Source organism: Chitinophaga rupis (assembly GCF_900109685.1).
GTDB classification, from domain to species: Bacteria; Bacteroidota; Bacteroidia; order Chitinophagales; family Chitinophagaceae; genus Chitinophaga; species Chitinophaga rupis.
The window spans coordinates 173,015-230,685 of sequence record NZ_FOBB01000012.1; the positions used below are offsets into that span (position 1 = coordinate 173,015).

The 57,671-nt window shown below is 47.9% G+C and carries 43 protein-coding genes and 1 tRNA gene (2 of these 44 running past the window's edge); 17 read left to right on the forward strand and 27 right to left on the reverse strand.

Annotated features, from left to right (window positions below):
- A protein-coding gene (locus BMZ54_RS30465) for a non-ribosomal peptide synthetase/type I polyketide synthase (RefSeq protein ID WP_162277718.1) crosses the window boundary here: on the reverse strand, positions 1-538 show its 5' end (the start). Its footprint begins 11,870 nt before the window's first position; 538 of the gene's 12,408 nt are visible here — the first part of the coding sequence; it begins with the start codon at positions 536-538; its stop codon lies beyond the left edge, outside the window.
- A 47-nt stretch (positions 539-585) separates the two neighbouring features.
- Positions 586-1,761, reverse strand: a complete 1,176-nt coding sequence (locus BMZ54_RS30470; protein ID WP_089920721.1) for a lanthionine synthetase LanC family protein — start codon at positions 1,759-1,761, stop codon at positions 586-588.
- Between the two features lie 368 nt (positions 1,762-2,129).
- Between BMZ54_RS30470 and BMZ54_RS30475 the strand changes: the two genes are divergently transcribed.
- The 4 genes from BMZ54_RS30475 to BMZ54_RS30490 are packed head-to-tail and all read left to right on the forward strand — an operon-like array spanning position 2,130 to position 8,387.
- Positions 2,130-3,224 (forward strand): sensor histidine kinase, encoded by a 1,095-nt coding sequence (locus tag BMZ54_RS30475; protein ID WP_162277719.1) that lies wholly within the window; start codon positions 2,130-2,132, stop codon positions 3,222-3,224.
- An 8-nt stretch (positions 3,225-3,232) separates the two neighbouring features.
- Complete coding sequence (locus tag BMZ54_RS30480; protein ID WP_089920725.1) at positions 3,233-3,958, forward strand: LytR/AlgR family response regulator transcription factor; 726 nt, start codon at positions 3,233-3,235, stop codon at positions 3,956-3,958.
- Between the two features lie 15 nt (positions 3,959-3,973).
- Positions 3,974-7,021 carry a lantibiotic dehydratase gene (locus BMZ54_RS30485; protein WP_089920727.1) on the forward strand — a complete coding sequence of 1,016 codons (3,048 nt, stop codon included), beginning with the start codon at positions 3,974-3,976 and terminating at the stop codon, positions 7,019-7,021.
- A 40-nt stretch (positions 7,022-7,061) separates the two neighbouring features.
- Positions 7,062-8,387 carry a GntP family permease gene (locus tag BMZ54_RS30490; protein ID WP_089920728.1) on the forward strand — a complete coding sequence of 442 codons (1,326 nt, stop codon included), beginning with the start codon at positions 7,062-7,064 and terminating at the stop codon, positions 8,385-8,387.
- On the opposite strand, the gene BMZ54_RS30495 is transcribed toward BMZ54_RS30490, so the two are convergent.
- A complete protein-coding gene (locus BMZ54_RS30495) occupies positions 8,382-9,650 on the reverse strand; it encodes a metal-dependent hydrolase family protein (RefSeq protein ID WP_089920903.1) in 1,269 nt (422 codons plus the stop codon). The two genes, BMZ54_RS30490 and BMZ54_RS30495, sit on opposite strands and share 6 nt — an antisense overlap.
- Before the next feature lie 123 nt (positions 9,651-9,773).
- Here BMZ54_RS30495 and BMZ54_RS30500 point away from each other — a divergent pair, with 123 nt between their 5' ends.
- From BMZ54_RS30500 to BMZ54_RS30515, 4 genes are all read left to right on the forward strand, one after another.
- Positions 9,774-11,531, forward strand: a complete 1,758-nt coding sequence (locus BMZ54_RS30500; RefSeq protein WP_089920729.1) for an ABC transporter ATP-binding protein — start codon at positions 9,774-9,776, stop codon at positions 11,529-11,531.
- On the forward strand, positions 11,512-13,272 hold the full coding sequence (locus BMZ54_RS30505; protein ID WP_089920730.1) for an ABC transporter ATP-binding protein: 1,761 nt from the start codon (positions 11,512-11,514) through the stop codon (positions 13,270-13,272). The genes BMZ54_RS30500 and BMZ54_RS30505 overlap by 20 nt, the downstream gene beginning before the upstream one ends.
- 97 nt (positions 13,273-13,369) lie before the next feature.
- The gene (locus BMZ54_RS30510; protein ID WP_089920731.1) at positions 13,370-13,966 is read left to right on the forward strand and encodes a class I SAM-dependent methyltransferase; all 597 of its coding nucleotides are present in this window, start codon (positions 13,370-13,372) and stop codon (positions 13,964-13,966) included.
- Positions 13,967-14,040: 74 nt separating this feature from the next.
- On the forward strand, positions 14,041-14,808 hold the full coding sequence (locus BMZ54_RS30515; protein ID WP_202909400.1) for an MBL fold metallo-hydrolase: 768 nt from the start codon (positions 14,041-14,043) through the stop codon (positions 14,806-14,808).
- Positions 14,809-14,872: 64 nt separating this feature from the next.
- On the opposite strand, the gene BMZ54_RS30520 is transcribed toward BMZ54_RS30515, so the two are convergent.
- Positions 14,873-17,047, reverse strand: a complete 2,175-nt coding sequence (locus BMZ54_RS30520) for an alpha-N-acetylglucosaminidase (protein WP_089920915.1) — start codon at positions 17,045-17,047, stop codon at positions 14,873-14,875.
- A 132-nt stretch (positions 17,048-17,179) separates the two neighbouring features.
- Between BMZ54_RS30520 and BMZ54_RS30525 the strand changes: the two genes are divergently transcribed.
- Positions 17,180-17,380, forward strand: coding sequence for a hypothetical protein (locus BMZ54_RS30525; protein ID WP_089920733.1), 201 nt, complete (start codon positions 17,180-17,182; stop codon positions 17,378-17,380).
- 205 nt (positions 17,381-17,585) lie between these two features.
- Here BMZ54_RS30525 and BMZ54_RS30530 read toward each other — a convergent pair whose 3' ends face one another.
- The 3 genes from BMZ54_RS30530 to BMZ54_RS30540 all read right to left on the reverse strand — a co-directional run bounded on the left by BMZ54_RS30530 (position 17,586) and on the right by BMZ54_RS30540 (position 20,238).
- A complete protein-coding gene (locus BMZ54_RS30530) occupies positions 17,586-18,587 on the reverse strand; it encodes an alpha/beta hydrolase (RefSeq protein WP_089920735.1) in 1,002 nt (333 codons plus the stop codon).
- 146 nt (positions 18,588-18,733) lie between these two features.
- Positions 18,734-19,282 (reverse strand): carboxymuconolactone decarboxylase family protein, encoded by a 549-nt coding sequence (locus BMZ54_RS30535; RefSeq protein WP_089920737.1) that lies wholly within the window; start codon positions 19,280-19,282, stop codon positions 18,734-18,736.
- A gap of 104 nt (positions 19,283-19,386) precedes the next feature.
- The gene (locus tag BMZ54_RS30540) at positions 19,387-20,238 is read right to left on the reverse strand and encodes an AraC family transcriptional regulator (RefSeq protein ID WP_089920739.1); all 852 of its coding nucleotides are present in this window, start codon (positions 20,236-20,238) and stop codon (positions 19,387-19,389) included.
- Between the two features lie 100 nt (positions 20,239-20,338).
- Between BMZ54_RS30540 and BMZ54_RS30545 the strand changes: the two genes are divergently transcribed.
- Positions 20,339-22,555 (forward strand): outer membrane protein assembly factor BamB family protein, encoded by a 2,217-nt coding sequence (locus BMZ54_RS30545; RefSeq protein ID WP_089920741.1) that lies wholly within the window; start codon positions 20,339-20,341, stop codon positions 22,553-22,555.
- A 106-nt stretch (positions 22,556-22,661) separates the two neighbouring features.
- On the opposite strand, the gene BMZ54_RS30550 is transcribed toward BMZ54_RS30545, so the two are convergent.
- On the reverse strand, positions 22,662-22,970 hold the full coding sequence (locus BMZ54_RS30550; protein WP_089920743.1) for a DUF3175 domain-containing protein: 309 nt from the start codon (positions 22,968-22,970) through the stop codon (positions 22,662-22,664).
- 39 nt (positions 22,971-23,009) lie between these two features.
- The gene (locus BMZ54_RS30555; protein WP_089920745.1) at positions 23,010-23,204 is read right to left on the reverse strand and encodes a hypervirulence associated TUDOR domain-containing protein; all 195 of its coding nucleotides are present in this window, start codon (positions 23,202-23,204) and stop codon (positions 23,010-23,012) included.
- 348 nt (positions 23,205-23,552) lie between these two features.
- Between BMZ54_RS30555 and BMZ54_RS30560 the strand changes: the two genes are divergently transcribed.
- The 3 genes from BMZ54_RS30560 (at position 23,553) to BMZ54_RS30570 (ending at position 25,354) form a co-directional block, all read left to right on the forward strand.
- On the forward strand, positions 23,553-24,407 hold the full coding sequence (locus BMZ54_RS30560) for an oxidoreductase (RefSeq protein WP_089920747.1): 855 nt from the start codon (positions 23,553-23,555) through the stop codon (positions 24,405-24,407).
- Positions 24,408-24,431: 24 nt separating this feature from the next.
- Positions 24,432-24,677, forward strand: a complete 246-nt coding sequence (locus BMZ54_RS30565; protein WP_089920749.1) for an Atu4866 domain-containing protein — start codon at positions 24,432-24,434, stop codon at positions 24,675-24,677.
- A gap of 242 nt (positions 24,678-24,919) precedes the next feature.
- Complete coding sequence (locus BMZ54_RS30570) at positions 24,920-25,354, forward strand: TonB family protein (protein ID WP_089920751.1); 435 nt, start codon at positions 24,920-24,922, stop codon at positions 25,352-25,354.
- Positions 25,355-25,454: 100 nt separating this feature from the next.
- Here the strand turns inward: BMZ54_RS30570 and BMZ54_RS30575 are convergent, their stop codons facing one another.
- Entirely contained in the window at positions 25,455-26,753 is a 1,299-nt protein-coding gene (locus tag BMZ54_RS30575; RefSeq protein WP_089920753.1) for an OmpA family protein, read from the reverse strand.
- Between the two features lie 357 nt (positions 26,754-27,110).
- A complete protein-coding gene (locus BMZ54_RS30580) occupies positions 27,111-28,643 on the reverse strand; it encodes a S8 family peptidase (protein ID WP_089920755.1) in 1,533 nt (510 codons plus the stop codon).
- A gap of 205 nt (positions 28,644-28,848) precedes the next feature.
- Here BMZ54_RS30580 and BMZ54_RS30585 point away from each other — a divergent pair, with 205 nt between their 5' ends.
- Together BMZ54_RS30585 and BMZ54_RS30590 are read left to right on the forward strand one after the other, a co-directional pair.
- On the forward strand, positions 28,849-29,355 hold the full coding sequence (locus tag BMZ54_RS30585; RefSeq protein WP_089920757.1) for a cupin domain-containing protein: 507 nt from the start codon (positions 28,849-28,851) through the stop codon (positions 29,353-29,355).
- 49 nt (positions 29,356-29,404) lie between these two features.
- Entirely contained in the window at positions 29,405-32,365 is a 2,961-nt protein-coding gene (locus BMZ54_RS30590; RefSeq protein ID WP_089920916.1) for a glycosyl hydrolase family 28-related protein, read from the forward strand.
- A gap of 87 nt (positions 32,366-32,452) precedes the next feature.
- On the opposite strand, the gene BMZ54_RS30595 is transcribed toward BMZ54_RS30590, so the two are convergent.
- The 3 genes from BMZ54_RS30595 to BMZ54_RS30605 all read right to left on the reverse strand — a co-directional run bounded on the left by BMZ54_RS30595 (position 32,453) and on the right by BMZ54_RS30605 (position 34,257).
- Positions 32,453-32,523 (reverse strand) — tRNA-Gln (locus tag BMZ54_RS30595).
- Between the two features lie 91 nt (positions 32,524-32,614).
- On the reverse strand, positions 32,615-33,646 hold the full coding sequence (locus tag BMZ54_RS30600; RefSeq protein ID WP_089920760.1) for a glycosyltransferase family 9 protein: 1,032 nt from the start codon (positions 33,644-33,646) through the stop codon (positions 32,615-32,617).
- A gap of 5 nt (positions 33,647-33,651) precedes the next feature.
- Positions 33,652-34,257: a DUF4254 domain-containing protein gene (locus BMZ54_RS30605; RefSeq protein WP_089920762.1), complete on the reverse strand. Its 606-nt coding sequence runs from the start codon at positions 34,255-34,257 to the stop codon at positions 33,652-33,654.
- A gap of 308 nt (positions 34,258-34,565) precedes the next feature.
- On the opposite strand from BMZ54_RS30605, the gene BMZ54_RS30610 reads away from it, so the two are divergent.
- Together BMZ54_RS30610 and BMZ54_RS30615 are read left to right on the forward strand one after the other, a co-directional pair.
- Positions 34,566-35,099: an RNA polymerase sigma-70 factor gene (locus tag BMZ54_RS30610; RefSeq protein ID WP_089920764.1), complete on the forward strand. Its 534-nt coding sequence runs from the start codon at positions 34,566-34,568 to the stop codon at positions 35,097-35,099.
- A gap of 10 nt (positions 35,100-35,109) precedes the next feature.
- A complete protein-coding gene (locus BMZ54_RS30615; protein WP_089920766.1) occupies positions 35,110-36,513 on the forward strand; it encodes a S41 family peptidase in 1,404 nt (467 codons plus the stop codon).
- A 229-nt stretch (positions 36,514-36,742) separates the two neighbouring features.
- On the opposite strand, the gene BMZ54_RS30620 is transcribed toward BMZ54_RS30615, so the two are convergent.
- The 13 genes from BMZ54_RS30620 to rplA all read right to left on the reverse strand — a co-directional run.
- Positions 36,743-37,417: a hypothetical protein gene (locus BMZ54_RS30620; protein WP_089920768.1), complete on the reverse strand. Its 675-nt coding sequence runs from the start codon at positions 37,415-37,417 to the stop codon at positions 36,743-36,745.
- Between the two features lie 13 nt (positions 37,418-37,430).
- A complete protein-coding gene (locus tag BMZ54_RS30625; RefSeq protein ID WP_089920770.1) occupies positions 37,431-38,168 on the reverse strand; it encodes a hypothetical protein in 738 nt (245 codons plus the stop codon).
- Positions 38,169-38,247: 79 nt separating this feature from the next.
- Positions 38,248-39,687 (reverse strand): hypothetical protein, encoded by a 1,440-nt coding sequence (locus tag BMZ54_RS30630; protein ID WP_089920772.1) that lies wholly within the window; start codon positions 39,685-39,687, stop codon positions 38,248-38,250.
- Positions 39,688-39,749: 62 nt separating this feature from the next.
- Complete coding sequence (locus BMZ54_RS30635) at positions 39,750-42,989, reverse strand: TonB-dependent receptor (protein WP_238386735.1); 3,240 nt, start codon at positions 42,987-42,989, stop codon at positions 39,750-39,752.
- 106 nt (positions 42,990-43,095) lie between these two features.
- Complete coding sequence (locus BMZ54_RS30640) at positions 43,096-44,052, reverse strand: FecR family protein (RefSeq protein WP_089920774.1); 957 nt, start codon at positions 44,050-44,052, stop codon at positions 43,096-43,098.
- A 729-nt stretch (positions 44,053-44,781) separates the two neighbouring features.
- Positions 44,782-46,203 carry an APC family permease gene (locus tag BMZ54_RS30645; protein ID WP_089920776.1) on the reverse strand — a complete coding sequence of 474 codons (1,422 nt, stop codon included), beginning with the start codon at positions 46,201-46,203 and terminating at the stop codon, positions 44,782-44,784.
- A gap of 106 nt (positions 46,204-46,309) precedes the next feature.
- Positions 46,310-46,912, reverse strand: a complete 603-nt coding sequence (locus tag BMZ54_RS30650) for an OmpH/Skp family outer membrane protein (RefSeq protein ID WP_162277721.1) — start codon at positions 46,910-46,912, stop codon at positions 46,310-46,312.
- Between the two features lie 186 nt (positions 46,913-47,098).
- On the reverse strand, positions 47,099-47,821 hold the full coding sequence (locus tag BMZ54_RS30655; protein ID WP_089920780.1) for a DUF4397 domain-containing protein: 723 nt from the start codon (positions 47,819-47,821) through the stop codon (positions 47,099-47,101).
- Positions 47,822-47,930: 109 nt separating this feature from the next.
- Complete coding sequence (gene rpoC / locus BMZ54_RS30660; protein ID WP_089920782.1) at positions 47,931-52,232, reverse strand: DNA-directed RNA polymerase subunit beta'; 4,302 nt, start codon at positions 52,230-52,232, stop codon at positions 47,931-47,933.
- A 117-nt stretch (positions 52,233-52,349) separates the two neighbouring features.
- Positions 52,350-56,159 (reverse strand): DNA-directed RNA polymerase subunit beta, encoded by a 3,810-nt coding sequence (gene rpoB, locus BMZ54_RS30665; protein WP_089920784.1) that lies wholly within the window; start codon positions 56,157-56,159, stop codon positions 52,350-52,352.
- A 189-nt stretch (positions 56,160-56,348) separates the two neighbouring features.
- Positions 56,349-56,723, reverse strand: coding sequence for a 50S ribosomal protein L7/L12 (rplL, locus tag BMZ54_RS30670; protein WP_089920786.1), 375 nt, complete (start codon positions 56,721-56,723; stop codon positions 56,349-56,351).
- Between the two features lie 145 nt (positions 56,724-56,868).
- Positions 56,869-57,393: a 50S ribosomal protein L10 gene (gene rplJ / locus BMZ54_RS30675; protein WP_089920788.1), complete on the reverse strand. Its 525-nt coding sequence runs from the start codon at positions 57,391-57,393 to the stop codon at positions 56,869-56,871.
- A gap of 32 nt (positions 57,394-57,425) precedes the next feature.
- Positions 57,426-57,671, reverse strand: partial view of a 50S ribosomal protein L1 gene (rplA, locus tag BMZ54_RS30680; RefSeq protein ID WP_089920790.1) — the 3' portion only. The gene runs 444 nt beyond the window's last position; 246 of the gene's 690 nt are visible here — the last part of the coding sequence; its start codon lies off the right edge, out of view; the stop codon is at positions 57,426-57,428.

Genomic DNA, 57,671 nt, shown 5'->3' on the forward strand with positions numbered 1-57,671 from the left:
TGCCGGTAGAACCGGATGAAAACTGGATGAACGCAATATCATCTGCAGCAGGCATCTGTATATTCCCTTCCCGTTCATGCTGCATCATATCCTCAAACAACAGCAAACGCCCGCCGGATAAGATCTCCTGCATGTTCATTGCAGGATCATCGGCAGACTTTTCCAGGTTCGTATGTACGCGGCGGTTAGTAAGCAAATAAGGGTGGTTTAAGATCTTCCAGATCCTGCACAGTTTCTGGTTGCTCTCCGTATAATGCGCTACGGCCAGCGGTACCGGCCGTATTCCGCCCATAAGGGCTGCCCAGAATGTTACCAGGAAGCTGTGATTATCATCCACCTGTAATACCAGCTCATTACCCGGCTGCATGCCCTGCTGCTGTAAATAACCCAGGCAGCTAAGCGCCTGCGCATACAGCAGGTTGTAGGGAACAAAGGTTTCCTGCTGGCTGCCGCTTATGAATGTAATACCGGTATGTGCCTCATTTTTAAGCATGAGGAGGGCTTCCGTCAGTGACGGTGGGATTAATTCCTGTTCCATAAATGACATAGAAAGTGCAGGTTAAATACTACATGGTTATATCCATTCTAGGCTAATAGGATCTTACTCCAGTCTGCTGCGTAATCGTATTTGCGGGATAAAAGGGTCAGTCCTATGCCGGTTAGTCCTTCCAGGATACCGGTGTTATTCCCTGGTGGTTCCTCCTTTTCCAGCGCGGCCTGCGCCAGCGTAAGGGTTTGATCCATCCAGTAATGATATCCTTTTAGCAAGTCCTTTCTGCCTGTGAAGGCAAATAATCTTTTATATAAAATAGCAACCCCGGCAGCGCCATATTGTACAGAGGCATTGTGTATGCCGGTATGCGTTTCATTTTTTCTTAACAGGGTATTGAGCGCGATTAATTCTGCCATACGCAGGTAATTTGAATTTTTGCACAACAGCGCCGCCCTGCAAAGCAGCAATGCATGTCCCAGATCACTGCTGTCCCAGCCCAGGCTGTTATTGTACAATGCTACCTTTTGTTCATTATCGATCCGGTAAGGAAAAAAAGAGCATTTATCAGCGGACTGGTCTACCTCCTGCCGCAACCTTATCAGCTGGTGCACACAGCTTCCGATAATGCTGCCGGTTTTCGGATAGCTTACCAGGTGCGCCACATCTGCTACTACCATTAGTAATCCGCAGATCCCTTTTGCCAGTCCCATGTCCGTTTCCTTTGTTTCATACGGCAAAAGGAATAATTCCTGCTCGCACATCCATTGCACATGATTAGCAATGGGTTCAAAATGCCGGTCCAGTAAAAGCTGCCTCGATTCAAACGCCGACGGTAAATTCTTAAAGTAGTAGAGTACACCGGCCCAACCTGTCAGGTAACCCATTGAAGGTAATGTTGTGATGTCAAAATCAGTGTCGGTTACCAGCTGCTTGTTCCAGTCATTTACACGTTGCACCAAAGGTTGCAATACCAAATTTTCCGTTTGTATTTGTTGCAACAGATGCGCCAGACAGTTAAAAAAAAACGGGTATCTTCCTAAGGTTGCGGTGGCACTGTCTTGCTGTTCCAGATCATTTATAACTACTTCCAGGCACTGGTTCCGTCGTGTTAAATGATCGTTATCTGTTGTTGCTTTATACAGGTAGTGATAAAAGAGCGCGAATGAAATATCCTGTATCCCAAACCCCGGTCTTTCATCAAATTGCCTGCCGATAATGGTTGTAAGTCGTTCAAGCACGTGGCTCTCCGGGGTTTCGGGTTTTATCATCGTTTGACAATATTAGTTAGAACAAATAAGAACCATTCGCTAACTGCCGGCATGAAACCCTGTAATGGTAGTAGGGAGCGTAGTAGGCACGGTATGATATGCTTGCCTTTTCTTGTCGGTTACCTCATTATTTATTATTTTTATTACTACTCTTTTTTCGAAGAGCAATTTGCCTGTGGTTCTAAATAAGTTTTCCATAAAGAAACGTTTGTAATGTGTTTAACCATATTTTTTACCGTGCCATGTAATTACAATTCAAATATCTACAGAACATGGCAGCAACAAAAATTAATTACATAAGATTGCCTGATGATTACACGAAATCCCCTTTTTCTATATAAAACACCTTTCCTCCTCACATGACCGATGTGGCAACAATAATTCCTGATGAACCGCGGCACAAAAGCCTTATAAACAGGCTGGGACTGCATATCCTGGTATGGGTGTTGTATTTTTTCTATGAGAACGGCATTGTAATGATCATAGAACCTTCGCAGGTTACGCTGTTCTCTACCCTTATCTTTTTCATCCTCAATGCTTTTATTTTTTATGTAAATACCTACCTCATACTCCCCTATACCTTTGGCCGCAAAAGGGCACCCCTGCTGGTATTGCTCACCTTTTTACTCTGTGTGCTGTACCTGGCGCTGAACTACATGATCACCCATAACCTGGAAAGCCACGAAATTCCTACGCTGTATACCATACAAACTATAAAGTCGTTTATATTACTACGGGTATTCCGTTTTATTTATTTTATATCGTTAAGCTATGGTTACTATCTTGCGCTGAACACTATTGCCAAAGAACGCCAGCTCCGTAAGCTGGATAAGTTGAGAATAGAGGAAAGCCGCCGCCAGGCCTCACTGGAAAAGGAGATCCTCAGTACAGAGCTCAGCTACCTGCGCTACCAGATACACCCGCACTTCCTGTTCAACACACTCAGTTTTATTTACACACAGGTAAGAACGGTTTCTGCCACGGCATCCAAAAGCGTAATGCTGCTGTCAGACATTATGCGCTATGCGCTGGATAACCATGATGAAGAGGGAAAAGTAGAGCTGGAAAGAGAGATCCAGCATATTATTAACCTGGTAGAAATACACCAGCTTCGTTTTAATAACGAACTGTATACGGAAATAAAGATCGGCGAGCCGGTGGAGTTTAAGTTCCGCAGAATAGCACCACTGCTGCTGATCACCTTTGTTGAAAATGCTTTTAAATACGGAGACCTGCAGGATGCCGCACATCCGCTACAGGTAAACATTTACATGAACGACGGCCAGCTGCATTTTTTTATCCGGAACAAGAAAAAAGTACCGTTCCCATCAGGAATTTCCGGTGGCATTGGCCTGGCCAACGTTAAGAAACGATTAAACCTGATGTATAATAACGATCAATATAAACTGGATATTGAAGAGGATAGTAATTTGTACACTGTTACCCTTAACCTAAACCTGTAATTTCTGTTATGCTATCTTGTATTATAATAGATGATGAACAGCACGCCATAGACCTATTGAAAAGTTACATTGAAAAAGTATCTTTCCTGGAGCTAAGGGGCACCTACAACAATCCGCTGAACGCTATAACAGCAACGGATGTAGACATTATTTTCATTGACATGCACATGCCGCAGCTTTCCGGCATGGACTTCATTAAGCTCATGAAAGGCAAGGCCAGGATCATCATCACCTCTGCCTTTAAAGAGTATGCGCTGGAAAGTTTTGAGTACGAAGTGCTGGATTATTTATTGAAGCCAATTTCGTTCGACCGCTTTCTGAAAGCCGTGCAAAAAGCCATGAACCAGCTTACCTTTGCAGAAGAGGACAATCAAACCAAACAAACAAAAAACTACATTGTTGTTAAAACAGATGCCAAGAATAAGCTGCAAAAAATAGAGCTGGATGAGATCGTGTACATAGAAGGCATGAAGAACTATGTAACGATCCACAAAGAGCAGCAGCAGGTGATGACCCTGCTGAATATGAAAGACCTGGACAACGATCTGCCTAAGGACCAGTTCATCCGCGTACATAAATCCTACATCATATCTATTGATAAAATAAAAATTATTGAGGGGAACCAGATATTTCTGAAGAATGTAAAAGAGAGCATACCATTAAGCGAAACCTACCGGCAGGCATTTTTTGACCTGCTGAAACAAACGATCATAGGGAATAAGAAGCCTATTTAATCAAAACCATAGTGTATGGGGCTATCCTTTTTTCCGGCACTGTTATGCAGGTGTCCTGCTAAACCATTTGAGGATACTGCCATAACGCCGGACATAACCACTTTATTGAACGACGCTGCTTTTATGGAAGCCATTCACCTGGCCTCCCCTGTATTGTACGAGCAATGCCGCAAGTACCAGGCAGGTGGAACAGATGTTTCCAAAAAACAGAAACTGCAGAACAGCCTAACCAAGTACTACAACCGTATGCGCAGCAGGCCTACGCCATTTGGCCTGTTCTCCGGCTGCACCACCCTGCAGTGGGGCGCTGACACACGTATTACTTTAGACAGTAGTAAATGGCAGCGGCACATCCGCTTTGATGTGGATTTTTTGTGCGCGCTGGTACAGCAGCTGCAACAGCACAAGGCCATCCGCCACCAGCTGCACTACCGCTTTAATACCTCTGTATATAAAGTAGGTAATGAATACCGGTATTATGAATACCAGCTGGAAAACAACCAGCGCAAATACCAGGTGAGCGCTGTAGCTGCCACGCCGCTGCTCATGCACTTAGCTGCGCTGTGCGGGAAAAAGGAAACTGCTTTTTATATGCTGCGCGATCATATTATTGCGCGGGAACAGGTGCCCGCAGCAGAAGCAGAACAATACCTGGAAGCGCTGATACAATCACAGCTGCTGGAAAGCAACCTGCACTTCCAGGTAACGGGTGTAGATTATTTAGACCGCATCATCCGCATACTGGAACCCATCCACGCAGCCAACCCGGATGCCCTGACCGGCCATTACTTACAGCAATTATTACAGTTGCAGCAACAGCTGCGGGAAGCGCCGGCTGCCGGTTATTTGCCCGCCGCGCTGGAAGCCATAGGCAACCAATTGAACACCGCAGGCTTTAGCTTCCAGGAAAACCGGCTGTTCCAGCTGGATGGCACGGTAGGTTGCAGGGAACAAACCGTGCACCAGCAGCTGCAGGAAGATATTATTGCAGCACTGGAAGTGTTACAGGTATTATGCGCCGGGCAAACAGACAGCCCCTGGCTGCAGCAGCTAAAAACTGTTTTTGCCAGCCGCTATGATACTGAACCCGTGCCCCTTACGCATATCATCGACCCCGACACTGGCATTATTACCAACGGGGGCGGTGGCATTGAGCTGGATGGGCAACCCCTGCAGGGCTTTGCCGCCAGTGCCTCCACTAACAACGCTGCGCAGGATACGCCTGACCGGCAAAAGGTGCAAACACTGATCACAGAAAAATTATTACAGGCGTTTAAACGTGACGACTACACCGTAACTTTTACAGATGCAGAGATCAATGGGCTGCGTAAAAAAATTACACTCCAGCCCCTGCCCGCTACTTTTTCCGTGATGTTCAGCTTTGTGAATGATGGCAATACTATCTTAATGGAAAATGCGGGCGGCGCCAGCGGCAGCACGCTGATAGGGCGTTTTGGCCATACGGATGCCACCATCCGCGCACTGCTGCAATCTATACATACCTTTGAGCAGGGCCGCCACCCAGGCAGCATCTTAAGCTCTGTAGTACACTTACCGGAAGACAGGACAGGGAATATTTTACAGCACCCTGCCGTGCGCTGCCTGGAAATACCTTACCTGGCACATTCCTCCCTGCCGCCGGAAAGACAGCTGTCTGTAGCAGACCTGTACATAACCCTGCAAAACAAAGAGCTGATCCTTTACTCGCCCCAGCATGAAAAAAATGTGCTGCCGCGTATAGACAATGCGCATAACTATGTATTTAATACCCTGCCGCTGTACCGCCTGCTGGGCGAGCTGCAGGGCCAGGGCAAACAAACAGCGCTCAGCTTTTCATGGAATATAACGTTACCGGGTATACATTTTTTTCCGCGCGTGCAATACCGGGAGGTGATCCTTTGCCCGGCGCAGTGGCATTTGTCCTTAAAACATTATAAAGACCTGTTGCAGCCCGATGGAGCTGCGGCCTTTTACCTGTTTGCCAGCAAATGGAAGCTGCCGCCCTTTTTTGTACTGGCCAATGGCGACCAGGCCTTGCTGGTAGACCAGGAAGATATAGCCAGCGTACAGGCTTTCATCAGCGCTATTAAAGACCAGCAGCAAATAGTGCTGAAAGAATTCCTATACGCCTCCGGCACTGTGAAGGATGAGCACAACAAACCTTACGCCCACCAGATCATTGCAGTAGTAAAAAATGAAACGCCCGCCAATGATCCTGTGCTGCAAACACCCGTTACCCTGCCGGAGCGGCATTTTGCTGTAGGGTCGGAGTGGTTATATTTTAAGCTGTATTGCAGCACGCATTACGCCAATGAGCTGCTGCAGCATACTATTGCCGCAGCCGCAGAGCTGTTCCTGCTGCATGGCCTGGCCGACCGCTGGTTCTTTATCCGCTACCAGGATCCCGAACCACACCTGCGCGTACGGTTTCACCTCACCAATATTATACATACCGGCGCAGTGATCCACCACCTGCAAACCACGCTGCAGCATGCCATACAAAGCCATTTTGTGTGGAAAGTGCAAACAGATACCTATTGCCGGGAGCTGGAACGTTATGGCGCAGCAGATATTACTGCTATTGAGCAGCTTTTTTATGCAGACAGTACGGATGTGCTGCAGCTGCTGCAACAGCACACAGATGATGCACAAACTCCTTCCCTGCTGTTCAGCGCCCTGCAGTATGCGGATGACCTGCTGACCTTATTCCATTTTACCCTGCCGCAAAAGCTGGCTTTTGTAACGCATCACCAGGATGCTTTTGAACGGGAGTTTAACCCCGGCAGGGAAGAAAAGGAAATTTACAACCAGTACTACCGGCAGCATACCGCTGAAATACAACAGCTGCTGCAAAATACGCGCCCCCAGCCTGCCTGGGCCCACCTGCTGCCGCCGTTGCTGGAAAAACGTAACAGCACGGCCTTACAACAGCTGGCAGGCGATCTGCTGCACATGCACATTAACCGCTTGTTCCATATGGCGCAGCGCCGTTATGAAATGATCATTTACAGCGTGCTGTATAAACATTACCGTTCCATGGTAGCAAGGCAGGGTACTGTTTAAAAGTGGTTTTGTTATATTGTGTGACTAAACCCACCCACGCATGACCACGGATCTGATACAGGTATTAATTGCACTACTGGCAGGCATTGGCGTTATTATACTGCTTACAGCCAAATACCGCGTACATGCCCTGTTTGCACTGTTCCTGGCCTGTTTTGTAACCGGCCTGGTGGTACAATTATCTGTAGCAGATATTATTACCGCCATGAAAGATGGTTTTGGCAACATCATGAAATCCCTGGGTTTTATTATAGTGCTGGGCACCACGCTGGGTGTGCTGCTGGAACATACCGGCAGCACCCGGGTAATGGCAGCATTTATATTAAAGATCGTGGGAGAACGGTATGCCGCTGTGGCCATGAGCCTTACAGGTTTTATTGTGGGTCTGCCCATTTTCTGCGATTCCGGTTACATTGTATTAAGCGGGTTAAACCAATCCCTGGCAAAACGTACAGGCATTTCCGTAGTTATTATGTCCGTATCACTGGCCACAGGTTTGTATGCGGTACATTGCCTGATACCGCCCCACCCCGGCGCTACTGCCGCTGCAGGCACCATAGGCGCTGATTTTGGAAAACTAATGCTGATGGGTATTGGCGTGGCTATTCCTGCAGCCATTGCAGGCGGCTGGTGGGCGCATTATGCAGGTAAAAAAATTCCCGTGGTGCAGCAGGCGGAAACATCCGAAGCCGCTAACAGCCCTGCACCACCGGTATGGCTGGCCTTTTTGCCGGTAGCAGTCCCCATTTTGCTGATTGCCATAGGCGCTTTTACCAATATTGAGAAAACCACTAATGGTACATTACGTTTCTTTCATACCCTGGGCGACCCTGTGCTGGCTTTATCCGTAGGTGTGCTGCTGGCCTTTGCAGGCGGCAGGGGCTGGAACAAAACCACTACCGGTAAGCTGCTGGGAGAAGCTGCTGAAAAAGCAGGTGGTATTTTAGTGATCATTGGTGCAGGCGGCGCTTTTGGAGCGGTGCTGGCTGCCGCAAAGATCGGGGAGCATGTAAGCGCAGCCGTACCCCTGGGCAGCTTTGGCATCGTGTTCCCGTTCCTGTTAGCCGCTTTGCTGAAAACAGCGCAGGGCTCATCTACCGTAGCTATTATTACGGCCGCTTCTATTGTGCAGCCGTTATTGCCGGCGTTAGGATTAGACAGCGATATGGGCCGCATTTTGTGCATACTGGCCCTGGGCGGCGGCTCTATGACGCTTTCCCATGCCAATGACGCCTACTTTTGGGTGATCTCCAAATTCTCCGGCCTGGAAATGAGAATCATGTTAAAGGTATACTCCATTGCTACCTTATGGATGGGATTAGTAACACTGCTGGTGGTGTATTTGCTTTCCCTGTTCTTGTTATAGCTTATAGATCACTCCATCTTTCATTACGAACTTTACCTGTTCCAGCGCTTTAATATCAGCTACCGGGTTGCCGCTTACTGCAATTATATCTGCCAGCATACCTTTACGGATACTGCCTATTTTAGCGCCCCAGCCAATAACTTCCGCATTACCGCTGGTAGCAGCCTGCAGCACGGCTTCTGTGGGCATGCCATATTCCACCATCTTTTCAAGCTCCAGGTAATTCTTACCATGTGAGAACACACCCACATCACCACCGGCACAAATGGTAACGCCGGCCTGTAAGGCTGCTTTAAAACTTTTATGTTTCTGCACCACACGTTCCGGTTCCGCATCAATACCCGGGCGCCAGCCTTTGTACATAGCGCCTGCTTCTACTGCCATAATGGTGGGACACAGCGCCACGCCTTTTTCTTTCATCAGGCGAAAGATCTCCGGCGTACCCATATCCCCGTGCTCAATGGTATGTACGCCCGCCAGGATAGCCCTGCGCATACCTTCTGCTGTACCGGCATGGGCTACTACATAACGCCCGCTGGATGCAGCTGTTTCCACGGCTGCCTGTAATTCCTCTATACTAAAAGTGGGAGCCGGCTGCTCATCCAGGCCCCAGCGGTAATCCGCATACACCTTTACAACATCTGCACCCTGGCCTATTTGTGTGCGTACTTCTTTGATCATGCCTTCCTTACCATCTGTTTCTGCCGCGCCTTTGGGCAGCTCCAGGTCGGCCATTTCGTTCTTAACTCCGTAGCTGCCTGTTGCTACAATAGCCCGGGTGGCAATCAGCAGGCGCGGGCCGGGTATTACGCCTTTGGCAATACTTTGTTTAAGGCCTACATCATCATACCCGGCGCCTTCTGTACCCAGGTCGCGGGCCGTAGTAAAACCGGCCATGAGGGTGGCCTTTGCATGTTCTGCTGCGCGTATAGCCCTTTCTGCCCGGGATTCTGTAAGCAGCTGCTCTTTCCAGGTAAGCTCGTTATACGGATGCAGGAACATATGCGTATGCCCCTCTATTAACCCCGGCAGCAAGGTTTGCTGCGGCAGGGCAATGCTGCGCACCTGCGCCGGTACCATGAAAGAACCCACCGGGCCGGCAGCTGCAATGGTATTCCCTTTTACCAGCACCTGCCAGCCTTTTTGCAGGGTGTGGCCGTCAAATACCTGCATGGGCTGCAGGAGTATGTAACCGGTATCCACAGGCTGCTGAGCCATTAGCCAGCTACCGTAAAAGCATAATATCAAACAAATAATACGCATAAAAGGCATTGTTATTACAAGATAACAACTTTGAGGGGCGGTGAAACCCATAATATTTTTCTACTTTTAAAATATAATTGCCGGTTAATCCGTCATGCCTTAGTACCCTCATTCAGATCAACTATGAAAAAAGCCAACGGAACTGCCACACCTGCCGGAAACAAGCCTCCCAAAATAGCTGCCCTTATTAAGCCTTACCGGGGAATGGTGCTGTTGCTGGTATTGCTGGCGCTTCTCAGCAATGGGTTAAACCTGGTCATACCCCGCATTATTGCCTACGGGATTGATTCCTTTGGCAAAGGGCAGCTGGTATATAAGCCTATTCTCATTTACTTTGCCAGCGCCAGCGTGCTCATTTTCATTTTTACGTACCTGCAGAACATTGTTCAAACCTATGCTTCTGAACGGGTGGCCCGCGACCTGCGTACCCGGCTGGCGTTAAAAGTATCAGGACAGAGCTATGCACAGATCCAGGAAAGTAACCCGGCCAAATTGCTCACCAACTTCACGGCGGATATTGATACGGTAAAGCTGTTCATTTCACAGGCCGTATCCTCTATTGCATCTTCCGTGGTTATTATCATAGGCGCCGCTATATTATTAATGGAGATCAACTGGAAGCTGGCCCTGGCCGTGCTTATGATCATCCCGATGATCACGATAACTTTTGTAATGGTATTTGGCAGAATGAGGGCGCTGTTCCTGAAAGTAAGGGCTACCACCGACTGGCTGAATAAAGTGATCACGGAAAGCATATTGGGCTCGGCCCTTATACGGGTGCTGAATGCACAGCTGCTGGAATACGATAAGTTCTATACCGCCAATACAGATGCCAGGAACATTGGCCTGGACATTATGCGGCTGTATGCCCTGCTGATACCAGTGATCTCTTTTATTGCCGGTATAGCCATTGTAACCATCCTGGCGCTGGGTGGGCATTTTGTAATCAGCGGCGGCATGACCTTGGGCGACCTGGCCGCCTTTAACAGCTATCTTGCCATCCTCATTTTTCCCATTGTGCTGATCGGTATTATGAGTAACGTGATCGCACAATCCACGGCTGCCTACCAGCGCGTACAGATGGTATTATCCATGCCGGATGCCGTGGAAACCGGTACCGTAACGGAAGCTATCCGCGGCGACATTACCGTACAAAACCTGCGCCTGCAGTATGAAGGAAAACCGGTACTAAAGGATATTTCCTTTTCCGTAAAAGCCGGTACAAAAACAGCCATCATTGGCCCAACAGCCGCAGGTAAAACACAGCTGTTATACCTGCTCACCAATCTTGGCAAACCGGATAGCGGTACCATCTTTTATGACGGGCATGAGCTGAGCACCTATAACCGTGATTCCCTGCACAAGCAGATAGGCATGGTGTTCCAGGACAGCATTATCTTCAACATCAGCCTGCGGGAGAACATTGCGTTCAATGACAGCGTAACGGCAGATGCTATGGAACGCGCTATTACCACTGCTGCCCTGAAAGACTTTACCGATGCGCTGCCGCAGCAGCTGGAAACCATGGTATCTGAACGCGGCACCAGCCTTTCCGGCGGACAAAAACAACGTATTATGCTGGCACGTGCGCTGGCCATTGATCCGAAAATTTTATTGCTGGATGATTTTACCGCGCGGGTGGACAGTAGCACCGAACAACAGATCCTGCAAAACCTGTCCTTGTATTACCCGGACCTTACCCTGGTATCCGTAACGCAAAAGATTGCCTCCATTGAGCATTATGATCAGATCATATTACTGATGGAAGGCGAAATTGTGGCTTCCGGCACCCACGAAACGCTGATGCAAAGCTGTCCGGAATATGTACAGATCTATCAATCACAACGCAGCACCAATCACTATGAATTACAATCTAAATAGCACCGCTGATCCGGCACAGAAAACCAGCACCTTTTCGGCGCTGAAAAAGTTATTCCGGTTCCTGGCGGCGGAGCAGAAAACCCTGATGCTGGCATTTTTTACTATTATCGTCAGCTCAGGATTAAACCTTACAGGCCCTATCATTATCGGCTATACGATCGATCATTTTATACAAAACCATCAATACAGCAATGTGCTGCTCTTTTGCGGATTGTTGTTACTGGTTTATACCGCAGCCTTTGTAGCCAATTACCTGCAGGCCCGCCTGATGGGCGGTATAGGCCAGCGTATGCTGTTTAACCTGCGGAATGCGGTGTTTGCCAAGCTGCAGGAGCTGCCTGTGGCTTTCTTTAACCAGAACAAAACCGGTGATCTTATTTCCCGCATCAATAATGATACGGATAAGGTGAACCAGTTCTTTTCGCAGTATCTGCTGCAGTTTGTGAGCAATATATTCCTGATGACGGGTTCCGGTATTTTCCTGCTGTCTATTCATCCGCGTTTGGGTGGGGCTGCGCTGGTACCTGCCGCATCGCTACTTATCTTTACCCGTTTGATCTCGCCCTGGGTGCGCAGAAAAAATGCCGCCAACATGAAAAGCACCGGCAGCATGAGTGCGGAGATCCAGGAAAGCCTGAACAATTTTAAAGTGATCATAGCCTTTAACCGGCGGGATTATTTCCGGAAACGTTTTGATGAGGTGAATAAGCAGAACTACGGTACTGCTATTGGTGCTGGCATGGCCAACAACGTATTTATGCCGGTGTTCGGCTTATGCGCGCAGCTGGCGCAGCTGACCGTGCTTACGTACGGTATTTACCTGGTATCCACGGGGCAGTTCACTATTGGAATGCTCATCAGCTTCTTTGCATATGTAACTAGCTTTTATAATCCTATACGCCAGCTTTCTGTGCTGTGGGCCAACTTCCAGGTAGCGCTGGCCGGATGGGACCGCATCTCACAGATCCTTACCCTGCAATCTGACCTGCCTTTGCTGGCCACTGCAGCGGAAAGCAACAACACGGCCGTTATGGAATTCAGGAACGTGCAGTTCCGTTATCCCGATAGTCCGCCCGTACTGCACAACGTAAGCTTTACCATGGAACAGGGTAAAACCTATGCCCTGGTAGGACCAACCGGCGGTGGTAAGACCACTACGGCCTCCTTAATAGCACGCCTGTACGATCCTACGGAAGGACAGGTATTCCTGAATGGTAAGGATATCCGCACTTACGAAGCAGCTACCCGCAGCAGCAAGATCGGGTTTATATTACAGGAGCCTTTCCTGTTCAGTGGCACACTGCGCGATAACATTTTGTTTGGCAACGCAGAATATGTGGGCATGACAAACGAGCAGCTGAGCGAAGTAATAAAAGAAGCTCACCTGGAAAGCCTGCTGGCGCGTTTTGAACAGGGACTGGACACTAAGATACTAACCAGCGGAGATGCAGTAAGCCTTGGGCAAAAACAGCTGATCGCTTTTATCCGCGCTGTACTGCGCAAACCGGAGCTTTTAATATTAGACGAAGCTACCGCTAACATTGATACCATTACCGAACAGCTGCTGGAAAAGATCTTACAACAGCTGCCGGATACTACTACCCGCGTGATCATTGCACACCGGCTGAACACCATTGAAAATGCAGATGAGATCTTTTTTGTGAATGCAGGTGAAGTGATCCGCGCCGGCTCACTGGAACATGCAGTGAATATGCTGCTGCATGAAAAGAGGGCTAGCTGATCTTCTATGTTATTACCACACGGGGCCATGCCGTTATGTACTCGCTAATTTATTTTTTTGGGATTAACTTTGTGATGGAAAAAGTAAAAACGGTGAAATGATTGACCCAGAGCAGGCGCATTATTTTTCATCTAATGCGGATCTTGATAGTATTTACCCGGAGCGTATCCGGAAATTATCCAAACGTCACTGGACTCCGCTGGGTGTAGCAAAAAAGGCAGCGCAATTCCTGGCAGCCAAACCAGGTGATAAGATCCTGGACATTGGCAGCGGTGTGGGCAAGTTTTGCCTGGTGGGTGGTTTCTCCTGTCCGGATCAACATTTTTACGGGATAGAACAGCGCCGGGAGCTGATTGAGCATGCGGAAGCAGCACAGGCGCTGACCGGTGTGGAGAACGTAACTTTTATACATGGTGATTTTACCCGTTTGGATGTAACCCCGTATAATCATTTTTATTTTTACAATTCTTTTTATGAGCACCTGGTTGAATCTGATGACCGCATAGATGATGAAGTAGATTATTCTGAAGGGATGTATAACTTTAATGCCCGTGCATTGTACCTGGCGCTGGACAGCAAACCGGCGGGAACGCGGGTAGTAACATTTCACAGCCTGCTGGATGAAATGCCGCAGGGTTATCAGCTGGCGTATAGTTCATTAGGCATGTTGCTGAAGGGGTGGATAAAGGTGTAGGGTTGGCCACCAAATAAAAAACACCATTTTAAGGCCTTATCACCTTATATTTATCCCATCAAAAAACCGTTACCATGTCTACCATTACCATCCAGCTTCTTCGCCATGCTACCCTCCTCCTCTCCATCAATAATCAACGCATACTCGTAGATCCTATGCTCAGCAAAAGAGCTGCTATGGACCCCGTACCTATGGCCGCTAACGAAGACCGCATTCCCCTGGTAGACCTCCCCCTTTCCGATACTGAATTAGCCACTTTATTAAATGATATAGACGCCGTTATTATTACCCATACCCATCGCGATCACTGGGATGCTGCGGCGCAGGAAAAGATCGCAAAAGACAAGATCATCTTTTGTCAGCCTATTGATGTAGCATTGATACAATCGCAGGGATTTACCCGTGTACAACCCATTGAAAGTAATTTCATCTGGAACGATATTTCCATTCACCGCACCAATGGGCAGCACGGCACCGGCGAGATCGGGCAGAAAATGGGAACCGTTTCAGGCTTTGTGCTTACATACGGCGAACAGCGTTTATATCTTACCGGGGATACCATCTGGTGCAGTGATGTAGAAGATGCCATTACCACCCACCTGCCCACCCACATTATTGTAAACGGCGGCGGGGCGCAGTTTGTACAGGGCGATCCCATTACCATGACCATCAACGATGTGCTGGCGGTAGCGCAATTTACAGAAGCGCCTATACAGGTAGTACATCTGGAAACGGTGAACCATTGCTATCAGAGAAGACCTGATTTTAAAGCCGCTATTGAAGCCAACAACCTGCAGGCGCAGATCAGCGTGCCGGATGATGGCGCATCCTGGAGTTTATAATATCTGCTTTTTACGGATTCCAATTTGCCGTTCACAGATTTTTACAAAGTGTAACGGTATGCTATCATTTACTAAACTCCTTCACCAGCTCCCTTGCACGTCGCACCGGATCCGCATAAGACTGTAACGTGCTTATACCAGGCTTTTGCACCCACTGCTCTTCCCACTGCGGCAGCATAGCTCTTTTATCAGAAAAATACATACGTATACGCGGTACATAATAATCCCGTATTAAACCGCTCCACAGCCGTGCTGCATAATCCTCCTGCCGCCCGCCCCAGGTGGTAATAAGGCGTTTGGCATCAGCTTCATAATAATTCTTATCAGCTTCATTAGCGCCATGTGCACGGGCTAAAGCTACCCAGGGTTGTAAACGGTCTGTAGGGTGAGATGCCAGCAAGCTATCCGTAGCCAGCAACAGCCGGATGGAAGTATCCAAAGCGGTTTGCCGTTGTGCAGTTTGGCCCAAAGAATCTGCCAGCAAAGCGGCTTTATAGTACCGGTCTGCTTTCAGACCCAGGTACAGCGCTGCCAGCTCCACTGCATCATTACGGTACAAATCACTTTGCTGCAGCTGCGGTGCGCAGGCCAGGAAATTTTGCACGGCGGTAAAGAATGCAGGGTTATCATCTACCTTCCCCACCCGGCGCCGGTCTGGTTTTACCAGCTGCCATACAAAACGGGGATAGGGCGAAAAAGTATTGTAGCATGACTGCCGCAGCTGCTGCCAGGCAGTTACCATTTTTGGCGGACAGCCCCCATAACGGGAACGGCAGTACGCAGGCAGCCATCGGGTTAAATTAATGGGTTTATTCGTCCAGGCCATATCAGCTAACAGCTCATAGATCACTTCATTATTCTCCAACCCTTCCGGTGCAGCGCCAAACCCTTCCAGCTTACCGTGGCCGGGCGTTTGCAGGGCTGTGGCAGAGCCGCTTGCATAGAGGTCCAGCACACCGGTGTAAGGCGTTTTACCGCCAAAGTTGGGCACATAGCTGTAGATCCAGCGTTTGCCGTAAAAACCCTGGTGCGTTTTCCAAAGTGCAGGGATCTTCCAGACATAGGGCGGGTATTCATTGCCCAGATCCACGATCATCATGTGGTCATCAGGCACTTTAGAAAGCATGGCTTTTAAAGAACGCTGGTCCCAGAAAGTGTGCTGGTAGCCGAATGTCCAGCCCTGGGTAACCCACACTGCATCCGGGTTACCGGCTATTACAGAGCGGTAAATGGTTTGCCCGTAATCTGCCAGCAGCCGGTATTTTTGTTCAGGATCATTCTTAGGTACCGGCACATCCATTTCATTAAAGCTATCGGAGAGGTAAAAGGTATTTTTCCCAAACTCCTTTTCCCATTCCTGCACAAACAGGCGGCCTATCTGTTCAAAAAAGGGCGTGTTGGGCGAGAGCACATAGGCATTATACCCCTCCGGGAAACCGCCCCATTCCAGCTTTTTCACGGGCAGCTCCGGGTGCAGCTTTTGAAAACCTTCCGGTACAAACCCGGCAAAAGCCGGTGCTATGGGTGATATGCCCAGCTGGTGCATACGGTTAATAATATAGTGTTGCAGCGCCAGCTGATCCTGCGGCCAGGTGGCAGGAAAAGGGCCGTTCCATTTATTCAGGTTGCCCATGCGGTGCCAGGGAAAATAGGCAGGGCCGGTAAAAAAATTCTGAATGTCAGCCTCCTTTACGCCCATTTGCTGCCATACCCGGGCGGCGATACTTTCGCTGGCTACCGGCGCCAGCGCCAGGTTAATGCCGTGCAGCGCCATCCAGTCCAGCTCCTTTTCCCAGCGGGCCCAGTCCCAGTAAGGGGTGGTGTACCCAAAGGTTACCACGTTCAGGTAATAGCGGTACCGGTAAGGACTTACTGCCCGCTCCTTTGGGTGATCAGGCCATTTAGCCGGCAGGGGCAGGTGGCTGCCGCTCCAGGAAACCATGCTTCCGCAGGCGTTTTGCAGGTATTTGTAAAAACCGTGGCAAATAGCGGATGGGCTGCTGCCCCGTACCAGCAGCTGTCCGTTATGGGCGGATATTTCGTACACATCATGTTCCTCCGGCGCAGGGATCACCTGCAGCTGAATGTGCTGCGCCCTGCTGCCGATGAGCCGCTCCATTACCCCGCGTGAAATGCTGACAATACTATCTGCAGGCGCCGCACATACAGGCGCCGTGTAAACAGCCCCTGCAATAACAATATTTATGACCAGGAATAACTGGTAAAACAGGCTCCGCATAAGCATGAAATGGGTTAATTATCAACGATCTAATCAAGATACGCCATTTAATTATTTTTTCCTTTTTCCTACTGACATAATGCTGTCACAACCCGGTAGTTACTTTGTATCAGCAAGCAAATAATAACGGATATGACCAGCAACATGCAAATGAATATCTACCAGCAATGGCCCGAAACGCCGGCAGCACCACGGTCACTGTGTGGCGCTGCCGGATTGCCGCGGGAATGGGCGGTAGATGCTTATCCTGCTGAAGTGGATGAGGAAAGAGATCCCGCAGACCGGTTCTCGCAGGATGAGCTGGTGGAGATCATCGCGCAATACCTTTTTTAACTATAACCTGCCAGGCCAAATGAATGGCAGGTACCTTAAATAAAAACAGGTGTTTAAACCGTGGGTTTAAACACCTGCTCCTTTTGCAACCATTAACGCAATACACAGATCATCTCACACTTCAAAATAACCAGTCAACGGTCTTTATATATTTAAGCTTCCAGAGATATACGCTGTATTGGCTTTCTCCTTTATGCTTTCCGCTTTATGCTTTTAAATATTTCTTCAGCTCCGCAGCGGCATGCTCAAACAGAGAGCGTACGGTAGGCAGCTCTGCCAGGGGATTCAGCAGGCCAAAATCATGGATCATACCATTATAACGTACCGTGGTCACCTTTACACCGGCTTCGTCCAGCTTGCGGCCGTATGCTTCACCTTCATCGCGCAGAATATCGTTTTCCGCTACCTGTATCAATGCCGGGGGCAAACCTTTCAGGTTTTCTACAGGGTTGCGTAAAATGGCCAGGTGCGGCTCTTTACGCTCATCAGCATCCGTAGTGTACTGGTCAAACATCCATTTCATTAAGGAAGCGCTCAGGAAACGGTCTTCACCATATTTCTGGTAAGATTCCGTTTCAAAGTTGGTATCCGTTACAGGCCACATCAGGATCTGCAATTTAATATCCGGGCCGCCTTTTTCTTTAGCCATCAAAGCCGTTACACCAGTCATGTTACCACCTACGCTATTGCCTACTACTGCCAGTCTTTTACCATCTACATTAATTTCGCTGCCATGCTCCGCCACCCATTTGGTAGCAGCATAAATTTCGTTAATAGCTTGCGGGTATTGGGCTTCGGGAGAAGGGGTATAGTTCACAAACACCGCAGCTGCGCCGGAAAGCACCACCAGGTCGCGCACCATCCGTTTGTGGGTGGGGTAATCGCCCAGGATCCAGCCACCGCCATGGATGAAAATAAATACCGGCAGGGTTTCCGTTACACCTTCAGGGCGCACAATATTCAGCTTCACCGTGTAGCCATCTGCGTTAATAGTTTTTTCTGATTCTTCAATACCTGACAGGTCTACTTTTACAGAGTTTTGCACTGTTACCAATACATTGCGGGCATCTTCCTTGGAAAGACTCTCTACCGGGGCGCCACCGGAGTTTAATACTTTTAATACGGCTTTGGTACCGCTGTCAAGATGAGGATCTGTTGCATAGTTGGCTACGGCGCTGTTCTTTTCTACGACAATTGTGTTACTCATGATGCTGGATTTTTAAAGATGATGGATTTGGGATTCATTGAAGGGGATATCTGATACCACACGCTTACAGGTTCACGGGGCCTTTATAAAGATACCAGAATATCCCGGTCAATTATATATAGAGCCATTATTGTTATAAAATTATTTTAGGCTTTTTCAGCATGTAAAGCAGGGGCTGCCGGAAAGTCAATAGGTATCTGGGTTACGCCATACAGCAGGTTAGTGATGGTTTTATCGCCTACCACCAGGATGGTATCTACCAGGTTTTCTTCCGTATAACCGGCGGCAAAAAAGTTGTCAACCACTTCCGCATCGGCCTTACCGCGTTTTTCAGTCAGGTTCTTGGCCAGTTTCACCAGGGCATCCAGCTTACTGTCAAAAGGCGCTTCACCACTGCGGATCTCCAGGATCTGCTCATCCGTAAAACCGTTTAGCTTACCGATCATAGTATGTGCGCTTAAACAATAGTCACAGCTATTCACTTCACTTACTACCAGGTTAACGGCTTCTTTTTCTTTGGCTTTTAAAGAGCTTTTAGCACTACTCAGCGCCAGGTAGGTACCCAGGCCATTTTCAGAATAGGCCATGGTGGCGTACAGGTTAGGCACTTTACCTAAACCTTTGGCTAATTTATCAAACAGCTGCTGGTTAGCGGGGGATACATTTTCTTTGGCGGGAACTTTGAACGTTTTCATTTTTTATCGTTTTAATTTTCATTGTCGTTGTTGACGATGTAAAATTGCTACGATTTCAGTCCTTTAAAAATGGACACTCTTCCCGAAGATTTGCCGATTTTTCCCTACGCCCTGTTTTGTAAGGATCTTTTGAAGTCAGAGGGGCTCAGGTCTGTTTGATTCTTAAAGAAACGGCTAAAGTGCCCGGCATCCTCAAAACCCAGCTCCAGCGCTATTTCCTTAGCCGATCTTTCTGTATAATAGAACAGGCGTTTGGCTTCCTGGATAATCCTTTCCTGGATGATCTGCAAGGGTGACCGCTGGTTATAAAGGGCAAACAGGTTAGAAAGTGTTTTGGGCGATTTGTTGAGCGCATTGGCATAGAACTGTACCTGGTGCTGCTGTTTATAATGTTCTTCCACCATCAGGGTAAAGTGGCGGATAATATCCAGCTTGTTCTTATTGATCTTCTCCGGATCTATATATTGCTTTTTAGCCAGGCGGGTTATTTTAATGATCAGCCTTACCAGCAGGGTGCGGAGCATGGTGGCCTGGATCTCATCTTCATCCGCCAGCTCGTCTTTAAATACCTCCAGCAGGGCTTGTATCTTATGCTCCTCTGCATCATCTATATGAATGAACATAGGCTCCGATGCGCCAAAGATGAAACCTATACAGCTCACTTCTTTGTCGTGGTCAATAATACAGTAAAAGTCGCGGTTAAACTGCCAGCCGGTAATATCCTCCGGCCTTTCAAACCGGAACGACTGGTTAATGACCAGCGGCAGAATGGCATTGGCCGGGAAGGTATAGCTGATCTCATCTATCACCACCTGCTGCGCCGGGCCCCGGTTCCAGGCAATGGTAAGGTATTTTGTTTTACTGTCGCGGGTAAAAAAGTACCGGTCAAATTGCGGTTCATTGATCACTAATAGCAGCTCTCCGCCAACAGCGGGATCTTTGAATATCATCTTCATCTGTCTGTCCTGTATTACTATACAAAGGTATTTCATCTCCCCGGCAAATTATAAAATACAGGACCGGACGCTTATATTTGGAAGATAAGCTAATCCACGTATGACCTTACGCACGTTCACGCAGGCAGCCCTGTTAGCGCTGATGCTGGCGGCCTGCCGGCAACCCTCCACCCACCGTGATTACAGCGGCTGGCGCACCTATGCCGGTTCCAAAGACGGTATCCGTTATTCATCCAATGACCAGATCAATACGGGGAATGCAAACCGGCTGCAGGTAGCCTGGACCTACAGCTCCCACGATAAAGACCCGGACAATCACTCCCAGAACCAGTGCAATCCTATTATAATTGATGGCGTGCTGTATGGCACTTCTCCGCGCCTGAAGCTGCTGGCGCTGGATGCAGCCACCGGCACACCTAAATGGGTATTTGACCCCGCCAGCCTGGAAGACACTACCAATGCCGATCCTATGGCTTTCTTTAAAGTAAGCCGCGGTGTTATGTACTGGCAAAGTGAAGACGGAAAAGATAAACGCATTCTTTACAGTGTGGGCGAAAAGGTATATGCTATTAACGCCGCTACCGGTAAGCATATCAGCAGCTTTGGCGAAAAGGGTTACGTGGATCTTTCCAAAGACCTGGACCGTGACACCGCCAGCTATAATCCTTTTATTGCAGCTACCACACCAGGCATTATCTATAAAAACTTAATGATCATTGGCATGCGGGTAGCAGAATCTGCGGATGCAGCACCCGGCCATATCCGCGCCTATGATGTGCTTACCGGCAAACGGGCCTGGATCTTCCATACCGTTCCGCAACCCGGCGAAAAAGGTTATGATACCTGGGATGATAAGGATGCCTGGAAAAAGTTCGGCGGCGCCAATAGCTGGGCCGGTATGTCGTTAGATGAAAATACCGGCATCCTGTATGTGCCTACCGGGTCTATCGGGGGCGATTTTTATGGCGGCATCCGCAAAGGAGCTAACCTGTATGGCAATTCACTGATAGCGCTGGATGCGGCTACAGGCAAATATAGCTGGCATTACCAGTTTGTGCACCACGATCTCTGGGACCGCGACCTGGCAGCCAATCCCAACCTGGTAACCATTACCCATAACAGTAAAAAGATTGAAGCCGTAGCGCAGGTCACTAAACATGGGTACATCTTTTTATTTGACCGCAGCAACGGACAGCCCGTATTCCCTATCAATGAAACGCCGGTACCAGCTTCTGACCTGCCGGGAGAAGTTGTATGGCCCACACAACCCATACCCACCCTGCCGGAACCTTTTGCCCGCCAGCATTTTGATTCTGCCGACGTATTTGGTCTTACGCATGAATCATATGCATTGCTGATGGAAAAGTTCCACCAGGTGAAATACAATGCTATGTTCACACCGCCCAGCAAAGCCGGTGTATGGATCTTCCCGGGTTTTGACGGCGGCGGCGAATGGGGCGGTGCAGCCGTGGATCCGGAAACCAGTATTTTGTATGTGAACAGCAGCGAGCTGCCCTGGTCATTAACCATGATAGATATGCCGGCTAAAACGGCAGATGCATCTCCTAAAAACCTGGGTAAAGCGGTGTACGGCAAATACTGCGTGGCCTGCCACGGACCGGAGCTGAAAGGCAATGGCAGCTCCTACCCTTCCCTGGTAGATATTGATAAAAAATATTCCGCGGCACAGGTACAGGAAATTATTACCCACGGCAAGAACATGATGCCGGCCTTCAAAATGGAGGACGGTGAAAAACAGGCGCTGCTGGCCTTTTTACTGCACCTGCAGGAAAAACAGCCAGCCATACCGGCCACTAAAAAAGAGATGCCCAAAGAGCCGGGCAGCACAGACAGTATGCGCATGAAAAAAAGTATCCTGGATGAAGTGCCCTATACCATGACAGGATATAACCGTTTCCTGGATGCAGACGGTTACCCCGGCATTAAGCCGCCCTGGGGCACCCTGAATGCCGTAGACCTGAACAGCGGTAAGCTGTTATGGAAAGTACCCCTGGGTGAATATGCGGAGTTGACAAAAAAAGGTATTCCTGTAACCGGCACTGAAAATTATGGCGGGCCTTTGGTTACTAAAGGCGGGGTAATATTTATTGCAGCCACTAAAGATGAAAAGATCCGCGCGTTTGATAAAGCCAGCGGTAAAGTGTTGTGGGAAGCGCCTTTGCCCGCTGCAGGTTATGCAACGCCGGCTACTTATATGGCGAATGGTAGGCAGTATGTGGTAATTGCATGCGGTGGTGGTAAGATAGGAAGTAAGTCGGGAGATACGTATGTAGCGTTTGCGTTGCCGGCGAAATAATGATGATACTAAACTTAAAAGAATATAAAACTTCAAATGTAAAAGTGGAATGCAGCGGATAAGGACTACGTTCCACTTTTACATTTAAGATTTAAAAAATTAAAGTTTATTCTCGTCCAAAAGCCACTCTCAGCTCATCTTTTGCTTTTTCCAATACATTCTTTTGCCGCTTCGGCAAATTCTTTCCCGCGCGGTTAATATAAAAAGTTAACATCGACATAGCAGACCTGTACGGACTGGATTTACGCCGGTGACTTTTGTTGGCAGATGACTTCAGGGATTGCGCAATCTCCTTCGGGTCATGTGATTCAAAAATGTTCTTCTTCAGGTCAAGCGCATCACTGTTCTCTGTTACCTCAGCAGACCATTTCCGGGTAGTTTTATGCGCCGTTGCTTTTTTGTGTGTGGTAGGCATATAACAAATTTTTTGATGATCAAATAAAATGACTATATCCTATTTATGCAGTGCAGATGCTTTATGCGCAGCGGTTCCCCCGCTTTTATCACTTTCCACTTCATATTGCGGCTCGCTGGCAGATGCACGGTGTGTTACACCTTTAAAAGTAAAATCTTTGGTATGCACCTTTATAATTTTACCGGTGGATGATTTCCAGTGAACCGTATTGCCCTTTTTAAATTGCTTTTCCATACCAAAAAAAGGGGAGAAAAATCGCGCCAGTTTGCGCTTACACCGCAGGCAACAAATGATTGCGGCCTTTTATAAACAATATGTTGCCCTTTATAGACAATGTAATGTTATGCAAGCAGCCTGATGTTACGCCACTATTCATGGTGCTGCTAATACCTCTGCATGACAACTAGTCCCATTATAATTCTTTGATTAATAATAGCCGTACTCCCCTCTTAAAGGCGTATACCCTGCTATCCAACGCTACCCCCTTTTTACGTTGTTTGAATTTTGCAATAATACGTTTGAACCGCGTAAGTCCCCGCATGTTTCCCTGCGCTAATTTTGTTGCATCAAAAACACAAACATATGAACAGCAAAAAAACATGGTTTATTACCGGCGCCTCCAAAGGTTTAGGTCTTTCCTTTGTGAAGCAGCTATTGGAACAAGGCCAGCAGGTAGCCGCTACCTCCCGGAATATAGATGACCTGATCTCCGCAGTAGGTGAAAATGTGGAAGGATTTTTTCCGCTGGCTGTTGATATTAAATCAGAAAGCAGCGTAAAAAATGCCGTAGCCGCTGCCATTCACCATTTTGGACGTATTGATGTAGCAGTGAACAACGCCGGCTACGGCCTGGCAGGCAGCCTGGAAGAGCTTAGCGACCTGGAAAGCCGCGACAACTTTGATGTGAATGTATTTGGTACCCTGAACGTAATACGCAGCGTAATGCCGTATATGCGCGAGCAGCAATCCGGCCATATCATCAACATTTCTTCTATTGCAGGTTTTACCGGTAATTTCCCCGGCTTCGGCATTTACTGCGCTACCAAATTTGCAGTAGACGGATTTTCAGAATCGTTAGCCGCAGAAGTGAAAGAGTTTGGTATAAACGTTACCATTGTATCACCGGGTTATTTCAGAACACAGTTTCTGACTGCCGATTCCCTGCGCGTGCCTGCTAATGAAATTGCAGCCTACAAATCAGTAAGAGATGTACAGGAGCTGCACCAGCAGGAAATAAATGGTAACCAGGCCGGCGACCCTGAAAAGGCTGTTGCATTGGTGATCCGCATTGCCAATGAAAAAAATCCGCCCTTACACCTATTCCTGGGAGCAGACGCTTACGAACTGGCATATGGAAAAATTGCCGCTATTGAAAAGGACCTGGAAAGCTGGAAAACACTGGCTACTGCTACTGCTTATGAAGCAGTTAATGCATAGTACACACATTTAAAACTGTATTGTATGCAAACACCTTCCCCTTACACCGGCATGTGGATGACGAAAGATGGCCACATCCGCCAGGAATTGTTACCCAATGGCCGGTATGATGAAGCAAGAGGCACCCGCCAAAGCGCCTACACCGGCAGCTATACCATTAACGGTGATCATATAGAATACCAGGATGATTCCGGCTTTAGCGCTGATGGCGATTTCCGGGATGGGGTATTGTACCACGGCGGTTATGTGTTCTATAAGGCTGAGATGTAAAATGAAACATTCTTTGTAACACTCCTGGCAAAAGGCCATACAGCAGGCGGCTGCGGAAACGCCGGAGATAGCTAAAAGATAATGCCACACCTCTCCGGTGTGGCATTATTTTATTTCCGCAATAATTCAGCAGCATACCAATAATACATTTATACCTTTTAAAGATACTTTTTTAACCTTAACATCCACATAACCGGCTTTTTCAGAAAAGTCCCTATCTTGCCATATTAAATAATATTAATATGATTCGACTTTTACTCTGGATAACACTTTTAGGAACCGTTATCCCGGGCATGGCACAAACTAAAACGGCCGATATACCGCTTACAAAGGAAAGTGATGGGGATGACCGTATTTTTGTGCTTATTGAACAACCGCCCAGCTACCTGAAAGGTACGGACAGCCTGCAGCGGTTCATCAGCAAAAATTTACGCTATCCTGAAAAAGATAAGCAGGCACGTTTGCAAGGTATTGCCTATGTATATTTTGTGGTGGCAAAAGACAGCACCCTGTCTAATGTTACCTGTATGCGATCACCCAGCCCCGCTATGGGAGAAGAAGCCGTGCGCCTGATAAAGGAAAGCGGTAAATGGATACCGGGCAAACAAAATTCCGTTACAGCTAAAATGAGCCATACTTTACCAATAAAATTTTCATTACCGTCTGACGTAAACTAACGTCAGCGGCTACGCTACGCCAGCTTTAGTTAAAAATTAAAACCCGCTACGGTGCTAACCATAGCGGGTTTTATAATTATATGCTTTTACAACAGCGGGGTTACAGCTTTATAAACTCTACCCGCCGGTTATTGGCCCGGCCGGCAGCTGTATTGTTATCATCAATAGGCTGTGTTTTGCCTTTACCATCCGTATCCATGCGGGCAGCATCAATGCCAAAATTTTTGCTGAGCGCCTCTTTTACCGCTGCAGCGCGGCGTTTGGAAAGGTCCTGATTCAGCTGGTCATCACCGTTAGCGTCTGTATGGCCTACAATTTTCACACGCACCCCGGCATTTTCCTTCAGCACATTGGCAATATCCTGCAGGCTGCCGTAAGATGCGGCCTGTATTTTATCGCTGTTCACATCAAACAAAATACCGTGTGTTACAAACTTGCCTTCTGTTATCAGCTTGTTGCGGGTATCCGGTGCGCCTACTGCCAGGCGGATGTTGCTGATAAAGAAGGTTCCGCCTTCCTTGCCATAATCCGGCGCATAGGTGGCAAATACCAGGGAGTTCAGCACAGTGTTGGCATCCAGCGCACGGGGCAGGTCCAGCGTTTTAGTGCTGTCCAGGTACACACGTATGCGTTGTTTCTGCCGCCAGATGGATACTCTTACAGCGTTCTTTTTGGGTACATTAAACTCTGGCGTAGCGCTGATGTTATGATTACCGATAACATTGCTGGAATAATACATATCGCCATCCCCGGAAGACTTGGGGTTAAAGCTCACCTTAAAGTTGGGAATACTGCTGGTACTGGTCTCTTTACCATAATCAAACTTCTCATCTGCATTTTTTGTTTGCAGCAGGCTGATAGTAAGCTGCCCGATGCTGGCAATGCCGTTATTGGCCATTAGATCTACCTGCAGCGTAAAGTTGTCGGGGAAGTTACTGGTCAGGTATTCCGGGTAAAAAACGCCGTCCTGTTTAATGCTCAGCCATTTACCCGGGCGGTTGTTCACGGTCACCACTTCTGCGCCGGTGCGGGTATTCCATTGCGCGGGAAAATCACCAATGGCCTCCTGTGAAAAATCTTCATCCATAATTATTTTGGCGCCGGGCACAAAATCAAATTTGGAATAAGAGGTAATATCCACGTTAGGCCCTATGGCCGCACCTGCATTGCTTTCACCGTTCGTAGTGGTAGTAGTGCCAGTGCTGCCGCTATCAGTACTTTCAGGGGAGTTTTCACCAGATTTTTTCTTGTCTTTTTTCTTACCCGCGTTGTCTATAGTTTTATCTATCGCATCATTTGCTTTCTGCTCCATTTTATTTTTAATGCGGTCAAATAGTTGTGCCTTTACTATCGTACAGGTTAACATACAGGCGGTCCCAATTACAAATAATTTTTTCATTGTTGTACTCTTGAGGAGAGATTAAGGTTAATCAGAATGGGTACAAAAATATACAAATAATCGTCTTTACCGCCTGCAGACCGCCCGGGCTGTAAAAAACCGGGTTTATACGTAACGGTTAGCAGGTGAAATAAAGGGTAATTATACGGTTCTGCTAACATGTAACCTCCTCTTAATAATCCATTTAGTGTAAAACGGGACAACTTTCTCCGTCACTGCATTGGTTATGCAATACCCGGCTATAAATTTTAAATAATAGCAGTGGCCCGCCCTTTACCAGGCGCACAGCAAGTAAGTTTATTACAAATAAAAACGCCATGAAGCATAGCTATGGGCGCTTTTACCAGCAACATTATTTTACTGGATAGCCGCCAGCGCATTCACCCTGCCCCAGCCAAAGCTACCATTGCGGTTGGGATAATAATTTGCGGCATGCGCCATTTTATCGATCACCTGGTCTTTAGTATAGGCAGGAAATTTACTCCACACCAGGGCGGCTATACCCGCGCAGCTGGCCGTGGCTGCAGAAGAGCCGCCTACAGTAGAAGGTCCGTCACCGTCCATGGCTAATGATAACACGGTTCTGCCGGTGGATACCTTTTCCATTACCACTGTAAAATCAACTGCAGATCCGGTATGGCAGGTGCCGCAGCGCTCTGTTAAATTATCTTTAATACCTGTTACGGCCATTACTTCGCTCATATTGCCGGGAAATATTACGCCCGCCCAACCGGCTGTCCAGTCAAAAGAAGTACCGGCTGCACAAAACAACAGCTTACCATTGTTATTGGCATAACGGATGGCATCACTGATCTGCGAGCTGGAAAAAATAGTGCCCATGCTCATGCTCACGATCTTTACATCGCTGCGGTTACCGGCCAGCACATAAGCATCCGCCACACCTTTGATCTCGCTGCTGCCCAGCAGGAAAACATCCTGCGCGGCATGTACCAGCACCAGGTTAGCATTGTAGGCAACACCGGCAGTATTTCCGTCAGTGCCTCTGGGTGCGCCCAATACACCCGCCATTTTGGTGCCGTGCCCACAGCCGTCATCTATACTGCCACCCGGAGAGGTAACCAGCTTCTCCACCGTTCTGCCGGCAGAAAGGCCCTGGTTAATATCGCTGCCCAGGTTCTCCTGGTCCGGGCTTACGCCGGTATCAATGATCATTACTTTTACGCCTGCGCCGGTAATGCCTGCATTCCATACTGCGTTAATGTTGTGATATGGATAATTCCAGGATTGTTTGGCGGCAGGCGTTATTACAGTATAATCCTGTCCGGCTGCCAGCGCGGTATTGGCCGTATTATCCCCGCAGCCGGATGAGCTGATGTCGGATGCCGTTTTGCCATTACTGTTACCGGTGTTCATTACAGCGCCATAACCGGTTGGCTCCGCATAACGCACCAGCAGCGATTTCCTGAGTGCTTTAATGGTGGATAGCCGGCTTACCTTTACATCTATAACCGGCAATACTTTCTCTTCAAAAGCGGTAATACTTTGCGCATTCACCTTTAACCCACTCTTTTGCTCCTGCGCAATGATCAGCTGTAATACCTGCTCCCGTGCGGCTTTCCACTCGCTGCTGTTAATATTAATGGTGTGTATCTTTTTGTTAATGTCCTGGAAACCGGCAGGCTGGTAACCTACGGAAAGAATGCTGTCGCCCTGCACCAGCGCGCTCCATACCATTTCATCACTGGCCATACGCCATTCAAACCGGTCGTTCGCTTTCAGCTGCTGCTGCACAAAATTATTAATAGCTGTTTTGGATATTACCGGCTGCAAAGTATCTGCAGCAGGCTGCGGGGCTGTTATTTGTTCTGTTCTGCTACAGGCGGTTGCCAGGCCCAGGAAGGCCAGTACAATAAGGGTTTTCGTTTTCATAAGGGTTATTTTTAATGAGGGTTTAAGTTAAGATCACAATGTTACCTGGGTATTACTCAGCCATCTCAGCCGGGTACTTTGTTTAGCTATTATTAGTACGCGCACAGGAGGAACTTTGTTCAATTAAATTTTAAAAGTTTCAGATCATTAGTAACGGCACAGTAGTTGTGCCAATTTGATCCTGAACTTTTTTAAACACTGCTATATGGAACAAACCAAACAACCTGCCATTACCGTAGACCCTACAGCCGGCGATAGCTTAGCCATGGCAGGCGGCAACTATCGTATTATAATCAGCGGACAGCAAACGCAGGGTGAATTTGCCGTGATCGATATGCTGGTGCCACCGGGTAGTGGCCCTGGCCCGCATGCACATGCCAGTTTCCAGGAAAACTTTTATGTAGTGGATGGAGAAGTAGAAGTACGAACGGAAACGCAAACCTACGTAGCCCGCAAAGGCGCTTTTGTGAATATACCCAAAGGCGGTATTGTACATGCATTTAAGAACAAGAGCGGGCAAATGGCGCACCTGTTATGTATTGTGGTGCCGGCTGGGTTAGATGATTTTTTCAGGGCAGCAGGTACACCGGTGAGCGCCGGCACATTTTTACCACCGGTACCAATGGATGAAGCAGGCATCAACAAAATGAAAGAGATCAGTGAAAAATATGGGCAGCAGCTTTTTCCGCCGGATTACCTGGATACCCTTTGAATCTACCTCTTTCCGCACTATTTTGTTGCTGCAAAAAATTCCACTTTATATGGCTTACCACGTCAAGGCCTTTTTGCTGCTGGTGCTGTTAACCGGCAGCTGCAGCAACGCTTTTAGTCAATTCACACCCGGCAAATCTTTGTACACGCAGAAACCGGACGATCCCGAGGCGGTGTACTTCACTCCCGGCAAAGCAGCCGATGTATCTGACCAGCTGCAAACCGCCATCAACCAGCTGAAAAAAGACAGGAACTTCGGCATCCTCTTTATCCCGGAAGGCACTTACTTTATCTCCAAAACCATTTACATTCCCGCTGCCATTCGCTTAATAGGTTATGGAAAAAGCCGCCCGCTGATCATCTTAAAACAGCACTCACCCGCTTTTGCGGAGGTAAACCAGCAGGACAAAGGCAAAGCATCTTATATGTTCTGGTTCACCAGCAGCATAGTGGAACCCGGCGGTAATGTAAGCGATGCCGGCGCCGGTACTTTTTACAGCGCCCTCACCAACATTGATCTGAAGATCGAAGACGGAAATCCCGCTGCAGTAGCGCTGCGTACCCACTTTGCACAGCACAGCTATGTAGCGCACTGCAATATTGATATAGGAAAAGGAAAAGCCGGTTTGTTTGATGTTGGCAATTTTATGGAAGATGTAAAATTCTTTGGCGGTGACTACGGCATCTATACCACCAAAGCGTCTCCCGGCTGGCAGTTCATGATGATGGACACTTACTTTGAAGGGCAGCGTAAAACTGCTATTAAAACACAGCAGGCAGGATTTACCATTGTGCGCATGCAGGTAAAAAATGTGCCGGCCGCTATACAGGTAGACAGCAACTATTGGGAAAAGCTATTCCTGGAAAACTGCAAATTTGAAAATATCCGCGATACCGCCATCAGGATAAGTAATGAAGGCAATGCCAATATGCAGCTGAATATCCGCAACCTGTACTGCAGGCAGGTGCCCGTATTAGTGCATTACCCAAAAGCAGACAGTGTAACCAAAGTTGCTTTTACCACGTACGAAGTACAACGCCTCGTATATGGGTTGCAGATAGATGACCTGGATAAAGAGCCGGTATATAAAACCATCAGCGAAATACAGGCGCTAAAAACATTACCGGCCACACTTAGTAATGATATACCCGCACTGCCGCCCATGGCCGACTGGGTGAGCCTGAAAACATTAGGTGCAGCAGGCGATGGTGTTACCGACGACACAAAAGCCATTCAAAAAGCCATTGACGAACACCCTGTAATTTACGTACCGCAAGGCTCTTACCGCATCTCTGAAACCATCCGGCTAAAACCTAATACCGTATTAATAGGCCTGCATCCCATGGCCACCAACTTTGCGCTGGCAGAGAACGCAGCGGCATTCGGCAGCTTTGGCGCGCCCAAAGCTATGGTAGAAGCGCCGGAAGGCGGCACCAACATCATTACCGGAATTGGTTTGTACACTGCAGAAAGTAACTACCGCGCCGTGGCCTGTAAATGGATGGCCGGTGAAAAGTCAATGGTGGATGATGTGAAGTTCATTGGCGGGCATGGCACCATGCGCCCGGGCCCGCAGCTGCGCTGGAAATGGGACGAAAGAGAGCAGCCGCAAACAGGCCGCCGCACGGCGGCAGATCCGTTGTGGGATACACAATACTGGAGCCTATGGGTAACCAATAACGGCGGCGGTATTTTCAAAAACATCTGGTCTGCCAGCACCTTTGCTACCTCCGGGTGCTATGTAAACAATACGGCTACACGTGGCAGGATATATGCCATGTCGGTAGAACATCATGTGCGGAATGAGGTACGTTTCAAAAACGTATCCAACTGGAAAGTATATGCTTTACAACTGGAAGAAGAAAGCGTGGAAAGCTCCGAATGCCAGCCACTGGAAATTGAAACCTGCAAGGATATGACCTTTGCCAACCTGTACATGTTCCGCGTGATCAGGGTTAAAGTGCCTTACCCTTATTCCGTACGTACCTGGGATTGTTCTAACCTTGAGCTGCTGAATGTACACAACTACAGCCAGATCAAATACACCACCGATAACCCGCTCTATGATATTAATACCGATATAACTGTTCGCCCTACAGAGTTTGCACGCTTACTTATCAGTGATAATAAACCCGCAAAAGCTGCTGCGCCTCTGCAGCTGCTAGCTAAAGGTTTTGAATTTGCCATTGGCCTTTGTGCAGATTCAAAAGGCAACGTATACTTTGCAGAGCAGCGTATGAAACATGTGTACAAATGGTCGGCTGCTACACAATCCCTGCAGCTGCTGGCCGATTTCCCCTGGGAGCCGCTTTCACTGGCCTGTGATTCCAAAGACAACCTGCTGGTAGTGTTCCGCTACAACCCGCAACCCGGTTACATCATCAACGGGCAGCCGGAACGCTATCAGAATCCGCCGGATGCCAGCGGTACTTCGTTTAGTGGTTGGGGTAATTCCGGCTTTGGCACCCTGGTGTATGCAGTAGATCCTGGACAACCGGAAAATACCATCCGGCTGCTGGATAAAAAAACAATGGGCACGGTGAAGGATGTGTACAAAGCATTATATCCCTCCAACCGCTGGCGCGATTATCATGATTTCAATACCGTATCATTAAACAGGAATGAAGAATGCTGGGTAGCGCCGGATGGAAAAACCATCATCCCTGTGTGTTACGATCTTGCCCGTTCCTGCGCCCTGGTAAACGCTTTCCCGGGTAAGCCTTTATACGCGGTGGATGAATATGACAAACGTACCGTGAAAATGCAGGTAGATGCACAGGGGTATCTTTCTGATCTGAAATATTTTGCAGAAAAAGGTGAGTTCAATTCTATCCCTGATCAGCAGGGCAATGTGTGGATAGCAGATGGAGATATTTATTCTTTTGATGCAGCAGGCAAACAACGGGAATGGATCCGTGTGCCGGAACGCCCGTCGTCACTGGTTATTACGAATGGTAATACTTTATATTTTACCGGGCGTACGGGATTGTACAGGACGATGATTAAGTAGTTATAAAAACAGCAAGCCCGCTACAAAGAGAGCGGGCTTGCATAAAAAAATAGGACTCAGAGAAAAATTCCGCTGAGTCCTATCAAGTTGTCCCACCAGGATTCGAACCTAGACAAACAGAACCAAAATCTGTCGTACTACCATTATACTATGGGACATCATGTTTCCATGATTTGGGATGGCAAAATTAGCCTTTTTTTTATTACTTCAAAAAATATCTTGCTCATTTTTTTACCCGCACATAATCAATCACTTATACAACACCTGCCCTATTTTTTCCAGCACGCTTTCCGGTGTTATCCACTCCATACAGGCATGGTCGCCCCGGAAGCAGGGTTTATTCCCGAATACAGAACAGGGGCGGCATTCCAGGTTATCGATCTGCACGGCCCGGTCCAGTGTTTGGCCAAAGCCCATAAAACCGGCAAAAGGGTGGGTAGCGCCCCAAACAGACACTACCGGCACGCCGAACAGGGAGGCCAGGTGCATGTTGGCAGAATCCATGCTGATCATCAGCCTCAGGTGGCTGATAATGGCCAGCTCCTCCTCCAGCGTAAAACGGCCGGCTATTACTACGGTATTGGGATAGCGGGCTGCTAATGCGGTCAGCTGCTCTACCTCTGCTGCACCGCCGCCAAAAAGCAGCACTTTATGCTGCGATAGCTGCGCCAGCACCTGCTCCATTTTTTGCAGCGGGTACATTTTTTCTCTGTAGGTGGCAAAGGGCGCCAGTCCTATCCAGCTACCCGGTACTACAGGCCCGGTAATGGACGTAATGCGGTCATTTAAGGGCAGGGGCGCTACTTTTACCTGCGCCTGTGACATATTGCACCGCAGCCCCAGCTGCCGGAAAACAGCCGCATAACGCTCAATAGTAGTGGTAAGTGGTTGTAAGATCTTATTTTCCTGGCGGGTGAGCGCTTTCTTTTCTGCACGGCCTTTATCTATCACAGCTACCGGCGCACCGCTGAAACGGAAAAAAGTGCGCACTATTTTGGAGCGCAGCACCTGGTGCAGGTCGGCCACCGCATGTATGCGATGCTGTTTGCGGATCTCGCGGAACAGGCCGTATAAACCCGGTACACCTTTATGCCTGCCTTTGAGATCGGCCGGAAAAAAAGTAAGACGGGGAATATCCTTACACAAAGCCCCCCAGTTCTTGTTGGAAACAAAAACAATATTCACTGCAGGGTTTTCCGCCAGCACCTGTCGCATTACAGGAATGGTCATGGCGGCATCACCCAAAGCAGAAAAACGGAGCACGAGAATGGTTTGTTGCATGCGGCTTACTTACGGCTGCTGTATAATACCGGGTTCAGGGAAGGATCATTGTACATTTTCATTTGCCGGTACACCTTCATATATTTTTTACCGGTGCTAATATCTGTCAGCAGGTCTTCAATACCGGTGCTCAGGTCGCGGCGCTGTTCCAGTAAAATGTCCAGCTTACGCTGGCAGGCAGCGCGGTGCTCCGGCGTGGCATCTGTACGGGTAGCCTCTTCCAGCATATGGTAGATCTTCAGCGCCAGTATAGATAAACGGTCTACCGCCCAGGCCGGGCTTTCTGTATTGATCTTTGCTTCAGGAGCTGCCTGCACCGTTTTATAGCGTTCCAGGAAATAGCTGTCAATATACTCCACTACATCCGTACGCTCCTGGTTAGAGCGGTCTATCCAGCGTTTGATCTCCAGCGCTTTAACCGGGTCAATGGCCGGATCCCGGATAATATCTTCCAGGTGCCACTGCACCGTATCTATCCAGTTCTTCAGGTACAGCAGGTGTTCAATGCTGCTGCTTTCGTAGGGATTTACGATATCCTGGTGCACATCATTTTTCACATGATAATCCTTGATGCTCTGGCTAAATACCTGGTTGCATAATTCTGTAAACATCCGGTAAAGATAAAAAAATTAGTCCATGGACCACGGTCCATAGTCCATAGCATACTACACTATGTAAAATATTAAAAAAGGCAGGTTGCTTTTTCATTACAACGATACATTCATCCCGTTGCACACTGCCATGGACCATCGGCTATGGTCCATGGACTGACAACATTACCTGCCTTTACTTGATGAATTACACGTGCGCAAAAGGCAGTGGACCGTGGACTGTGGTCTGTGGGCTTCGCCCACACTCTTAACATTGTAGTAACATATTCTTTCTACATTTAAAGTCGCAAATCGCTAATGCATAAGCTATGTCTGATAACCCGTCAAAAGCGCTCTTTCAGCAGTTGTTTGAAGTCAACCACGATAAAGTGTTCCGGTTCGCATATAAGTTGACAGAAGACGCGGTACGTGCGCAGGAAATTACCCAGCAGTGTTTCATCAGGCTTTGGGAAAATATTCACAAGATAGAAGCGGGACAAGATGTTTTTCCCCTGTTATTTGTATTCACCAAACATATTGTGGTGGATGAAACCCGTAAATTATACCGTGAAAAACAAACGCTGGCCCAAATGTCGTCCCGGCAGCCGGTTCACCCTGCTGATAACCGGGAAGAAATGTTGCTGATGCGAAAAGAATTCTGGCAGCAAATCCAGAAAGTGATCGATAAAATGCCGGAACAGCGCCGCAACATTTATCTGCTTAGCCGCGACAAAGGCCATAGTCATAAAGAGATCGCAGACCAGCTCAGCCTGTCCCCCTCCACTGTACGTAACCACCTGGCATTGGCACTGCAGTTTATCCGCAGGGAAATGCTGATGCATTATAACATAGAAACCAAATAAACTTCCACGCATGCCTCAACATAACCTTTTGTCCAAACTGGCAGTATTTGCCGCAGCCGTACTGCTGGTAAATGCCTGCAAAAAAGACCCTGCTCCCCCGCCTGCTCCCACCGGACCAGTTACCCAAAAAGAAACCAATAGCTGGATCCTGGACAGCATGCGTTATTTCTATTTGTGGAGCAGCTCCTTACCGGCTAAGGCGGATACCCAGCCGGGAGCCGTGGCTTATTTTAATTCGCTGAAGAATAAGGATGACCGGTTTTCTTTTATCTATGACCCTAATGACCTGTCCTCCTATCCTAAATACATGCTATATAATTTTGGTATAGACTTCACCGTTATATCCTTCCCCAATGCACCTGCAGGTGCTGTCGGGGTCATCAAGCTTGTGCTGGAAGGCTCGCCCGCTGCAATGCTGGGATTACGGCGGGGTGATTATTTTACACGTATTAACGGTACAATAGTTAGCAGCAGTAATGCAGCTACCCTCAGTGAAAACTTACTGCAGCAGTCCTCCGGTACGTTTACGCTGGCCACTGTAAGCGGTGCTACAGTAAAAGAAGATACAGCCGTTACCCTGCCGGCGCAATCGCTGGGTGAAAATCCTATTTACGGGCAGGGCATACGCATCGTGAATGGCCGTAAAGTGGCTTACCTGTTCTATAACTATTTTAATGATGGTTATAACACGGCCGTAAAAGGCGTGTTCCAGGATTTTAAAACAGGCGGCGCAAATGAGCTGATCCTGGACCTGCGTTACAATCCCGGTGGCAGCGTAGCTGCTGCTGCCATGCTGGCTGCTTTAATAGCACCCGGTATTACCGGGCAAAGCGGTTTTGTAAAATACAGCGGTAACAGCAACCTGGGACAGCGCATTGTTTCATTTACATCTGCTTTATCCGTTCCTGAATCAGGCGGTCCTATTGCATTCAGCTCACTGGAACCTGCACGCCTTTCTTTGTCAAGGGTATTTATTTTATGCGGCAGCCAAACTGCATCTGCAGCGGAGCTGCTGATCAATAATCTCCGGCCTTACATGCAGGTATATCTCATTGGGCAGCAAACTTTTGGTAAAGATAAAGGCGCCATCATCATACAGTACCTTCGCACACCCAAGCGCATTCCCTGGACGCTGATGCCCATCAGCTACAACCTGGCTAACTCCAAAGGAGAAGGTGGTTACACCAACGGACTTACCCCGCAATACATTGTTGATGAATTAAGCAAACAACCCCTGTCGCCGGTGGGCGATAATACTGATCCCCTCATTGCAAGGGCTATTTCTATCTTAAACGGCAATGGACGGCAAACAGCGCCGGCGCCGCAGATAAGCCCCCGGGTATATTTTGATACCAGGCAGCAACAGGCAGACAGGAATGTGGTAAGACTGCCGGCAGCCTTGTTCAGAAAATAAAAGTACTGGATATAGATATGATATATGCGCGGTAGGCCTTTCTCTTGCAGGCAATAAATAATCAGTAGTATCAGATCAGGGAAAGCTTGGGATGGTAACAAACAATGGATCTTAAAACTGTACACCGTAGATACGGCGCACGCTGCATTTCGATGGAGGAATCATCAGAATTTGTTTTCTCATAAACAGGGTTTTCAAATTGCTTACGTTGTTTATTGCTGTTAAACCATTATGGTAGTGAAACCTTTTTAAGATGATAAGGTTTATTCCCTGTTGGTTGTATGGTAATATCAGTTATTACTGTTCTGCTGCCGGTACCTCTTAATAATAGCTCCATACCTTCCATGCGTACATGGCGCATTATCCCGGAGCTGTCTTCCGGCTCATGCCCGCCATAAGCCAGGCCGGTGCTGCCGGTGAGGGAGCTTATATTTTCCAGTACTTTACCTGCACCGGTCTGCGGCGCCTTGCCTAAAAGTATAATACCTTTCCAGCCTGTGTTACAGGTGGTATCATTTAACCGGAAAAGCACAGGTAAATGTTGCAATCCTTCTGCTACGATCTTTGCGCCGCGGGTTATTACCAAACCGCCACCGCTTTCTTTACCATATGCAGATAGTGGTGTAATTATTTTTATAACGGTGCCCGGCTCAATGTGTAAAGTAGCTTCATTGCTTACATACACCCAGCCTTCTATATACCAGGGATGATTGTTTGTGAGCAATATATTCTCTGTAATTATTTTCCGAAGGGTATCATGTAAAGGAATGGTTTGCACCCCTACATTTGCTGCAGCAGCCACCGGCTCCTTTTCACAGCCGGCAAGCATTATAGCTGCCAGGGTACAGCCCCCGTAAAAAAGAGACCATAACCAGCTTTTATATTTAACGGACCGGTGTTGCATAGTAACTTTTATATTAGAGATTGATCACTTCCGGGTAAAAGCTGCCGGAGGGATCATCATGTATATTCAGCAGATAAAATTTTCCCGGGTCTACCGGCAATGCAAAAATATCCGTAACGCCATCCGGTTGTGTTACCGGCGCACCGGTTTCACTGTTTACAAATCTGCCACCATAGGTGATCGGCATTCCGCTGGCATCATTTAATGGCAGCACAATAGTTTGAGGGTAAAGGGTTCCCTTCGTTAATCCTTTCAGCACAAAACCTGTTTCATCCAGGTTACCGGTTTCGTTGTTTACATAAATAATATGCAGATCCAGCTTTTCATAAGGGAAATAGGTATCGCTCAGCGTTTCAAATATCTGCATGGCCAGGGAGTCCGGCGATACCGGCGTGCTGGTTACAAATCCTTTTAACCCAATGGCTTCACTGTACGCCAGTTTCAGGGCAATGGCGGCATTCGGTAAAACAGTGATCATGCTGTCTGCTATCAGTGAATCTGTACTGGCTTTATAAAATGCCAGCTTGCCGGATCTGCCGGCCGGTAACACCACGCTTACGGAGGTGTTGGAAGGTTCAATGCTGTTTATTTTCTTTCCATCAAAGTACAGGTCCACATCAGGCGTGTTGGGTAAGTTCGCCAGTGTAACATCTACTTTACCAAAAAAATGTTCTTCCGGCAGCTCACCTTTACTACAGGATAAGGCGGAAATAATTATAAAAGTAATAATGGAATATGTAAATAATCGCATAATGTAATTTGATATCTTTTTTGAAGTAATAACGTATAAGGCCGGGCCTTATACGTTATTACAGGTGTTATGAAATTGATTATAACCATCTCAGCCAGCCGCTGCTGCCTGAAGTCCAGTCCACACGGCCAGGGAAGGCACCCACAGTGCGGGAAGCATTCAGTGATCCGGGAATCCAGTTAGCCGCGTTGGTAGCGGTAGCCGGACGAACAAACGGATTAGCCAGACCAATGTTGGCATTCGGGTTAGCAGTAGTAAAGCCAGTATTGCCATTTGTAGCTGAAGTAGCAAAAATGGTGAACTGGTTGGCTGCTGCATTGAAGCCTACATTTGTAACAGGGTTACCGGCGCTTTCAGTTACGAAAGGTTTAACATACGCATGTACAAAGCTGTGTTTCAGCACAGAAGTACCGGCGTAGAACTTATCGCGGGTAGTACCCAGCGCGCTATCCAGGGAAATACCATATCTGTAGCCCAGGTAAATAGCGCTGTCAATATCAAATTCAGCATTCCTTCTCAGCTGTGCGCCACGGCCATATAAACCGGTGCCGGAAGGCTGGCCATTGGTGATGGAAGCCCTTGCCTGGTTGGGTAAACCAACGATAGTAATGTAGCGGTAAACCGGGTGTGTAATGGGCGTAGCAGTACTACCGGTTGAGTTGTTATCGCTTTCAAAACCGTTAGACTGGCTCTTGTCTGCACGGGTGGTATCAGCCAGGCCTAAAGCATAACGGATGGTACCCCTGTAACCATTGTCTGTATCGAACATATCGTCCAATGCATCTACGGAGATCAGGTGGGAAGCATTTACCGTACCGCCAAAAAATTCAAAAGCATCGTCTTTTGATTTGTACACTTCAATAAAATCCAGTGTGGTACCACGGCCTACACCGGCCAGGGTTAAACCATTGATCTCATTGTCGGTTGACAGCTCAAAACCGGCATACTCGATACGTACATACTGCAGGATACCTGAGTTGTCGTTGTCGTTGGTGCCTACCGAACCACCATAAGTAGCGTCAGCCGGGGGATTGCTGGGAATACCCTCAACCTGTACGCGGCCGCTGTGGTTAGTGGATGCATTACCCAGCAGGATAATACCGGACCAGTCGCCGGAAGCCGGCGCCGTTTGGTTAGATGTGAAAATAATAGGGCTGGTAGCAGTACCCTGTGCCAGTACTTTTGCGCCACGGGTTACTACCAGGCCGCCACCGGGAACAGTTGAACTGGTGCTCTTGTCACCCTGAATAGTAGTGCCGGCATCAATGATCAACACATCAGATGAATCAACATACACCAGGCCACTCAGATGCCAGGCTACGGAGCTGGTCAGGTGGATAGTGTCTTTAATGGCATGACCTGTACCCAATACGCCGCTTAAAGGATTCGTGGGAATGATCTGGGTAGCAGATACTGAACGGTCAGCAATAGGCTGGCCTTCTTTTTTACAGGAGCTCACCAATACAACTCCTGCAAAAGCGGCCGTGGCCAGGGTTAAAATCAAGGGTTTCCTTTTCATGATTTAGCTTTTAAGGTTAAAAATGAATACCTGATCAGGATATATAACTGTTACGCGTATGCTTAGAATTTATAGCTCAAAGTAGTGCTATAGGTGCGGCCGGGCCGCGCTTCGTAATTAATAACATCCTTTCCCGACTGGTATAACAGCTGTTTGGTAGAAGGATCCTTTTCTCCGTTGTTAACAGCCTGGTCATCATCATAACGGTTCTGATACACCACGGAAAAACTATTCAGGATATTGCCGACATTCAGTTTTACCTCTGCCCGCTGTTTTAAGAAACGTACCGCTACCTGCCCGTCTAAAGCTGTTAAGGGACGCTCGAAAAGAGAGAACTGGTAAGATTTATCCGGACGGAACATGCGGTTGCTCACGTAATTATATACCAGGCTAAGGGAAACCGGTTTCGTGTCATAATAGATGCCGGCATTTACAATGTAATTGCTGGCGCCTGTCTGCGGCCTTTTCTCCTCTTTTAATACCTGCTCATTAGGTATCACCTTCAGCGCATTATCCGGATCTACACCATTATAGTTAACGGTCATAGGCGTTACGCGTGCATCCAGCGCCGTGAAGTTGCCATACAGTGTTATGTTTTGCAGCACCGGCACTTTTGTAAATGCCAGCGATTTACGCGCTTCTACCTCCAGGCCGTAGTTCTTTGCATTTTTGTTATTACGCAATACGAATATGCCGCCGCTTTGCTCATCCGCATAGATCTCCATGGGATAATCAAACTTCTTGTAGAATAAAGAGAAGGATATCAACTCGCCTGCCCCGGGATACCACTCGTAGCGGAAGTCAAGGTGATGCGCAATGGTGGATTTTACCAGCTCGCTCACATAGGCGCCGCCTAATTCAAAATCATATTCACGGAAGAAAGACAGCTCCCGCAGATCGGGGCGGATAATACTTTTAGCATAGGCTAACCGCAGGTTCATGGCAGGGGTAAGACTATAGGTAAGGTTAGCGGAAGGAAAAATATTCCAGTTAGGTTCCCGGTTGCGCAATGCGGTGAAATCATATTTATCCACCCCTGATCCGCCACGGCTCTGGTTAATCCAGTTTTCCAGGGAATCCAGGCCGGCATTAGCATTGTTCAGGTTATAGTATTCTGCTCTTACGCCCCATATCAGTCTAAGCTTATCGCCGATCTTATTATCCAGCATACCATACACCGCGTGTAAGGTAGCAGTGCGGTGAAAATCATCACTGAACTGACTGTAAACAAAACCTGCATTATTAGCTTGAGAAAAAGCCTGGGCCAATGGCTGGTAATAACCTTCATGGTTGTCAAAAGTAGCGCCGGTATTGATCACATAGAACAAGCGGTCTTTGCTCCAGCCGCCATAACCTGCTTTAAAAGTATTGCTAATGGCTATCCGGCCGGCGCTGAACTGAAAAGGAACCGCTGCAGACGCATCCCAGGTATAATTATTTTCCTTTGCACGGCTCCACCAGCGCAGCGCACCGGTGCTGATGCCATTACTGGTGGCGCTTAATATGCTGTATTCGTTTAAAGCGCTGGAATCTGTTTTTATATATTCTGTAGTAAGCTGATGGTTGTCCGGTTTCTGGCGGTCCAGGCGTAAGTAGCTGCCTGACCATTTCAGCTTAATGCCTCTATTACCTACGGTATGCTCACCTTTCAGCTGGTTCTGCCACAAGGCCGTTTGTGAAGTAAGATCATAATAACCTAAAGCATAACCACGCGGTACATTCACGCCAGCGCCAATGATCAGCTGCTGATCCAGCGTGCGCAGGTACAAGCTTTGAAAACCAATACGGTTACGTTCATTCCTGTAACCTACGCCCAGCAAGCCTCCCAGGTTAGTGGTAAACCCATAACGCTGACCATTATACGCCGCAAATTCTGATGCAGGGCCATCCTGCTGTCCCTCAAATCCATCGCGGCTCATCCGTATATCCTGCGTGGCAAGTGTGTTCCTGTACCCTACAGATGCCACTACGCCAAATTGGTTACTTTTTTTTCCGGGAATAACCCGGCCTATAGACACCTGGTAGTTCTGTGAGGGGTGCGCCTTTAGGTTGTATAAACCCCAGTTATTGCTGAAGGCATTTGCATCCTTACCGGATGCTAGGAATTTATTATGAATATCCGTTTCGCTTTTCCAGTTCAGCGTGCCCATTAATTTGCGATGGTCCGCCACCTGGCCAAAGTATTCCTTGCCTTCCAGCTTCATTGTTAAAAAGTCCTTACCCGTGGTTTTATCGTTAATGCTGCCGCCCGCGCTTATGTTCAGAAAGTTGGTGGTGGGTATGTCCAGCGTATTTACCTCCACCAGGCCGCCTCCAAATTCTGCGCTGCGGTCTGGCGTAATGGTTTTTACTACAGTTACATTCTCAACAATATTGGAGGGTATCACATCAAAGCTGAAGTTCTTCCGGTTCAGCTCCGTGCTGGGCATGATCTGCCCGTTCAGCACTGCCTGGTTATAACGTTCGCTTAAGCCGCGCACTACTACATATTTATTATCCATGGTGGAAAGGCCGCTCACACGTTTCAGCACCTCTCCAATATTTTTATCCGGTGTACGGCTGATCTGCTCTGCGCTGATACCGTCAGTAATTGCTGCATTATTTTTTTGCAGGGCGTATAAACCTTCTACAGAAGCGCGTTTATAGTTAGCAGTCACCGTTACTTCTTTCAAACGGGAGCCGCCACTCTTCAGTGATACATTCAATGGTGTTACCCCTTTTTCTGTTACCGTTACTTCTGTTATTCTACGCGTGTCATAAGATATATAGCTGAAGGTTAGCGTATACGTTCCGGGCTCCAGCTGCAGCTCATAAGTACCATCCACATTGGTTACGGTACCCTGACCGCCCAATACCTGGATGGTAACACCCGGCAGCGGTTCATTTTTATTATCCACCACCTTACCGCTCACACGGCCTTTATCCTGGCCGGCTACCTTTTCCTGCCTGCCTTTGCGCAGGGCAATGGTATGGTTGGTATAGGCAATATCAATGGGGGCATATACATCTAAGTAGTGTAGTACGTCTGCCAGAGGCTGATCCTGGAACTTTACTGCTGCCAGTGTGCACTGGTCCAAATATTCAGGATCGTAAATAAAAGTGTAAGTTGTTTGTTGCGCTAAATTCTTTACTACGGCCCTTGCCGTTGTTTTTTGCATGTTAATGTGTACCCTGTCTGTTAACCCTTTATATGATTGTATTGCCACCGCCTGTAAGGTACCGGTGCATAAAAAACACAACAGGGAAACCGCTAGTTTTTGCATAGTACCCCTGTCAAAAAATCTGTTTGTAGATTTTTGCATACTTTTGTTTTGCTTTTAGTTAAAAATGAATACTTAACCGGGAAGTGTCCGGTTAAAGGGTACTGTCTCTACAGTGCCCTTTATTATTTTAGCTAATGGTTATTTACTATTTTCCTTCTACTACATAAGCACTGCTGTCACCGGATAGATGGTATGAGAATCCATATACATATTCTAACGTGGTCAGTATCTGCTCAAGCGATTCATTTGAGGTAAATGAACCGGATACCTTCCGTTTTGCGAGCTTGTTATCTTCCAGTATAATCCTTTGCCCATAGCGGCTTTGCAGTTTGGCAAATGCATTTTCCAAAGTGGCATTATCGAATATTAATTTCCCGCTTTTCCAGTCAAGGGTGGCGGCAGTATTAAAGCGGGTGGCGGGTGCAGGCAGCGCACCTTTTTTATATAATAATACTTCGCCCGGTTGCAGTACATAAGAGAATGCAGCAGTGCTTACAGACACTTTACCGGATAGCAGGCTTACTGCAATGCTGCTGTCTGCATGGTTAGCGGTAGCAATGTTAAACGCCGTTCCCAATGCGGTGGTCACTAACTCACCGGCATGTACACGAAAAGGTTTACCGGCAACCTGCGCTACTTCAAAATAAGCTTCGCCCTTTAGCCACAGGTCGCGCGCCTGGCTATTATAATCATGGGAATAAGCTACGGCGGCATAGGCATTCAGCCATACCCTGGAGCCATCCGGCATAGATACCAGGCGTATGTTACGGCCGTTGTTATAAATAGTATCCCATTGCTGCACCAGGGCCGGTACCTGTAAACCATGCTGTGATTGCCACAGCCATGCGCCCGCACCAACAATTAAAAGCAGCACGGCTGCGGCACCACTATACCACCTGCGGTATAAAGGTTTTACTTTCTGTGGCGCAGCTGCCGGTATAGGGATAATAGGGGTTTGGGATGTTTGTTCCCAAGCTTCCAGCAGGTATGCATCCATCTCAGGGGTAGCTTCCTGTAACAGGTAAGCCTCCACTGCTGCTGCTTCTGCCGCCGTACAGCGGCCTTTAAAATACTTTTCCAGTAATTCTTTATCTATGTGCATACAGAAAAGAGTACGTTCACAAAAGCAGCTGATACCAATGGCAAAAGTGGAGTTTACAATTTGTTAATATTAGCGGAGGGAAAGTAAAAAGTTAAAAAGTAAAAAGGAAGGATAAGAGTAGAATAATGATTAGAATAAAAGCAACAACCTCACGGCTTTAGCCAAAAACAAAAAAGCGTAGGGTGGAAACCTTACGCTTATTGTAAAAGATTGTCATGTGAATGTTCGAGAATGCAAATCGTGTAGGCTTTTAATGGTTATTCTGGGGCTAGAATACCTTCACGTTTTTTTAACCACCTAGTTATAAGTTTTAAATGATTTTATGTTTTACAATGCAGGTATCTTATGCTTAACAGCAAACAACACATTCTACCAGCACTGGTAATTATTTATATTCTGTTGAAGGCCTGATATGATAAGATATACCTTGCGCATAGGATACTATTACTATAAACAGGATCACTAAAGCAGGCAACGGGTTTTCTTTTCATACGTGTTATAATAAACAGGGCTACTCACGCTAACTTTATCCGGGTTCCTTGAACGCTATACGTGCAAATTAAACCACCCCACTGTAAAAAATACCGCAGTGAGCAGGTTTTTTTTGTCGATTCTATACAACGTTTGTGTTAGCATTGGGTAAATTATACCCAAAAAGAATGGTTAGCAATTGCTTATGTATCCATAGCCTTTGCCAACCATCAATAACAATTCATTAACAAAATAATTTTAAGCCTGCTTTTTTCGCATAGCCCAATAGTATAAAGGTATGCCCAGTAAGATTATTCCTAAGCCCGGCAGCGTGTAATTAACTTCAAACACCAGCAGCAGCAAAGCCAATCCTACTGCCACCGCAATATATATCATAGGCAGCACCGGGTAGCCAAACGCTTTGTAGGGGCGCGGTGCAGCCGGTTGTTTTTTGCGCAGTATAAAAATACCCAGTATAGTCAGCACATAAAAGATCAGCACACCAAAGATCACCAGCGCCAACAGATCCCCATAGCGGCCGCTCAGGCATAGCAGGGAGGCCCACAGGCACTGGATCCACATGCCTTTTTCCGGTACGCTGTAACGGTTCAGGGAACCTGCCTGTTTAAAGAACAGCCCGTCCTGCGCCATGGTATAGTAAATGCGCGCGCCGGACAGTATTAACCCGTTATTACAGCCAAAGGTGGAGACCATGATCATAACAGCAATGATCAGCGATCCGCTGTTGCCAAAGATCTTTTCTGCAGCAGCTACCCCAACCCGGTCATTAGCAGCAAAAGCAATTTCATTTAAGGGCAGTACAGAAAGGTACATAAGGTTGGCGCTTACGTAAATGATGGTAACGATCAACGTGCCCAGGAACAGGGAGCGGCCAATGTTCTTCTGCGGGTGCTTGATCTCCGCGGCTATAAAGGTTACATTGTTCCAGGCATCGCTGGAGAACAGGGAACCTTTCATAGATACCGCAATAGCGCCCAGCACCGCCATGCCGGTAAGCATAGTGGTTACAGTTTGGCCGTTCACCTGCTGCATAGAGAAAGTGCCCCATGCATTTTGCCAGTTAGCGTTCCATACTTCTGCACGGGCACCTATCAGGAAACCAAAAATGATCAATCCGAATAAAGACAGCAGCTTGGCAAGTGTAAACACTGTTTGAATGATCTTCCCATTCCGTATACCCTTTGTATTAATATACGTGAGCAGTATAATGGAAATGATGGCCACGATCTGCGCAGCAGACACCTTCATAAAACCGGCATCCCATAGTATATGCTGCTCACTCACCGCCGGTATCAGGTAGGCTGTGAACTTGGCAAAAGCTACTGCCACGGCGGCAATGGTGCCGGTTTGAATTACGCTGAACTGGGTCCAGCCAAAAAGAAAAGCTACAAATGGATTATAGGCTTCGCGCAGGTACACATACTGCCCGCCGGCACGGGGATACATGCCCGACAGCTCTCCGTAGCTTACCGCCGCTATCATAGTTACGATACCGGCCAGTACCCACATTACGGTAAACCATCCTGCAGAGCCCACACTGCGGGCTATTTCAGCAGATACCAAAAAAATGCCGGATCCAATCATGGAACCGGCAACTATCATAGTAGCATCCAGTAAACTTAAACTAGGTTTGAAAGACGCTTGTTGGTTTTCAATCATAGATAGAAGTAATTAATAATTAAGAATGAATAATTAATTTGATAAAGGCACTATTATTCAAACATACACAAGTGCACCAAATTTATTAATTATTAATTTTTAATCATTAATTAGTTTTTCCCTCGTTGGCTTTGTTCAGGCCCTCAATTACCGGCGCGGTAATATCCAGGGATTCATCTTTATACAAAATGTTGCTGGCGCCCGCACGGTAAGAGAAAATGAAGGAGTATTTCTTATCTGCATTAAAGGTTTTCAGAAAATCATCCAGGCGCTTTTGCAGGTCTTCATTAAACTTGGCTTCCTGCTCCATATATTGCTGGGAAAGGTTCTGGCGCTTAGCTTCCAGCTGCTGTTGTTTTTCCATCAGCGTACGTTGTGCTGTTTCGCCTTCTGCCTGTGTAAGCTGGTTGGCATTGGCCCTGCGCTGAAAATCGGCTGCTTCATTCTGCAGCGCACGTACATTGGCTTTCAGCTCATTATCAATAGCCTGCTGTCTTTTTTCCAGCTCGGATTTTTTTGCTTTGAAATATTCATAACGGGCTTCTACAGAATCAAGATCCACATAAGCTATCCGCGGGCCGGCGTCGCCTGCTTTGGTGCTGCTGGTAGTAGCCGGTGATGCAGTGGTATTTGTATTCGCGCTTTTTCCTCCCTGCTGGCAGGCTGCAAATAGGCCGGTCGCTAGAACAACTAAGCATCCGTTTTTCACAGTTTGTTGAACATTATGCATGTTGATAAATGGATTTTTGAACTCCGATGAAACTATAGTTTAAAATATGAAGGGCTAAAATAAGGTAAAAAGCAGAAAGGAAAAAGATAAAACTGAAATCCGTTGGCCGGAAACGTGCTACAGTACAAGTTCTTGCGATATTTAACTTTTCCTTAAGGTGTTGTATCAGTTGTGTTGCAGTTTCCACATTTTAAAGCGGGTCTTATCCGTAGCCGTACCGGTGGTAACCAGGGTATATACCTTACCGGAATCGGCCTGGAACGGGAAGGTACCCAGCACCAGTGATGAATCACGGAAATTAAAATCTATCTGGTAAGGATTGGCCCGTATTTCCGGTGATGAGGTGGCAGCGCCATATGCAATGCCGTCAAAGATCCGTAAAGTATCATTAGTGCCCCAGCGGATCCTGAAATCAAGAGACAGCGGCTGCAGGTTATTTCTCCCCCTTATCTCATAATAGGTATCACACAGGTTCACCACCCGTATGCGGGCATTGGCCGCTACAGTGGGCGGTGCAAGATCATCGTCTAAAACCACCAGCTGCAGCACATTCAGGTGATTTCTGCAAAGCAGTGCAGACAGGTGTTTGCCATTACGCAGGTTCAGCTCCCCGCCCAGAATAGGCGCCGCGCTGCCGGCAGCATATACGTAAAAGCTGTATTTCTGTGCGCGGAACTGCTTATACTGCGTGTTATCTCCATACCCCAGGTTGCTGCCCAGGGTAACGGTATCCAGCTTAAAGTCAAAGTGGGCGGTATTGCTGTCAACAAACTGGTATACCCGTACACTGGCACTGGTATCCGGCAGGTCGGAATCGCTGTTTTTACTGCAGGCCACAGCGGCTGCCAGCAGGAATATGATCAACGCAGGGCGTATCCATTTTTTCATTTCGTAATAACAGTCTTGTACGCAAAGTAACACGTTTTAATGCAATAACTACGCACAAAAAAGTCCTGCCGTTACTGGCAGGACTTTTTCATTTTTATGCATGATTCGTTTATTCTTCTTCATCAAACTGGAACACTTCCTTGGAAGATGACAGGATATCATATTCTTCTTTGGAACCAACGATCATATTCTCAAACTCACGCAAACCGGTACCGGCCGGGATCAGGTGACCCGTGATCACGTTCTCTTTCAGGCCCAGCATATCATCTGTTTTACCGTTGATGGCTGCAGATGACAGTACTTTGGTGGTTTCCTGGAAGGACGCAGCGGAGATCCAGCTGTGCGTACCCAGTGATGCTTTGGTAATACCCAGCAGCAGCGGGCTGGAGGTAGCCGGATTTGCATCGCGGTATTCTACCAGCTTCTTATCTGCACGGCGCAGCAGGGAGTTTTCTTCCCGCACCTGGCGCAGGGTCACAATCTGGCCTGCTTTCAGGCTGGCAGATTCACCTGCTTCCGTTACTACCTTCTTGTCAAAGATGTTATCGTTCTCTTCAAAGAATTCAAATTTATCCGTGGTATCGCCTTCCAGGAAGCGGGTATCTCCCGGATCCTCGATGGTTACCTTACGCATCATCTGACGTACGATCACTTCAATGTGTTTATCATTGATCTTCACACCCTGTAAACGGTATACTTCCTGTATCTCGTTCACCAGGTATTCCTGTACGGCAAAAGGTCCTTTGATGGACAGGATATCTGCCGGGGTTATAGAACCGTCAGACAGCGCAGTACCAGCCTTCACGAAGTCACCGTCCTGTACCAGGATGTGACGGGTTAAAGGCACCAGGTATTTCTTCACCTGGCTCTCGCGGCTTTCGATGATGATCTCGCGGTTACCACGTTTAATGTTACCGAAGGTTACCACACCATCTATTTCAGATACAATGGCAGGGTTGCTCGGGTTACGGGCTTCAAACAGCTCCGTTACACGCGGCAGACCACCGGTGATATCACGCAGCTTACCCAGCACACGCGGTATCTTCACAATTACCTGGCCGGCCCTTACGGTTTCCCCTTCATCAATTACGATGTGGGAACCTACCGGTAAGTTGTAAGATTTCACCTCTTTGTTACCTTCTATTACGATGGATGGGATCTTGTTCTTATCCTTGGTTTCAATTACCACTTTCTCACGGTGACCGGTTTGTTCGTCAGCCTCTTCACGGAAGGTGATACCTTCTATGATGCTATCGAAACGTACGGAACCCGCAATTTCAGATACGATAACGGCGTTGAACGGATCCCAGGTGCAGATCACATCTCCCTTGGCTACTTTCTGCCCGTCTTTAACCAGCAGGGTAGAACCGTAAGGAATGTTGTTGGTGATCAGCAGACGGTCGTTCTTAACGTCCATGATACGCAGCTCACCGGTACGGCCAATAACTACCTGTACTTTATCACCATCGTTATTTTCGTAGGTGGTTGTACGTAAGCCATCGAACTGTATGGTACCGTCAAACTTAGCTGGCAGTGCAGATTCTACTGAAGTAGAACCGGCCACACCACCCACGTGGAAGGTACGCAGGGTAAGCTGTGTACCCGGTTCACCGATGGACTGGGCGGCGATGATACCTACGGCATCACCTCTCTGCGCCAGGTAACCGGTTGCCAGGTTTTTACCGTAACATTTCACGCACACGCCCCTGCGGCTTTCGCAGGTTAATACGGAGCGGATCTCTACGGTTTCTATTGCGCTTTCTTCTATACGGTGTGCAATTTCTTCTGTGATCTCTCCACCGGCAGCTACGATCAGCTCATCATCGTTCAGCGGATCAAATACGTCGTGCAGGGAAGTTCTGCCCAGGATACGGTCGTACAGTGGTTCTACCACTTCTTCGTTATCCTTTAAGGCAGTAGTGGCAATACCACGCAGGGTACCGCAATCTTCTTCTGTGATCACCACGTCCTGTGCCACATCCACCAAACGGCGGGTCAGGTAACCGGCATCCGCTGTTTTCAACGCGGTATCTGCCAGACCTTTACGCGCACCGTGCGTAGAGATGAAGTATTCCAATACGTTCAGACCATCTTTAAAGTTAGACAGGATGGGGTTCTCGATGATCTCAGAACCGGTAGAGCCACTCTTACGCGGCTTGGCCATCAATCCTCTCAAACCAGCCAGCTGCTTGATCTGCTGTTTGGAACCACGGGCGCCGGAATCCAGCATCATGTACACAGAGTTAAAGCCCTGCTTGTCTGTTGCCAGCTCGCGTATCAGCGTTTCCGTTACCTTGGTATCCGCACGTGACCAGATATCAATGATCTGGTTATAACGTTCGTTATTGGTGATCAGACCCATGTTGTAGTTATCCCACACTTCATCCACTTCAGAGGCAGCGCCATCGATCATGTGCTGTTTCACTTCGGGGATGATCAGGTCATTGATGTTAAAGGACAAACCACCGCGGAAGGCCGTACGGAATCCAAGCGTCTTGATATCATCCAGGAACTTGGCCGTTTTCGGAATGTCGGTGTATTTGATAATGTCGCCGATGATCTCACGCAGTGATTTCTTGGTCAGCAGCGCATTCACATAACCAGCTTCTTTTGGAACAAACTGGTTAAAGATCACACGGCCTACAGTAGTATCGATCAGCTTGTGCTCCAGCACGCCTGCTGCTACGTTACGCACCCAGGCTTTTACCTTGATGTGCGCATGCAGGTCGGCCTTGCCTTCGTTATAGGCAATGATCACTTCTTCTGCAGAGTAAAAGGCTTTACCTTCTCCCTGAACCTTTTCAGTTTCAGTAGATTTTTTACCCTTACTGATGTAGTACAGACCCAACACCATGTCCTGAGAAGGCAGCGTGATAGGCGTACCGTTCTGCGGGTTCAGGATGTTATGGGATGACAGCATCAGCAGCTGGGCTTCCAGTACGGCCGCGTTGCTCAAAGGCACGTGTACCGCCATCTGGTCACCGTCAAAGTCGGCGTTGAACGCACTACACACCAGGGGGTGCAGCTGTATCGCCTTACCTTCCACCAGCTTGGGCTGGAAGGCCTGGATAGACAGACGGTGCAAGGTAGGAGCACGGTTTAACATCACCGGGTGGCCTTTCAGCACATTTTCCAGGATGTCCCAAACCACTGCTTCTTTTCTATCAACAAGTTTCTTTGCAGATTTTACGGTCTTAACGATACCTCTTTCGATCAGCTTACGGATGATGAACGGTTTGAACAGCTCAGCAGCCATATCTTTCGGCAAACCGCATTCGTGCAGCTTCAGCTCAGGGCCTACCACGATAACGGAACGGCCGGAGTAATCCACACGTTTACCTAACAGGTTCTGACGGAAACGGCCTTGCTTACCTTTCAGCACATCGGAGAGTGATTTTAGGGCACGGCCGCCTTCTGCCTTCACCGCGTTGGATTTGCGGGAGTTATCGAACAGGGAATCCACGGCTTCCTGCAGCATACGTTTTTCGTTACGCAGGATCACCTCAGGCGCCTTGATCTCTATCAGACGTTTAAGACGGTTGTTACGGATAATTACCCGGCGGTACAGGTCGTTCAGGTCAGAAGACGCAAAACGGCCGCCATCCAGGGGAACCAGGGGACGCAGCTCCGGCGGAACTACGGGGATGTATTGCATCACCATCCATTCCGGACGGTTCTCTACACGGGTATTGGCTTCACGGAAAGCTTCCACTACGCTCAAACGTTTTAAGGCTTCTGCCTTACGTTGCTGGGAAGTTTCAGTGGCAGCCTGGTTACGCAGCTGGTAAGAAAGGCTGTCCAGATCAATGCGGGCCAGCATCATTTCTACCGCTTCAGCACCCATGCGGGCAATGAACTTGTTGGGATCTTCATCCGGCAACAGCTGATTGTCCTTCGGCAGGGTATCCAGTATATCCAGGTATTCTTCTTCTGTCAGCAGGTCGCCGTAGTTCATACCTTTTTCCTGCTTGGCGCCCGCCTGTATAACCACGTATCTTTCATAGTATACGATAGTTTCCAGTTTTTTGGACGACATACCCAGCAGGTAGCCTATTTTATTCGGCAGGGATTTGAAGTACCAGATATGCACCACAGGCACCACCAGGCGGATGTGGCCCATTCTTTCACGACGTACTTTCTTTTCCGTTACTTCCACACCACAGCGGTCGCACACAATACCCTTATAACGGATACGCTTATATTTTCCGCAATAGCATTCATAGTCCTTTACAGGGCCAAATATCCTTTCACAGAATAAACCATCACGCTCCGGCTTGTAAGTACGGTAGTTGATGGTTTCCGGTTTCAGCACTTCACCGTAAGAACGCTCCAGGATTGCATCCGGAGAGGCCAGACTGATGGTAATGCTGCTAAAATTTGATTTAGGACGATTTTCTTTCTTAATGGCCATCTTTATTTAGCTTTTAGCTGTTAGCCTTTAGCTGTTGGCTATTGGCAAATATGTTTCCTCAACTATTTCAAAGCTATTGGCCGATAGCTGACTGCTAACGGCCAATAGCTAAAAGCTTTATTCAAACTTCAGGTCCAGACCCAGACCACGCAGCTCATGTATCAATACGTTAAAGGATTCAGGCACACCGGCTTTCGGTATGTTGTCGCCCTTAACAATGGCTTCATAAGCTTTTGCACGGCCTACGATGTCATCAGATTTAATAGTGAGCAGTTCCTGCAGGATGTTGGATGCACCGTATGCTTCCAAAGCCCACACTTCCATTTCACCAAAACGCTGACCACCGAATTGTGCCTTACCACCCAACGGCTGTTGAGTAATTAAGCTGTAGGGGCCTATAGAACGGGCGTGCATCTTATCATCCACCATGTGGCTTAATTTCAGCATGTAGATCACACCTACGGTAGCTTTCTGGTGGAAACGCTCGCCGGTTTCACCGTCGTGCAGGTAAGTATGGCCAAAGCTGGGCAATGCAGCCTTGTTAATAAATTCAGCTATTTCTTCTGTAGTGGCACCGTCAAAGATGGGGGTTGCAAAACGCACACCCAGCTTCAGACCGGCCCAGCCTAATACGGTTTCATAGATCTGACCCAGGTTCATACGGGAAGGTACGCCCAGCGGGTTCAGTACAATGTCTACCGGAGTACCATCGTTCAGGAACGGCATGTCTTCATCACGCACGATCTTGGCTACAATACCCTTGTTACCGTGGCGGCCCGCCATCTTATCACCCACTTTCAGCTTACGCTTGCTGGCCAGGTATACTTTCGCCAGTTTCAGCACGCCTGCAGGCAGCTCATCACCAATTGAAATGTTGAACTTTTCGCGTTTGTAACGGCCCAGCTCTTCATTGTACTTGATGTTGTAGTTATGCAGCAGCCAGTTGATCTGGTCGTTGGTAGTATCATCGGTGGTCCAGCCCAGCGGGTTTACATTCTGGAAGTCCACATTAGCCAGGTTCTTCTGGGAGAACTTGGAGCCTTTGGAGATCAGCACTTCACCGTAGGTGTTGGTGATACCGGCAGAGGTTTTATCCTTCAGCAGTACCAGCAGCTTACTCATCAGCACTTCCAGCAGGTCTTCCTCGTTCTTCTGGTGAACTTTTTCCAGTTTTTCCAGCGCCGCTTTTTCACGGGTCTTGGAGTTCTTATCTTTTTTGGCGCGGCTGAACAATTTCTTGTCAATCACCACACCTTCTGTGCTCGGGGGCGCTTTCAGGGAAGCGTCTTTCGCATCAGATGCTTTATCACCAAAGATGGCGCGGAGCAGCTTTTCTTCCGGAGAAGGATCAGATTCACCGCGGGGGGTGATCTTACCGATCAGGATATCGCCTTCTTTAATATGGGCGCCTACACGGATAATACCGTTCTGATCCAGGTCTTTGGTAGCTTCTTCGCTCACGTTCGGAATATCCGGCGTCAGCTCTTCTTCACCCAGCTTGGTATCACGTACTTCCAGCTCATATTCATCAATGTGGATGGAAGTGAACAGGTCTTCACGTGCCACACGCTCAGAGATCACGATGGCATCCTCAAAGTTGTAACCTTTCCAGGGCATGAACGCCACTTTCAGGTTACGGCCCAGGGCCAGCTCACCACCACGGGTAGCATAACCTTCGGTCAGGAAGTCGCCTTCTACCAGGTGCTGTCCTTTCTTAACGCAGGGGCGCAGGTTGATACAGGTGCTCTGGTTGGTTTTAACGAACTTGGTCAAACGATAAATTTTCAGATCGTCTTCAAAGCTCACCAGCTTCTGCATCTCATCACGCTCGTAGCGTACATGTATTTCGTTGGCATCAACAAACTCTACCACGCCTTTACCTTCAGAAGTGATCTGCAGGCGGCTGTCGCGGGCTGCTTTCGCTTCCAGACCGGTACCTACAATAGGTACTTCCGGAGCGATCAGCGGTACGGCCTGACGTTGCATGTTTGATCCCATCAATGCACGGTTGGCATCATCATGTTCCAGGAAGGGGATCAGGGAGGCGCTCAAACCTACGATCTGGTTCGGAGCTACGTCCATGTATTCCACTTCTTCACGGTCCAGGATGGGGAAATCACCGGTTTCGCGGGATTTTACCTTATCATTTACAAAAGCGCCTTTCTCATCCAGCTCCGCATTGGCCTGGGCTATTTTCACCAGGTCTTCCTCTTCAGCGCTCAGGAATTGTACTTTGGTCATTTCTACCTTACCGTCTTTTACTTTACGGTAGGGCGTTTCAATGAAGCCCATATCATTTACCTTGGCGTGTACGCACAGGGTAGAGATCAGACCGATGTTGGGACCTTCCGGTGTTTCAATGGTACACAGGCGGCCGTAGTGGCTGTAGTGTACGTCACGCACCTCAAAGCCGGCTCTTTCACGGCTCAAACCGCCGGGGCCCAGTGCGGAGATACGGCGCTTGTGCGTGATCTCAGACAGCGGGTTGGTCTGGTCAAGGAACTGTGACAGCTGGGAGGTACCAAAGAAGGAGTTGATCACGGAGGACAGTGTCCTGGCGTTGATCAGATCTACCGGGGTGAACACCTCATTATCACGCACGTTCATACGTTCGCGGATGGTACGGGCCATACGGGCCAGACCAACGCCGAACTGGGCGTACAGCTGTTCGCCCACCGTACGTACACGGCGGTTGCTCAGGTGATCGATATCATCTATTTCAGCTTTACCATTGGTCAGTTGTACCAGGTATTTGATGATGGCAATGATATCTTCTTTGGTCAGGACCTTCATATCCAGGGGCGTGGGTAATCCCAGCTTCCTGTTGATCTTGTACCGGCCTACATCACCCAGGTCGTAACGTTTATCGGAAAAGAATAATTTATCAATGATACCCCTTGCGGTTTCATCATCCGGCGCATCGGCACCGCGCAGCTGGCGGTAGATGTGCTGAACGGCTTCCAGCTCGGAGTTAGATGTGTCCTTGTTTAATGTATTGTAGATGATGGAGAAATCGCCGCTCACCTCTTCTTTCTGCACGAACACGCTTTTCACACCCATATCCACAATGGTTTCAATATTGGCTTCATCCAGGATGCTATCGCGTTCCAGCATGATCTCATTACGCTCAATACTTACTACCTCACCGGTGTCTTCATCCACAAAGTCTTCTACCCAGCTTCTTAACACACGGGCAGCCAGCTTTTTGCCGGCATATTTATCCAGACTTTTTTTGTCTGCTTTAACCTCATCCGCCATGCCGAAAAGCTGCAGGATGTCTTTATCTGTTTCGTAGCCAATGGCACGTAACAGGGTGGTAACCGGGAATTTCTTCTTACGGTCTATATAGGCGTACATCACATTATTGATGTCCGTTGCAAACTCCATCCAGGCGCCCTTGAACGGGATCACCCGGGCAGAGTAGATCTTTGTTCCGTTCGGATGTATGGATTGTCCAAAGAACACACCAGGTGAGCGATGCAGCTGGGATACAACCACGCGCTCCGCACCATTGATCACGAAAGTTCCTCTCGGGGTCATGTAAGGAATGTTCCCTAAGAACACATCCTGTACAATGGTCTGGAAGTCTACGTGCTCCTCATCATTACAGCTCAGGCGCAGTTTGGCCTTCAGCGGTACGGAGTAGGTAAGCCCTCTTTCTATACACTCTTCAATCGTGTAACGCGGCGGATCTACGAAGTAATCCAGGAACTCCAGATTAAAGATATTTCGTGTATCCGTAATCGGGAAGTTCTCTTTAAATACTTTAAAAAGGCCTTCGTTGTTCCGCTTATCTGGTGTGGTTTCTAACTGGAAGAAATCCTTGAAAGATTGAATTTGGATAGCCAACAGATCCGGTGTCTCAGTCACTTGTTTGATCTTTCCAAAATTAACTCTTTCGTTTGCTTGGGCTTGTTTTAGAGACATATTCGAAGTTAGCAGTTATATGACTTGTAAAATTGTGAGCTAAATTTCACAACGTAAATCCTTGAAGTTAAGATTTCTTCGTCAATATACCATCAAAAGGTGCTAAAAAAGACAACTTTCCCAAAGGGATAAAGGCCAAAAGTGCTGGATGCACTTTTGACCTTAAAAGAGGTATAATTAAGCAAAGAATTACTGAATCTCAACGTCAGCGCCTGCTTCAGTCAGCTTAGCTTTCAGATCTTCTGCCTCAGCCTTGTTAACGCCTTCTTTAACCGGTTTCGGTGCACCGTCTACCAGTTCTTTGGCTTCTTTCAGACCCAGACCAGTCAGATCTTTTACGATCTTAACTACGTTCAGCTTGCTGGCGCCAGCGCTTTTCAGGATAACGTTGAAGGAAGTTTTTTCTTCAGCAGCAGCAGCTCCGCCACCGCCATCACCAGAAACTACTACTGCAGCAGCAGCAGGTTCAATGCCGTACTCAGATTTCAGTACGTCAGCCAGTTCTTGTACTTCCTTAACAGTTAAGCCTACTAATTGTTCGGCCAATGCTTTTACGTCTGCCATTTGTATAATGTTTTTGAATGTTTTAAATGTTGTTGTTTATAGAGTGACTTGGAAGCCAAATTTGTGAGCGGTTAGCTTTTAGCGCTTAGCTGTTAGCGTTGTGTTCTGCTAAAAGCTAAATAGCTAAAGGCTAATAGCTGTTTGTTTATTCCGCTGCCGGTGCGGCTGCGCCTGCTTCTTCTTTCTTTGCTTTTTCCAGCAAAGCAGAAATTACGCGGCTGGCAGGTGACTGCAACAGGCCAATAACTTCGCCGATAAGCTCGTTCTTGGTTTTGATGCGTACCAGGGCAGCCAGCTGGCTATCGCCGCTGTAAATCTCTTCAGCTACGAATGCTGCTTTCAGGATCGGTTTATCACCATTGCTTTCTTTACGGAAAGTGGAGATGATCAAAGCGGGTTCTTTCGGGCTATCAGAGAACAGCAGGGCAGTTACACCGTTCAGTGCTTCGTATACACCTGCGTATTTTTCGTTATCCAGTGATTCCAGCGCCTTGCGGATCAGGGTGTTCTTAGCCACCTTCATTTCCACCTGCTTGTCAAAGCACACTGCTCTTAACTTGTTCACCTGGGCTACGGTTAATGATTCCGTATTGGTGATGTAAAAGTTGCTATATTGAGAGAACTTGCTTTTCAGCAGTTCAATCGCTTCATTTTTTTGATCTTTGTTCATTGCTTTTTGATTTGCATCCGTCAGGGAACGGATTAGATTTGAACAGATTTAGTATCTATGATGATGCCTGGGCTCATGGTGCTGGCCATAGATAACCCTCTCAGGTAAGTACCTTTTGCAGTGGACGGTTTCAGCCTTACGATAGCATTGATCAGCTCCTGAGAGTTCTGCTCAATTTTTTCGGGTGCAAAGGAAACACGGCCGATAGAAGCGTGGATAATACCAGCTTTATCTACCTTAAAGGTGATCTTACCGCCTTTTACCTCGTTCACAGCAGC

Coding starts and splice junctions, on each gene's coding strand:
- BMZ54_RS30470 (WP_089920721.1), bottom strand. CDS start 1,761: ATGATAAAACCCGAAACCCCGGAGAGCCACGTGCTTGAACGACTTACA.
- BMZ54_RS30480 (WP_089920725.1), top strand. CDS start 3,233: ATGCTATCTTGTATTATAATAGATGATGAACAGCACGCCATAGACCTA.
- BMZ54_RS30485 (WP_089920727.1), top strand. CDS start 3,974: ATGGGGCTATCCTTTTTTCCGGCACTGTTATGCAGGTGTCCTGCTAAA.
- BMZ54_RS30490 (WP_089920728.1), top strand. CDS start 7,062: ATGACCACGGATCTGATACAGGTATTAATTGCACTACTGGCAGGCATT.
- BMZ54_RS30495 (WP_089920903.1), bottom strand. CDS start 9,650: ATGCGTATTATTTGTTTGATATTATGCTTTTACGGTAGCTGGCTAATG.
- BMZ54_RS30500 (WP_089920729.1), top strand. CDS start 9,774: ATGAAAAAAGCCAACGGAACTGCCACACCTGCCGGAAACAAGCCTCCC.
- BMZ54_RS30505 (WP_089920730.1), top strand. CDS start 11,512: ATGAATTACAATCTAAATAGCACCGCTGATCCGGCACAGAAAACCAGC.
- BMZ54_RS30510 (WP_089920731.1), top strand. CDS start 13,370: ATGATTGACCCAGAGCAGGCGCATTATTTTTCATCTAATGCGGATCTT.
- BMZ54_RS30515 (WP_202909400.1), top strand. CDS start 14,041: ATGTCTACCATTACCATCCAGCTTCTTCGCCATGCTACCCTCCTCCTC.
- BMZ54_RS30520 (WP_089920915.1), bottom strand. CDS start 17,047: ATGCGGAGCCTGTTTTACCAGTTATTCCTGGTCATAAATATTGTTATT.
- BMZ54_RS30525 (WP_089920733.1), top strand. CDS start 17,180: ATGACCAGCAACATGCAAATGAATATCTACCAGCAATGGCCCGAAACG.
- BMZ54_RS30530 (WP_089920735.1), bottom strand. CDS start 18,587: ATGAGTAACACAATTGTCGTAGAAAAGAACAGCGCCGTAGCCAACTAT.
- BMZ54_RS30535 (WP_089920737.1), bottom strand. CDS start 19,282: ATGAAAACGTTCAAAGTTCCCGCCAAAGAAAATGTATCCCCCGCTAAC.
- BMZ54_RS30540 (WP_089920739.1), bottom strand. CDS start 20,238: ATGAAGATGATATTCAAAGATCCCGCTGTTGGCGGAGAGCTGCTATTA.
- BMZ54_RS30545 (WP_089920741.1), top strand. CDS start 20,339: ATGACCTTACGCACGTTCACGCAGGCAGCCCTGTTAGCGCTGATGCTG.
- BMZ54_RS30550 (WP_089920743.1), bottom strand. CDS start 22,970: ATGCCTACCACACACAAAAAAGCAACGGCGCATAAAACTACCCGGAAA.
- BMZ54_RS30555 (WP_089920745.1), bottom strand. CDS start 23,204: ATGGAAAAGCAATTTAAAAAGGGCAATACGGTTCACTGGAAATCATCC.
- BMZ54_RS30560 (WP_089920747.1), top strand. CDS start 23,553: ATGAACAGCAAAAAAACATGGTTTATTACCGGCGCCTCCAAAGGTTTA.
- BMZ54_RS30565 (WP_089920749.1), top strand. CDS start 24,432: ATGCAAACACCTTCCCCTTACACCGGCATGTGGATGACGAAAGATGGC.
- BMZ54_RS30570 (WP_089920751.1), top strand. CDS start 24,920: ATGATTCGACTTTTACTCTGGATAACACTTTTAGGAACCGTTATCCCG.
- BMZ54_RS30575 (WP_089920753.1), bottom strand. CDS start 26,753: ATGAAAAAATTATTTGTAATTGGGACCGCCTGTATGTTAACCTGTACG.
- BMZ54_RS30580 (WP_089920755.1), bottom strand. CDS start 28,643: ATGAAAACGAAAACCCTTATTGTACTGGCCTTCCTGGGCCTGGCAACC.
- BMZ54_RS30585 (WP_089920757.1), top strand. CDS start 28,849: ATGGAACAAACCAAACAACCTGCCATTACCGTAGACCCTACAGCCGGC.
- BMZ54_RS30590 (WP_089920916.1), top strand. CDS start 29,405: ATGGCTTACCACGTCAAGGCCTTTTTGCTGCTGGTGCTGTTAACCGGC.
- BMZ54_RS30600 (WP_089920760.1), bottom strand. CDS start 33,646: ATGCAACAAACCATTCTCGTGCTCCGTTTTTCTGCTTTGGGTGATGCC.
- BMZ54_RS30605 (WP_089920762.1), bottom strand. CDS start 34,257: ATGTTTACAGAATTATGCAACCAGGTATTTAGCCAGAGCATCAAGGAT.
- BMZ54_RS30610 (WP_089920764.1), top strand. CDS start 34,566: ATGTCTGATAACCCGTCAAAAGCGCTCTTTCAGCAGTTGTTTGAAGTC.
- BMZ54_RS30615 (WP_089920766.1), top strand. CDS start 35,110: ATGCCTCAACATAACCTTTTGTCCAAACTGGCAGTATTTGCCGCAGCC.
- BMZ54_RS30620 (WP_089920768.1), bottom strand. CDS start 37,417: ATGCAACACCGGTCCGTTAAATATAAAAGCTGGTTATGGTCTCTTTTT.
- BMZ54_RS30625 (WP_089920770.1), bottom strand. CDS start 38,168: ATGCGATTATTTACATATTCCATTATTACTTTTATAATTATTTCCGCC.
- BMZ54_RS30630 (WP_089920772.1), bottom strand. CDS start 39,687: ATGAAAAGGAAACCCTTGATTTTAACCCTGGCCACGGCCGCTTTTGCA.
- BMZ54_RS30635 (WP_238386735.1), bottom strand. CDS start 42,989: ATGCAAAAATCTACAAACAGATTTTTTGACAGGGGTACTATGCAAAAA.
- BMZ54_RS30640 (WP_089920774.1), bottom strand. CDS start 44,052: ATGCACATAGATAAAGAATTACTGGAAAAGTATTTTAAAGGCCGCTGT.
- BMZ54_RS30645 (WP_089920776.1), bottom strand. CDS start 46,203: ATGATTGAAAACCAACAAGCGTCTTTCAAACCTAGTTTAAGTTTACTG.
- BMZ54_RS30655 (WP_089920780.1), bottom strand. CDS start 47,821: ATGAAAAAATGGATACGCCCTGCGTTGATCATATTCCTGCTGGCAGCC.
- rpoC (WP_089920782.1), bottom strand. CDS start 52,232: ATGGCCATTAAGAAAGAAAATCGTCCTAAATCAAATTTTAGCAGCATT.
- rpoB (WP_089920784.1), bottom strand. CDS start 56,159: ATGTCTCTAAAACAAGCCCAAGCAAACGAAAGAGTTAATTTTGGAAAG.
- rplL (WP_089920786.1), bottom strand. CDS start 56,723: ATGGCAGACGTAAAAGCATTGGCCGAACAATTAGTAGGCTTAACTGTT.
- rplJ (WP_089920788.1), bottom strand. CDS start 57,393: ATGAACAAAGATCAAAAAAATGAAGCGATTGAACTGCTGAAAAGCAAG.